Source organism: Pseudomonas saliphila (assembly GCF_008638345.1).
Taxonomy (GTDB): domain Bacteria; phylum Pseudomonadota; class Gammaproteobacteria; order Pseudomonadales; family Pseudomonadaceae; genus Halopseudomonas; species Halopseudomonas saliphila.
The window spans coordinates 57,672-115,342 of sequence record NZ_VTVA01000013.1 but is presented as its reverse complement, the minus strand read 5'-3'; the positions used below and the strand labels follow the sequence as shown (position 1 = coordinate 115,342).

Here is a 57,671-nt window from a genome sequence, read left to right as displayed (position 1 = left end):
CCGCGGCATGCACGATGAACAGCCCGACGATAAAAGCCAGCAGACCCAACGCCGTCAGGTTCATATGGAAACTGTCGGTCAGGCGCTGCAGATCCCCTTCCCCACGTACATCCCAGCGCAACGCTACCTGCTCCGGCAAGGCCGGCTGATCCGCGGCGAACGCACTGTCCACCAGCAACTGACTGAGCCTGCCGGGTTCATCCAGTACCCGTTGCGCGACGCCGATATCGACCAGCAACATACCCGGCGGCACCGATTCGACAGTCTGCAGCGGGGGCAGCGCCTGCCCATTGGCCAACTCAGCGGTATCGCCGCTGGCCAGCCCCAGTTCAGCCAACGTGTCCGGGGCGATCCAGGTTCGCCCCGGCGGAACCAGAAAACCAGCGAGGTCTACCTGCTGCATCGCGCCTACCAGACTACCCTGCGTCGGCAGGCTCAGCGGTTCGATGCCCGTCAACTGCAGACGCCTGCCCGCCGGCCCATCGGGCAGGGCCAAGGTAACGCTGCCCTGCAGGATCGGCGACACCGGCCAGCCAGCGCGACGCAGGGTGATGAAGTATTGCTGATCAAACCCCTGATTGCCGGGACTGACCAGCACGCTCTGGTTGTCCTCCCCGAACAGGCTGGCCGCGCGATCATAGCTATCACCGGCCTGCTCGTTGAGCGCCTGAACGCCCGTCCACAACGCCGTCGCGAGCCACAAGCCCACCAGCAAACAGATGCCCTGCAGAGGATGGCGTCGCCAGTGACTCAGCAGGGTTCGCAGCACCCAGCCCAGGCGGTGAATCATGGGCGACTGTCGCCAATGATGTGGCCAGCCGACAGCGTGACCTGCCGATCCAGGCGCGCCGCCAGCCGGGCACTGTGCGTCACCATCAACAAACTGGACTGGGCTTCGCGCACCAGTTCCAGCAGCAGGGTCATCACCTCGTCAGCCGTGTGCTCATCCAGGTTACCGGTCGGCTCGTCCGCCAGAATCAGCGGCGGCCGTACTGCCAACGCGCGGCCGACGGCGACCCGCTGCTGCTGCCCGCCGGACAATTGCTCTGGATACCGGCCAAGCAGTAAAGACAACCCCAGGCGGTCAGCAAGAAAGGCCAGCCAGGCTGCATCTTCGCGCCCAGCCAGACGCGCCTGGAACGCCAGATTGTCAGCCACCCTTAACGAAGGGATGAGGTTGAACTGCTGGAAAATAACCGCGACCTGATCACGCCGATAGGCAGCGCGCGCCGCTTCGCCGAGCCCGGTCAGCGACGAGCCGGCAACCTTGATCTCGCCACTGTCCGCCTGATCCAACCCGGCCACCAGATGCAACAGGGTACTCTTGCCACTGCCCGATTCGCCCATCAGCGCCAGCGTATGGCCGGCCTCCAGGCGCAGATCAACCCCGTTAAGAACCTGCAGCCAGCCCTGCGGACTTGGATAGCGCTTGGTTAATGCCTTGACGTCAAGCATCCGCAGACATCCCGAATGGCATAGGCCAATGCACAGGTCGCACGTCGAGAAAAGGGTAAGAGAAAATGAGGTATGAATTCATGCGTGCAGTATAGGACTGCCAGACCGAGCGGTGCATTCAGAACGTCGAAACGGCCAGCACTCGAGCGTAGATTCAAAGCGGCATCGAAGGTTTCATGGGCCAGAAAAAGAAAAACCCCGCCGAAGCGAGGTTTTATAGAACTTGGTTGTGATCATTATCCTTAACGATCATGCCATCCGGGCGTTACCACTGGTCATCTTCCTGACGACACGCCATCCTGGCTCTATCCTTGACCATCGTCCTTAACAAAGCGTCATCTTGACACTGTCCTTGATCGCCATCCTGCGATCTTTGCCATCCTGGCTCTGTCCCTGTTCACCATCCCTGACGCAGTATCGTCCCGACACTGTCCCGGATCACTTCCTGCGATCCCGCCTTCCTGGCTATATCCCTGATCATCATCCTTAATCCAGCATCATCCTGACACTGTTCTTAACCGCTATCCTGCGATCTTGCCATCCTGGCACTATCCCTGATAAGTCTTCCCTGGTACCACTCCCTGATCCCTGTTGATCTCTTGCGCTTCCTTGCTTGCTCCTAGCGAGACCGATAGTACGCAGGGCCATGGTTGCCGCAAATAGTCCTTTACCACCACGCCGTGTAAGCAAACACTTACACGGCCGTGAACACCCGACCGTGCCTCAGAATTGGTCTGCATCCAGTTCGTACAAGGGCTCGCTGCCGGCGCGGACAGAGGCGCTCAACGACTGCACCCGTGGCAACAAGCGCTTGAAGAAGAACCGCGCGGTGCCGAGCTTGGCTTTATAAAACCCGTCGGCGTCCTGCTCCAGGCGTGCCTGGGCAACCCTGGCCATTTTTGCCCACATGTAGGCATAAGCGGTGTAGCCAAACACGTGCAGGTACTCAACCGATGCGGCGCCAACTTCATTCGGATTGATGCGGCTGCGCTCGATGACCTGTGCGGTCAGCTCTTCGAGGTTGGTCAAGGCGTCTGCCAAGGGCTGAATGAATTCAGCCAGCGCCTGATCCTGGTTTTCACCGATGAAAGTCTTCACCTCGTCTGCGAAGACCTTGAAGAACGCGCCGCCGTTAGCGACGGTCTTGCGACCCATCAGATCCAGCGCCTGGATGCCGTTGGTGCCTTCGTAAATCTGCGAGATGCGCACGTCACGCACCAGCTGCTCCTGGCCCCATTCGCGCACATAGCCATGTCCGCCGAAAACCTGCTGGCCATGGATGCAGTTCTCCAGACCGATATCCGTGAAGAACGCCTTGGCGATCGGCGTCAGCAACGCCACCAGATCCTCACCCTTCTTGCGGATGTCCGCATCGTCAGCAAACTTGCTGGTGTCCAGCTGGGAACCGACGTAGGTGGAGAAGGCGCGGCTGCCTTCGGTCATGGCTTTCATGGTCAGCAGCATGCGGCGTACATCCGGATGCACGATGATCGGATCAGCCGCCTTGTCAGGCTGGACGGCGCCGGTGGGCGCGCGGCTCTGAATGCGATCACGGGCGTAGGCAACAGCGCTCTGATAGGACGCTTCCGAGCAACCGATGCCCTGAATACCGATGGACAGGCGCTCATAGTTCATCATGGTGAACATCGCGTTGAGGCCCTTGTTGATTTCACCAACCAGATACCCTTCCGCGCCATCGAAATTCATCACACAGGTGGCCGAGGCCTTGATGCCCATCTTGTGTTCAATCGAACCACAGCTGACCGCATTGCGCTCGCCCAGACTGCCGTCTGCGTTGACCAGAAACTTCGGCACCACGAACAGGGAGATACCCTTGGGCCCCGCAGGTGCATCAGGTAGCTTGGCCAGCACCAGGTGAATGATGTTCTCGGTCAGATCGTGTTCACCGCCGGTGATGAAGATCTTGGTGCCGGTGATCGCGTAGCTGCCGTTCTCGTTCGGCACGGCGCGCGTGCGAATGATGCCCAGATCCGTGCCGCAGTGCGGCTCGGTCAGACACATGGTGCCGGACCAGGTGCCGGCATACATATTCGGCAGGTACGTTTGCTTGAGCTCCTCGCTGCCATGGGCATCCAATGCCAGGCAACTCCCAGCGGTCAGCGCCGGATACAGCGCGAAACTGTTGTTCGCGCCATAGACCATTTCCTCAACCTGCACGCCCAGCGTCTTCGGCATGCCCAGTCCACCGAACTCGGGATTACCCGCAAAGCCGACCCAGCCGCCTTCGGAATAGGTGCGATAGGCCTCTTTGAAACCAGTAGGCGTTGTCACCTCACCGTTATTCCACTGAGCACCCTCTTCGTCCCCGCTACGGTTCAGCGGCGCGATAGTCTGCGACGTGATCTTGCCAGCCTCTTCCAACATCGCATCGGCTGTCTCGGCATCAATGGTGTCCGCCAGTCCAGGCAGGCTCTGCCAGAGCTTGTCGGCCTCGAATACTTCATTGAGGACAAAACGGATATCGCGCAGGGGGGCTTTATAATCGGCCATGGAAACTCCTATAGCAGTCGGATCGCCCGGGCCATCCCGGAATATGCGGGGGATTGTAGCGCGACAACGAAAAGACCGATACCGTCTTTAAATGACTTCCGACCAAAGTCTGGTCACGAAATTAGCGCGCGGACTTGCTGATCGGCACAACGCTATAGTTCGTGCGGTCTAAGGATCGAGAGACTGAGCTGACTGCGATCTTTGAGGCGTCCTTTGGACGCCGTCGCGCCGAGGGCGACCCTCCTACGAAAAGCGATGAGCGGCGTATATTTGGGTGAGGCCGTAGCGAACCCTACGCAGCGCGGAAGTCCGTCTAGTCTGCGGGCCTGGCAGCTGACGCAAGTGTCGAAAACAGGGATGTTTTCGTCAAGCCCCCAGGGATGGGTTCACGGCGTCTTGCGGCAGTTGCCGGGCGCGCGGGCTTGGGCGCCCATCTACCACCGGACCTGTACAGCGTTTGGAGGCTGGCCGCCGGGCTAGCCTGTGCACATTCAATCTGGGGCGTCCTGTGGACGCCGTCGGGCCGAGGGCGACCGTCCCACGAAAAGCGGTCTGCGATCTGGCGGCGATCTGAAACAACAAAGCCCCGAACCAGTCGGGGCTTTGTGTTTCAGCTGCCTGGTTAGAACTGCTCGGCAGGCATCTTCATCAGCGTGTCTGCGCCAGCTTCAAGTGCCGCCAGGTGCGCCTGGGCACGTGGCAGCAAGCGCTTGAAGTAGAACTCCTGAGTGGCCAGTTTGGCCTGGTAGAAATCAGACTCATCGGTACCTGCCTCCAGTTTCGCCTGCGCCGCAACCGCCATCTTCAACCAGACAAAGGCCAGGGTGACGTACCCGGAGAACATCAGGAAATCCGTCGACGACGCACCCACCTCCTCGCGGTTCTGCATCGCGCGCATGGCAACCTGTTGAGTCAGCTCGCCCCACTGCTTGTTCAGCTCACTCAGCTTATTCACATACTCGCCGAGGGTCGCGTGGCCTTCCTGCTGCTGACACAACTGATGTACCTGTTTGGTAAATACCCGCAACAGCTTGCCCTGACTCATCAACACTTTGCGGCCCAACAGATCCAAAGCCTGGATACCGTTAGTACCTTCATAGATAGGGGCAATACGGCAGTCACGCATCTGCTGCTCCTGGCCCCATTCGCGGATGTAGCCATGACCACCAAACACCTGCATACCATGACTGGTCACTTCCAGACCGGTATCGGTCATGAATGCTTTGCAGATCGGCGTCAGGAAGGCCAACTGGTCTTCGGCATCGGTCTTCGCTGCTTCGTCCTTGGAGTAATGCGCCTGATCCAGCAGCTGCGCCGCGTAATAGGCCAGCGCCCGGTTGCCCTCGTTGAAGGCTTTCATGGTGAACAACATGCGGCGCACATCCGGATGCACAATGATCGGATCCGCCGGCTTGTCGGGTGCCGCTGCGCCGGACAACGAACGCATCTGCAGACGGTCCTTCGCATAGGCAACCGCGCTCTGGTAGGACGCCTCACCGTGGCAGAGTCCCTGCATGCCAGTGCCCAGACGCGCATGATTCATCATGGTGAACATGCAGTTGAGACCACGATTGGCCTCACCAATCAGGAAGCCGGTCGCACCATCGAAGTTCATCACGCAGGTAGCCGAGGCCTTGATGCCCATCTTGTGCTCGATCGAGCCGCACTTCAGCGCATTACGCTCGCCCTTCTCACCGCTGGCATCGGGCAGGAACTTGGGAACGATAAACAGCGAGATACCCTTGGTACCGGCTGGCGCGTCGGGCAGCTTGGCCAACACCAGATGGACGATATTCTCAGCCAGGTCATGCTCACCACAGGAAATGAAAATCTTGGTGCCGGTGATCTGATAGCTGCCATCAGCCTGCGGTACTGCGCGGGTCTTGGTCAGCCCCAGATCGGTACCGCAATGCGGCTCGGTCAGGCACATGGTGCCGGTCCAGTCACCGGGGGTCAGTTTGCTCAGATAGGTGTCCTTCTGCTCCTGACTACCGTGTGCGCGGATCGCCGCAGCGCAGCCGTGGCTCAGGCCGGGATACATGCTCCAGGCATAGTTGGCCGAAGCGACCATCTCGCTGATAACCAACCCCAGCGAGAATGGCAGACCCTGCCCGCCGTATTCTGTCGGCCCGGTCATCGAACCCCAGCCGTTATCGACGTACTGCCGATAGGCCTCTTTGAAGCCCTGCGGCGTGGTCACCACGCCGTCATCGTAGTGGCAGCCTTCCTCGTCCCCGGTGCGGTTGAGTGGTGCAAGCACCTCACCGGCAAAACGCGCGCCTTCTTCCATGATCGCGCTGACCAGATCCGGCGAGGCATCGGTCAGACCGTAGGCTTCGTAACTGGCGCCGAAATCGAACACCTCGTCAATCAGGAAGCGCATATCACGTAGGGGGGCTTTGTACTCTGGCATAGCATTGTCTCCACTAAATCAGCCGGGCCATCCTGACTGAACGATTATTCATACGAGCGTTTGAACAGTACGGACCGCCATCAGCCAGGTCAAGAAACCCGCCGGTCCATTAGCCAGCCTGATGCAGCCCCATAATTCCAAGCCGACGATTTATTCGATTATGGAATAACAAAATCCTTTTTCGGCCTTGGACAGCTTAAGCGAACCCTCTTACTGTGTCGGACCGGGTTTCATGGCGAAGCCCCGAACGGTGTTGAATGGGTAATTGATGAGCTGGGACTCCCTGCCGATGATTGGCGTCGCCGCCCTGCTGTGCTGGGTGTTCTACGCCTTCGCTCGCGAAAAATTCAGCCCTGACGTGGTGGCAGGTATCGCCGTTGGTGTGCTGCTGGTCAGCACCTTGCTGACCCCGGCTGAGGTACTCGGCGTGCTGTCGAACAGCGCCCCGATAACCATCGCCTGCATGTTCGTGTTGTCCGCCGCCCTTGAGCGTACCGGTTGCGTCGAGTCCCTCGGCCGCTGGCTGGCGCGTATGGGTGGCGGCAGCCCGCTGCGTACGCTGTTCAGCCTGATGTTGACCGGCATGGTGCTCTCGACTTTCATCAACAACACCCCTGTCGTAGCGATTCTGACCCCCGTAGCGGTCACGCTCGCCGCCCAGGTCGGCACCAAGGCCTCCAAGCTGCTGATTCCCTTGTCGTACGCCACTATTCTTGGCGGCACCATGACCATGATCGGCACCTCCACCAATATTCTGGTTGACGGCGTAGCGCGCCAGAACGGCCTTGAGCCCTTTGGTATGTTCGACATATTCCTGCCCGGGCTGATCATGGCGGTCATCGGCGTGACCTTCATCATGCTCATCGGCCACCGGCTGCTGCCTGACCGCGAGAGCCTGTCGAAACAACTGCGGCCCGATCAGAGCCGCCCATTCATGACCGAACTGCTGGTGCCCCACGATTCAGCCGTGATCAACCAGAGCATCGCCGAAGCCAATCTCAACGGTGAGAGCGGCATCCAGGTACTGAAGATCTTCCGCGGCGATGAGGAACTCTCCACACCGGTTAATACCACGGTGCTGGCGGCCGGTGACCGCCTGGTGCTGCACGCCAACATGCGCGATTTCATCGAGCTCCGGGAAAACGGCCTGCTGACCTTCAACCGCAACCAGGCGGCTAATTTCGAAACCATCTCGACCCGCGACGTGACCCTGGCCGAGGCCATTGTCGGCAGGAGCTCGCGCTACAGCCATCGGCCCATGCGCGATCTGAACCTGACCGCGCGCTATGGCATTCACGTACTGGCGGTGCACCGGCAGGCCGAGAATATCCAGGAAAACCTGGACGACTTTCAGCTGCAGTTCGGCGACGTCATGCTGGTGGAAGGCTCGCCCGCGCAGATCCGCAAGTTCGCCGACAACGGCGACCTGATCAGCCTGAATACCGTGCAGGAGCGCGCCTACCGCCGGAACAAGGCGCCCATCGCCATTGCCGCCGTTGTGGCGGTAATGCTGCTTGCGGCACTTAATGTGATGCCCATTGAAGGCCTGGCGATAATTGCTGCGGTCACGGTCGTCGCCACCGGCTGCCTGGATACCGAAGATGCCTACAAGGCGATCGACTGGCGCATTCTCGCGCTGATCTTCGGCATGCTCGCGATCAGTATCGCGATGAACAAGGTGGGATTGGTCGACAGCCTGGTCAGCCAGGTCATCACCCTGGCGCCGCTGCTCGGGCCACTGTTCATGCTCTCCTTCGTGTACCTGCTGACCTCGATACTCACCGAGCTGGTCAGTAACAATGCCGTTGCAGTGCTGCTGACGCCCATTGCCATCGGTGTTGCTCAGCAGCTGGGCGCAGATCCTCGCCCCTTTGTTGTCGCCGTTATGTTCGCGGCCAGCGCCAGCTTTGCCACCCCGATCGGCTACCAGACCAACACCTTCGTTTATAGCGCCGGCGGCTACCGGTTTACTGACTTCATGCGCATCGGCATACCGCTGAATCTGATCATGTGGATTACCGCTACGCTGGTCATACCCTGGGTATGGCCATTGTTTCCGGGGGAAGGCTGAAGCTGGAAGGTAGGGATTTGTGGTTTGGATTTGAGTTAGCCGGCGCGGGTTGGCCGCGCCGGCTCAGGGCTCAGGGCTCAGGGCTCAGGCTGCGGCGGCGAGGGCCTGCTCGAGATCGGCCAGGATGTCATCGATATGCTCGATACCGATCGATAGGCGCACCATGTCGCGCGGCACACCGGCCTTTTCCAGCTCTTCATCGTTCAGCTGGCGGTGAGTGGTAGAGGCCGGGTGACAGGCCAGCGACTTGGCATCACCGATGTTCACCAGACGCACGACCAGCTTCAGCGCATCGATAAAGCGTCCACCTGCTTCCTGGCCGCCCTTGATGCCAAAGGACAGGATACCGGCGGGAATGCCGCCCATGTAACGCTGGGCCAGTTCATGTTCAGGATGATCCGGCAGGCCCGCGAACTGCACCCATTCGACCTGCGGATGCTTCTTCAGATACTCGGCTACCCGTAGTGCATTCTCGCAATGGCGTTCCATACGCAGCGCCAGCGTTTCCAGACCCTGCAGAATCTGAAAGGCATTCATCGGCGACAGCGCCGCGCCCATATTGCGTAGCGGCACCACGCGGCAGCGGCCGATAAAGGCCGCGGGACCGAAGGCTTCGGTATACACCACGCCGTGATAGGACGGGTCCGGGGTATTGAGCATCGGGAAGCGCTCGGCATTCTCCGCCCAGGGGAAGCGACCGCCATCAACCACCATGCCGCCCACCGTGGTGCCGTGGCCGCCAATGTACTTGGTCAGCGAGTGCACGACGATATCCGCCCCGTGTTCAATCGGGCGACACAGCGCCGGGGTCGCCACGGTGTTGTCGACAATCAACGGTACGCCATGGCGGTGCGCGGCTTCGGCCAGGGCCGCGATATCAATGATGTTGCCCGCGGGGTTGCCGATGGATTCGCAAAAGACCGCCTTGGTGCGGTCGTCGATCAGCGCTTCCAGCGCAGCGATATCATTGTGCGCACCGAAACGCACTTCTATCCCCTGTCGCGGAAAGGTATGGGCAAACAGGTTATAGGTACCGCCGTAGAGCTTGGCGACCGAGACTATGTTGTCGCCGACTTCAGCAACCGTCTGAATTGCAGCGGTGATTGCCGCCATACCAGACGCCAGCGCTAGACCACCCACGCCGCCTTCCAATGCTGCAACGCGCTGCTCAAGCACGTCGTTGGTCGGGTTCATGATCCGCGTATAGATGTTGCCGGGCACCTTCAGGTCGAACAGATCAGCACCATGCTGAGTGCTATCGAAGGCGTACGATGTAGTTTGATAGATAGGCACAGCCACGGCCTTGGTCGTCGGGTCAGGGCTGTAGCCGGCGTGGATCGCCAGAGTCTCGAGCTTCATTATTGTGTCCTTCCGTTGAGAAATGGGGAGCTATGCAGCATGCGCAAACCACCGCATTCGATCAAGTATCGCTGCAGGAACCATAAACGGAAATACAACCAGGAAATTTGTGACCATCGAGAAAGGCCGATCAGCCAGCTAACGGGCTGAACGGTGAGGTGTGCACCGGTTAAGGTCTAGGCTTCGAGGTGCTCGTGCAAGGCGACGAATTGCTGGGTGAGCTTGTGTCGGCTGTCCAGGTAGATGAGCGGCATGCATTCCTCATGGGATTCGCGCATGCGCACCGAACTGGGCAGATACACCGGAATCATTGGCAATCCCTCGGCAACCAGTTCATCAATCATCTGTTGCGGCAAGGATGCCCGCGCCTGGAACTGGTTTACGACTACGCCCTCCACCTGGAGATCCTCGTTATGCTCCTCGCGAAAATCCTCCAGCTCCGCCAGCAGACCATACAACGCCTTGCGTGAAAAACTGTCGCAATCAAAGGGAATCAGGCAACGGTCAGCAGCAATCAGCGCCGAGACGGTGAAAAAATTGAAGCTCGGCGCCGTATCGATATAGATACGTTCGTAATTGTGCTTCAACTCGTTCAGCAGCTTGCGCAGCTTCTTGATCTTGTAGCGCGACTCAAGCTTGTGCTGCAGCTCGGACAGGTCCGCGTGGGCCGCCATCAACCACAGATTCTCGAACGGCGTTTCGCTCACATACTGCTCGGCTTTCTTGGTCGCGGCGCCGGACTCGAGTGTCTGAGCGAAAAAGTCCGCCAAGGTCACATCCAGCTGCCCCAGTCGATCACCAAGCAGATAATGGCTGGAGTTGGCCTGCGGATCGAGATCGACCACCAGCGTCTTGAATCCGGCAGCGGCACTGACCGCTGCCAGATTACAGGCGATACTCGACTTGCCTACCCCACCCTTCTGGTTGAATACCACGCGCCGCATATCGCCTCCTGAACGGAAATACTGTCAGGCTACGATAGCAGACGGGTCGTGGTAGGCGGCGGAGAGTTCGTGAACCGCTTCAATAAACGCGCCAGCGTGGGCCGGATCCACTTCAGGGGTAATGCCATGCCCAAGGTTGAAGACATGCCCTGAACCTTTACCATAACTGGCCAGAATCCGACCCACCTCGGCGCGGATGGCCTCGGGCTTGGCGTAGAGGACCGTCGGATCCATATTGCCCTGCAAGGCAACCCGGGACCCTACACGCGAACGTGCCACGCCCATATCAATGGTCCAGTCCAGACCCAGCGCGTCGGCACCGCTGTCAGCAATGCTTTCCAGCCACAGACCGCCATTCTTGGTGAACAGAATCACCGGCACCCTGCGTCCTTCGTGCTCACGAATAAGTCCGGCGACGATCTTGCGCATATAGGCCAGGGAAAACTTCTGGTAGGCATCGGCAGACAGGTTGCCGCCCCAGGTATCGAAAATCTGCACCGCCTGAGCACCCGCCAATATCTGACCGTTCAGATAGGAGATGACCGAGTCAGCCAGCTTGTCGAGCAACATGTGCATGGCTTCCGGCTGGTCATACAGCATCGCCTTGCTCTTGCGGAAATCCTTGGACGAGCCACCCTCGACCATATAAGTGGCCAGCGTCCAGGGGCTGCCGGAAAAACCGATCAGCGGCACGCGGCCGTTAAGCTCGCTACGAATGGTACGCACCGCGTTCATCACGTAACCAAGGTCCTGCTCCGGATCAGGCACTTTCAGCGCATCGATATCAGCGGGCGTATCGATCCGCTTACGGAATTTTGGACCTTCACCTGTCTCGAAATACAGACCAAGCCCCATGGCGTCAGGAATGGTCAGAATGTCGGAAAACAGGATAGCCGCGTCCAGAGGATAGCGTTCCAGCGGCTGCAGGGTGACTTCGCAGGCCATCTCCGGATTGGTGCAAAGCCCCATGAAGTCCCCAGCGCGGGTGCGTGATGCCCGATACTCGGGCAGGTAACGCCCAGCCTGGCGCATCATCCATACCGGGGTTACGTCGACAGGCTGGCGCATCAGGGCGCGCAGGAAACGATCATTCTTCAGTTCATACATGGGAAGGTCCAATAGCGGGATCAGCGGCCATTGTACCGATAAAACGGGAGGAAAATCAGAGCCTGGTCGACCCGGCGGGGAAAGCGCAGTGCTGGGAGCAGAAAGGCGCCCGCAGGCGCCCTCCTGTGTGCTTACAGTTCCAGGTACTCAAGGATGCCTTCAGCTGCCTGACGCCCTTCCCACACGGCGGTCACCACCAGATCCGAACCGCGCACCATGTCCCCGCCAGCGAACACCTTGGGGTTGCTGGTCTGGAACTTGTAACGCGCCATTTCCGGGGCCTGTACCCGGCCTTGGCCGTCGGTTTCGATCTGGAAATCGCTGAACCAGGCCGCCGGGCTTGGACGGAAGCCAAAGGCGATCACCACGGCATCGGCCGGCAGTACTTCTTCCGAGCCGGGGATCGGCTCCGGACTGCGGCGTCCACGGGCATCCGGCTCGCCGAGACGGGTTTCAACCACCTTGACGCCCTCGACCCGGTCTTCCCCGACGATGGCGATTGGCTGACGATTGAACAGGAATTTCACCCCCTCATCCTTGGCGTTCTTCACTTCCTTGCGCGAGCCGGGCATGTTCTCTTCGTCACGACGGTAGGCGCAATGCACCGACTTGGCGCCCTGGCGAATCGAGGTACGGTTACAGTCCATCGCGGTATCACCGCCGCCGAGCACGACCACCCTCTTGCGCTTCATGTCGATGAAGTCGTCTGCAGATTTTTCGAAACCCAGATTGCGGTTGACGTTCGCCACCAGAAAATCCAACGCGTCGTACACGCCGGGCAGGTCTTCACCCGGGAAACCACCCTTCATATAGGTGTAGGTACCCATGCCCATGAACACCGCATCGTATTCGGCGAGCAGGTCCTGCATGGCCACATCCTTGCCAACTTCAGTATTCAGCCGGAACTCGATGCCCATGCCGCCGAACACCTCACGGCGACGCGACAGGACGGTCTTCTCCAGCTTGAATTCCGGAATACCAAAGGTCAGCAAACCGCCGATTTCCGGGTTGCGATCGAATACCACCGCTGTGACACCCGCACGCGCCAGCACATCGGCACAGCCCAGCCCAGCCGGGCCCGCGCCGATGATGGCAACCCGCTTACCGGTGGGCACGACCTGCGACATATCCGGGCGCCAGCCCATGGCAAAGGCCGTATCGGCGATGTATTTTTCCACCGAACCAATGGTCACCGCGCCAAAGCCATCATTAAGCGTACAGGCGCCTTCACACAGACGATCCTGAGGGCAGACGCGACCGCAGACTTCCGGCAGGGTATTGGTCTTGTGGACCATTTCTGCGGCTTCCAAAATATTGCCTTCGGACACCAGCTTCAGCCAATTGGGGATGTAGTTGTGTACCGGGCACTTCCACTCGCAGTACGGATTGCCGCACTCAAGACAGCGGTGCGACTGGTCAGACGCCTCCTCCGGCTTGAACTGTTCGTTGATCTCCACGAACTGCGTCTTGCGCGCCCGCAGGGGCCGCTTCTTAGGGTCTGCGCGACCCACGTCTATGAACTGAAAATCGTTGTTCAAACGGTCAACCATATAAATCACCTCGCAGCCGCGCTGCTGAAATCTCTGTCGCCGATGCGCTCAAGCGAGCACATCGGCAGGGCAGTTGGGATTACTGAACGCTACTGAGGGTTAGCCACAGTGGTCGTCAGCAGGGCGCGCAAGTTCGCGGCCTTCGGTTTGACCAGCCAGAAGCGGCGGATGTAGTTATCCAGATCATCCAGAACCTCCGCCCCCCAGGCACTGTTGGTCTCGCTCACGTATTCGGTCAGCACCTGGGTCAGATGGCTGCGGTAGGCCTCCATCGACTCGTTGGTGATCCGCCGCAATTCAACCAGTTCGTGGTTCAGTTTGTCGAAGAAGCTGTTGTCCATATCCAGCACATAGGCCAGCCCCCCGGTCATGCCAGCTCCGAAGTTATACCCGGTCTGGCCGAGTACGCAGATCATGCCGCCGGTCATATATTCGCAGCAGTGATCGCCCGCGCCTTCGATGACCGCATGGCTACCCGAATTACGGACTGCGAAACGCTCGCCGGCCACGCCTGCGGCAAACAGCTTGCCGCCGGTTGCTCCGTACAAACAGGTATTGCCGATAATCGAGGTCTGCTCGGAGCGGAACGGACTGCCCGCTGGCGGCACTATGACCAGCTTGCCGCCGGTCATGCCCTTGCCGACGTAATCGTTTGCGTCGCCTTGCAGATACATTTGCAAACCGCCGGCATTCCACACGCCAAAGCTTTGTCCGGCGGTGCCCTTGAAACGGAACACCAATGGGTTACTGGCCATGCCCTGATTGCCATGCAGCTTGGCAATTTCGCCGGACACCCGGGCCCCGATCGAGCGATCGCAGTTGGTCAGCGTCATCTCGAACTCGCCACCAGTGGCGCCATCAATCGCGGCGCGAGCCAGCTCGACCATTTTTTCGGCGGTCAGGCCTTTGTCGAACGGCGGGTTACGCGGCACCTGGCAATATTGCGGCTTGTCTGCAGCGACGTGCTCGCTGAACAGCAAGGGTCTGAGATCCAGATTCTGCTGCTTACCGGTGGCACCCGGCAGAATTTCCAGCAGATCGGTGCGCCCGATCAGTTCCTGCAGGGTACTCACGCCCAGCTTGGCCAACCATTCACGGGTTTCGGTGGCAACGTAGGTGAAGTAGTTCATCACCATCTCCACGGTACCGATGTAATGATTGTCACGCAGATGGCGGTTCTGGGTAGCAATACCGGTCGCGCAGTTGTTCAGATGGCAGATCCGCAGGTATTTGCAGCCCAGGGCAATCATGGGGCCAGTGCCGAAGCCAAAGCTCTCCGCGCCGAGAATGGCTGCCTTGATCACATCCAGACCGGTCTTCAGACCGCCGTCGGTTTGCACGCGCACCTTGCCGCGCAGGTCATTGCCACGCAGGGTCTGGTGCGCCTCGGACAGGCCCAGCTCCCAGGGCGAACCGGCATAACGGATGGACGTCAATGGCGAGGCGCCCGTGCCGCCGTCGTAACCGGAAATGGTGATCAGGTCCGCGTAGGCCTTGGCCACACCCGCAGCGATGGTGCCAACGCCGGGCTCTGATACCAGCTTGACCGATACCAGCGCAGCCGGGTTGACCTGCTTGAGATCGAAAATCAGCTGTGCCAGATCCTCGATCGAGTAGATGTCATGGTGCGGCGGCGGTGAAATCAGCGTCACGCCCGGCACCGCATAGCGCAGACGCGCAATCAGTTCGTTGACCTTGCCGCCGGGCAGCTGACCGCCCTCACCGGGTTTTGCGCCCTGGGCAACCTTGATCTGCAGCACATCGGCATTGACCAGGTACTCGGCCGTGACGCCAAAGCGCCCCGATGCGATCTGCTTGATCTTGGAGCTGCGCTCGGTGCCATAGCGAGCCGGGTCTTCCCCGCCCTCACCGGAGTTGGAACGCGCGCCGAGCCGGTTCATCGCTTCGGCGATAGCTTCATGGGCTTCGGGCGATAGGGCTCCCAGGGAGATACCCGCTGAATCGAAGCGTTTGAAGATAGACTCCAGCGGCTCCACCTGATCCAGCGAAATCGGCGTCTGATCGTCACGCAACTTCAGTAGGTCCCGCAGAGCCGCCACCGGACGCTCGTTAACCAGCGCAGCGTATTCCAGATACTTGTCATAGCTATCGCCCTGCACCGCATCCTGCAATGCGCGGACGACGTCGGGATTGTAAGCGTGGTACTCGCCGCCAAAGACGAACTTCAGCAATCCGCCCTGCTGGATACCCTTGCGCGGATTCCAGGCTTCCTTGGCCAACAAGGCCTGTTCCAGCTGAATGTCTTCGAAACGGGCACCCTGAATACGGCTGACAACACCCCTGAAGCACAGGTCGACTACTTCATCGGCCAGACCCACTGCCTCAAATAACTGAGCGCCGCGATAGGAGGCCACGGTGGAGATACCCATCTTCGACAGGATCTTCATCAGGCCTTTTGCAATGCCCTTGCGGTAATTCTTGAACAGCTCGTAAAGATCGCCAATTACTTCGCCGGTGCGGATCAGGTCACCCAGCACTTCATAGGCCAGGTAGGGGTAGATCGCGCTCGCGCCGAAGCCAACCAGCACGGCGTAATGGTGCGGATCGCGGACGGTGGCGGTTTCCACCAGGATATTGCAATCGCAACGCAGCCCCTGGGCGATCAAGTGGTGGTGTACCGCGCCGACGGCCAACGCTGCATGGATCGGCAGCTTGCCCTGGCCTATGTCGCGGTCGCTCAGAATCAACAGCGTAATGCCTGCGCGTACCGCTGCTTCAGCCTCCAGCGCAATGCGTTTGACCGCTTCGCCCAGTGGCATCTCGGCGGGCACGTTGAGGTCGATGGTGATCCGGTCAAAGCCCGGACGATCCATGGTCATCAGGGTCCGCCACTTGGCAGGCGACATCACCGGGGTACTCAGGATTACCCGGTCGGCGTGGTCGGCGGTTTCTTCAAAAACGTTACGCTCGGCGCCGAGGCAGGTCTCCAGTGACATGACCACCGACTCGCGCAGCGGGTCGATTGGCGGGTTGGTCACCTGGGCGAACTGCTGGCGGAAGTAGTCATATACCGGGCGCACACGACTTGAGAGCACGGCCATAGGCGTGTCATCACCCATGGAGCCGACCGCCTCCTGACCATTCTCGGCCAGCGGCCGCAACACCTGGTCCCGCTCCTCGAAGGTCACCTGGAACATTTTCATGTACTGCTTGAGCGGCTCCGGCTCAAGAAATTCGGAACCATGGTCACGGTCATCCATGGTCGCCCGAACGCGCACGGCTTTCTCTTTGAGCCATTTACGGTAAGGGTGCCGCGACTTCAAGCGTCCTTCGATATCGTCGGTATGCAGCACCTCCCCAGTATGCGTATCCACGGCGAGGATCTGTCCCGGTCCGACCCGCCCCTTACTCACGACATCCTCAGGCTGGTAATTCCATACACCAATTTCCGAGGCGAGGGTGATGTAGCCGTTGCGGGTCACTACATAACGCGCTGGACGCAGACCATTACGGTCAAGCAGACACACGGCGTAACGCCCTTCGGTCAAGACGATACCTGCCGGTCCGTCCCAGGCTTCCATGTGCATGGAATTGAATTCGTAGAAGGCGCGCAGATCCGCGTCCATGGTTTCGATGTTCTGCCATGCAGGCGGAACCACCATGCGAATGGCACGAAACAGATCCATACCGCCGGTAACCAGCAGCTCCAGCATGTTATCCATGCTCGAAGAGTCCGAGCCTTGCACGTTCACCAGCGGCGCCAGGCTATCCAGATCCGGCAGCAGTTCGTTGACGAACTTGTTGCGTCGCGCGTGGGCCCAGTTGCGGTTGGCCGTGATGGTATTGATCTCGCCGTTGTGGGCGATGAGTCGGAACGGCTGGGCCAACGGCCATTTCGGTAACGTGTTGGTAGAGAAGCGCTGATGGAACACGCTGATCGCGGTCTCCATACGACTGTCCGCCAGCTCCGGATAGAACCGATCGAGATCGGCCGGCATCATCAGGCCTTTGTAGGAGATGACCTTGTGCGACAGGCTGCAGACGTAAAACTCGTCATCGGCCTGCATGGCGATCTCGGCCTTGCGCCGCGCATAGAACAGGCGGGTTCCGAATTGATGCTCGTCCAGCCCCTCGCCGGAAACGAAGACCTGCTCGATCCGCGGCATGCAGCTCAGCGCCAGCGGTCCGAGCACGTCTGGATCTACCGGCACTTCACGCCAACCCAGCGACTCCAGACCCTGATCATTGAACGCATCGGCGAAGGCCTGCTTGGCGGCTTCGGTCGCAGCGGGTGACGCGCCCATAAACACCATGCCCACGGCGTAGTGCTCAGGCAGCGTGACGCCAAGCGACTCCTGGGCGACAGCACGCAGAAAACCGTCTGGCTTCTGAATCAACAAGCCACAACCATCACCGGTCTTGCCGTCGGCATTGATACCGCCCCGGTGCGTCATGCAGGTAAGGGCCTCGATGGCCGTTTTCAGCAAGTGATGACTGGGCTGCCCTTCCATATGGGCAATCAAACCGAAACCACAGTTATCCTTGAACTGGTCTGGCTGATATAGACCGGCTTTCATAGGCACACTCTCAAAATGTAATGAATTCAGACGCTTACTGAAACCGGACAGACGCGGACCGGACTGCGCCACTCAAAATGGGAAGGTGATTGTACACAGCACCGTATATGGCGACAATAATTCAGTGCCGCAAAAGCGACTATAAATGTCGTAAAAAGAGAAGATTTTCAAAACGCGGGAGTTCGCGCTGACGTGTCAGGCGCTGATAGACGCGGAATGCCGGTTGGTTATCTTCTCCGCCCGCACGTTCGCAAGGCCAAAGCGCCCGGCCTTAGGCCGCGACAAATTCCCGATTCTCGCAATTCAGTATAGAGCGAATGGCAGGTGAGGCGGTGTGATTAAACTTGCGGGACAGGCAACCCCAGCAGGCCCGCTGAGGGCGGGCACTGTTGTGCGAATTTCCTCCCAAGCGGCATCATTCGCAAAGAATGATGCTCACCCCGGAACGAACCTCTGTGGCGGGCCGCAGGGCGATAATCTCATTGCGCGGCAACTGACTCAGCGCCGCGCTAAAGCGCCCTCACCCTTAGGGTAGAGACTGTTGAATGCCGGCCATGCTGCGCGGCCAGGGCTTCAGTTTGCGTACAGCGTCGGGCAGGCCAGCGATCGCTTTCTGGGCCTGCTGGCGTCCAGCGTATGTGCCTTGAGTGACGACAAACCACGGCTTGCCCTCATGCACTGTCTCGAAATAATGCAGCTCGGCTAACTGCGGCTGACCGGCGACAAAGTCCGCTGCCGCCTGCCTGGAACGGGTGCCCAATAACTGTAATGCGAAGTTGCCAGCCGTCTGCTGACGATACCAATCGGTATGCTCCGCCGATCCGGATCGCTCAGGCTGAACCGCCTCAGGCTGCTCGACTGCTGGCGGGATCGCGGCTGCAACAGGCTCCGCTGCCGGCTCGGGGGATGCAGGCTGTTCAGCCAAGAACGGCTCTACTTCGGCAATGGGTTGTTCGTCGGAAGGCACCATCTCCGGTATCGTTTGAGCCACTGGATCAACTGCCCGAGAGGGCGGCGGCGCAACATTCAGCGGCTGATTTTCGTCGCTTGCTGCGTTCTCGCCCAGCACATCAACTGTGGCGACCGGCTTGGGCAACTCGAGCACGGTGCGACTGGGTTCGGGCTCATCTTCGTCCCCCATGGTCCACACGACGGCTACGGCGATGGAAACCAGTATCAACGCAATCAATGAGCGAACCGGAAAGGCGGCTCTGCGCTGTGGCCGCAATGCTGGCGGCTCGATTGCCGCCAGCAGCGATTCCCTGGCGACCAGATTGATTCGGCCCGGCCAGCCTTCGCTCTGCTGATGAATCCAGTCGAGCTGCTCTTCGCTGAAGAGCTCCAGCCCCTGCCCTGCCGCCTCCAGTCGCTGTGCCAGATAGTCGCGTGTTTCTTCCGGTCGCAACGGCTGCAATTCGATCACGTGCAACCAGGCGCGTTCTTCGGGAATATCCACCGCCTGCAATGCCGTCTCTATGGAGGGCTCGGCAAACAGAAAAATCCGCGGGGCGCCACGCATCTCGATCTGACTGAGGGCAGCCAGACTCTGCAACGCCTGCGGGCTGAGAAGATGTGCATCGTCGATAACGATGTACAGCCGCACGCCCGCCTGGGATAGCTCGGCGGCCTTCTCAAGTACCCCGGTCTCCGTGCCGCCAGGGGCATTGATCGCCTGCGCCAGAAAACCGAGCAACGCATCCTGCGACGCGAGCTCCCGGGCAGAGGCCACCACGCACTGCACATTATCCTTATTGCTGCTGGCCACCAGCACTTGCCGGAGCAAGGTCTTGCCACTGCTTCGCGGCCCGGTCACAACCAGCAGTTGCTGAGCGAATCGCGCCAGATGATGCAACTCGGCAACCACGCTCTTGCGCCGCGCAGTGAAAAACCGAAACCCAGGCGTGCGCGGCAAAAACGGGTCGTGGCTCAGCTGGTAATGAGCGAGCAGGTCGGTCTCGACAGCAGCATAGTCGGGTTTATGTTCGGCGTTCATAAGTGCTCGGATAGATACGTTGTATGCAAGGTGGCTTCCAGCGCGGCCACATCAAAATCAGCCGTGACAACCGCTTCGCCCAGTTGCCGCAGCAGCACGAGCCGTAAACGGCCACCAATCACTTTCTTGTCCACTGCCATCAGGCGCATGAAATCATCTGCGGTCATGTCTTTGGGCGGCGCTGTCGGGAGCCCCGCCGCGCGAATGATTGCAACAGCCCGGTCATAATCGTTCTGACTCAACCATCCAGACCGCCTGGACAGCTCCAGCGCCATGACCATACCAGCGCCGACCGCCTCACCGTGCAACCAGCGGCCGTATCCCTGATGCGCTTCGATCGCATGGCCGAAGGTATGTCCCAGATTGAGGATGGCGCGCAGCCCCCCTTCGCGTTCGTCCACCGCCACAACCTCCGCCTTGATCGCACAGGAGCGGGCGATGGCTTCGGTAATCACGGCAGGTTCGAGCGCACGCAGCGCAGGCATATTGGCTTCGAGCCAGCCGAGGAAGACGAGGTCCCGGATCAAACCGTACTTGATGATTTCGGCCAATCCAGCACTGATTTCGCGCTCAGGCAGCGTATGCAGGCTGTCGGTATCGATGACTACCGCCTGTGGCTGGTAAAACGCCCCGATCATGTTCTTGCCGGCGGGATGATTGATGCCGGTCTTGCCACCCACGGACGAGTCGACCTGGGACAGCAAGGTGGTAGGAATCTGGATGAAGTTCACCCCGCGCTGATAACAGGCGGCGGCAAAACCGGTCATATCGCCGATCACCCCGCCCCCCAGCGCAATAAGTGTAGTACCCCGGTCATGTCGGGCGGCAAGCAGTCCGTCGAAAATCTGCTGCAGGGTGCTCCAGTTCTTGAAGGCTTCGCCGGTTGGCAGGATCACCTGCTCGACTTGATAGGCGGCAAGCGATGCCAGCAGCCTGACAAGATAAAGCGGCGCCACGGTATCATCAGTGACGACGCACACTTGCTTGCCGGGAAGATGGGACCTCAACAGATCGGGCTGATCCAGCAACCCGCTGCCGATGTAGATAGGATAGCTGCGGTCAGCCAGTTCAACGGTCAATTGCTGCATGAAACCTCTCCGTAATGTCCACGCAAGCATACCTCAGACGCACGGAGTGCGCAGGCCGGCGTTGCTGCTTTTTTGGTCTGAATCAGATAGTAATGAGCCCGGAATTCCGGGCTGCTCAGTGGTCTTGCTTAACCGTGATGCGGGTCAGGCCCGGAGTGCAGCCAGGATGGTATTGACTACAATCTTGGGTCCGCGCTGATCGGTTTCGATGGTCAGGTCGGCAATCTCACTGTAAAGCGGATCCCGTCTGGCCATCAGATCCCGCAGCACCTTCTCAGGATCTGGGGTCTGTAACAGCGGGCGCTGCCGATCCTTCGCCGTGCGTTGCAACTGCTGCTCGACGCTGGTCCGCAAATACACCACCAGGCCATTAGCCCCGAGCGCATTGCGGTTGGCTTCGCGCATGACCACACCACCGCCGGTGGCCAGCACGATCCCGTCCTCCTTGACCAACTCGGCAATCATTGCCTCCTCACGTTCGCGAAACCCTTCTTCCCCCTCAACATCAAAAATCCAGGGGATATCAGCACCTGTTCGCGCTTCTATCTCCCGGTCTGAATCCTTGAAGGGGTATCCGATTTCCTTGGCGAGAAGTCGCCCAATGGTGCTTTTACCTGCACCCATTGGGCCTATCAGAAAGACGTTACGCATTACTTGGCAAGTGAGATAGCTCCGCTATTGATGATGCGTGGCGTGAGGAATACCAGCAGCTCGGTTTTACTTTCCGACGTTATATCACGACGGAAGGCGCGACCCAAGATCGGCAGGTCGCCCAGGAAAGGAACCTTCTGCTGCCCTTTCGAGGTTTCACTGGAGAATACGCCACCGATAACAATGGTTTCACCGTCGGCCACCAGGATCTTAGCGTTGACTTCGTTCTTGCGAATTGTCGGAACGCCATTCACTTCACGGGTAAAGTCTGGCTCGTCCTTGGTGACGATGACCTCCATGATGACCTGGTTATCCGGCGTGATCTGCGGCGTCACTTCCAGCGACAGCACGGCCTCGGCAAAGGCAGTGGTGGTTGCACCGCTGGAGCTGGCTTCCTGGTAAGGAATCTCGGAACCCTTGAGGATCTTCGCTGTTTCCTTGTCGGAGGTAACGACCTTGGGCTGAGAAATAATCTCGCCATTACCGGTGCTTTCCATGGCCGACAGCTGAAGATCGAGCACAGCGTTGTTGGTAATGAACCCGATGCCGACGCCCGAAGTGGCACCCAGCACACCCATGTCTACAAAGGGGGTATTGAACGGACGCTCGGGAATACCGATGAATCCACCGGTATTACGCGACGGTATGTAGTCGTCATCACCAGGCAAGCCACGCGCGTTAGGATCTTCCACTACGCCAGTCTGGCCATCTTTGCCGAACAGATCGAACCTGTTGCCCATCCGCAGATTACCACCCCAGCGCACACCCAGTGCCTTGTCAAAACCGACGTTGGCTTCAACAATCCGTGCTTCGATCATGACCTGACGAACCGGAATGTCCAGCTGGGTAACGATGCGGCGCAGCTCATCAAGCTTGTCCTGAGTTTCCAGGGCAATGATGCTGTTGGTGCGGTCATCGACTGTTATGGAACCGCGTTGCTCGCCTTCTCCGGCGGTTACCGACGCGAACAGGCTGGCAATATCCGCTGCGTTGGCGTAGTTCACCTGGATCAGTTCACGGCGCAGGGGCGCCAATTCGGCGATCTGGCGCTGGGATTCCAACTCCTGACGTTCGCGCGCGGCGATCTCATCCGCCGGCGCCACCAGCAAGACGTTACCCACCTTGCGCTTATCCAGACCCTTGGTTTTCAACACCAGATCCAGCGCCTGATCCCAGGGCACGTTCTGCAGACGCAGCGTAATGCTGCCCGACACCGTGTCACTGGCAACCAGGTTCATATCGGTAAAGTCGGCAATCAACTGCAGCACCGAGCGCACTTCAATATTCTGGAAATTGAGCGACAGCTTCTCACCGGTATAGGCGAAATCGGCGGCACGACGCTGCTCGACTTCAGTCTTGCTCAGCGGCTTGAAGCTGACGATCAGTCGGTTGTCAGTTTGATACACCAGATGTTCATAGAAGCCAGCTGGCTGGATATTGATCGTTGTATCGTTGCCGCTGGTGCTGGCATTGACGAAGTTGACGGGCGTAGCGAAATCCTTGACGTCCAGCCGGACGCGCAACTCATCTGGCAGACGCGTACCCGGGAAGGTCAGCCGAACACGACCGCCTTGCTCCTGCACATCGACACGCACCGAAGGATCCGACAGATCAATGATTACGTTACCTTCCCCCTGCTCGCCACGCTGAAAGTCCAGACCTCGAATGGCCCGACCGGAGGCAGCTGAAGCACTCTTTGCGGCGACGGCAGGCTCACCGGCCGCGCGCCAGTTGCCGGCGGCGGGCGCGCTGGCCGATGCCGCTCGGGCGGGGGCGGTGTAACCGGGCGCCTTATCGGCACCCACCATGACGTACAGATTATTGCCTTCCACCCGTGTCGCGTAGGGAGCAAGTTCGGCTAGATTGATAATCAGACGGGTCCGATCACCCGCTTCGACCACGGTCACGCTACGCGCGTTACCCAGTCCAAGCTCACGGCTGCGCTCACCCAGCTTATTCTTCACTCCGGGTAGATCCAGAGCGATACGGGCAGGCTGCTCGATGGTGTAGCCCTTGGGCGCTGTCACGGGTTCATCGAAGCTAAGCTTGAGCTCGACCCGCTCACCCGGCAGCGAGGCCACGTCTAGTTTCTGAAGGTCGGCCGCGATGGCCAGAGGATTCAACAGCATCAGGGCTGCTGCAAGCGATAACTTCCTGGTTAGAGGCATTTGGTTGCGTTCCACGCGTGACTGTTTGCAGTTCATGATTATCTCTCCCTGGTTGTCCTAACCGCGCTCAGGCAAGCTGAGGGTACGCGGACGCTCCAACCATCCCCCTTCGCCGTCAGGCACTATCTCGACCACATCGAGACGACCTTCCTCGATGCTTACGATACGGCCATGGTTCCGGCCTAAGTAGTCGCCGATCCTGACCCGGTGCACGCTACCGGCGCCTTCTATGAGCGCCTGCATGCCTCCCTGGTTACTAAGTGTGCCGACCATTTCGAACCCTTCGATATTGAAGCCCTCGAGGAATTGCCGGGTTCGGTCTTCGTTCGGCTTGATGTCCTGAGAACCCCGTTGACGCTGGGTCAGGTCGATACGGATAGGCGGCTGAAATGGGCTGCGCAACGACGCTGCGCTATAGACGAACGCCTCATACGGGCTGAAACGCGGCAGCGGCTCGATGGTGCCAGCCGGGCGGGCTCTGGTTTCTTCCATGAAGACCTGCAAATCATTGAAGTCATCCCCGCCACATCCCGCCAATGCGACCGATGCCACGATGGCAAGACCGGTCAAACGCTTGTGCATGCTCATCATTGCGCTCCTGCTTCGTTGTAGCGATAGGTCTTGGCCAGGATGCTCATCTTGAGCAGATCCGGGTTACCCTCGCTGACGGGCGCAATGGTGAAATCGTGCAGCGTTACGATACGTGGCAGCCCCGCCACGCTACTGACGAAAGTGCCGATGTCATGGTAGTTGCCCTGGACCTGAATACTGATCGGCAACTCCGCATAGAACTGTTTGGCGGCTTCAGGCTGCAAGGTAATCGACTCGAACTCCAGCCCGCTGTTGAGGCCCATCTGAGTGATATCTTCAAGCAACCCGGGGACTTCAGTGTCACTTGGCAACTGCTTGAGCAGCGTACCGAAACGCTCCTCGATTTCTGCCAACTGTTCTTTGTACGCATCCAGGTTTGCCGCACGGAACGACTTGTCGGCAAAGTCCTTGCGCAGGGTAACTTCCTGCGCCTGGCTGCTCTGCAGGCTGGCCTGCAGATCCTTCAGGTGAAAGTGGTAGCCGAGGAACGCCAGTATCGCGAAGACCAGGACGCCTACAATCACCTTCAGTGCGCCCGGCCAGGCTCCTATATTGTTGAAATCGAGATCATTTACATCGATCTTTTTCAAACTTTCCATGGATTGAGCGAAAGTCATGGCTGCTGTTCTCCCTCAGCGGCACGCGCCTGCGGTTCCGTCTGACGCACTGACAGTTCAAAGACGTTGGCCTGATCCAGAGCATCCTGAGTCACCGCACGCACGGCGGTCAGGTTTGGCGAAGTCAGCCACTCGGACGCGTCCATCTGGCGCATCAGATTGGAGACCCGGCTATTGGATTCGGCGCCGCCCTTGATATTGATGGTCGACTCTTTCATATCGACCGATGTGAAGAACAAGCCTTCAGGCAGGGTCCGCGCCATCTCGTCGAACACGCGGACGATGATCGGGCGATTGCCTTGCAGGTCCTGGATGATCTTCATCCGATCCAGCAACTGCGTACGGCGTGCCTGCAGCTCCTCAATCTCCTTGATGCGGGTTTCAAGCACCCGGATTTCCTTGGAGATGAATTCGTTACGGGCATTCTGATGATCAATCTTGCCGTTCAGGTTGCGGTCGACAAGAAATACCAGCGCGCAGGTGAAGACCAGAATCAGCGCCAGAATGGTCAGAAATTCCTTCTTGCGCTCTTCCCTGAGCTGCTCGCGCCAGGGTAATAGGTTTATGCGAGCCATTAGTCGAAACTCCTCATTGCCAATCCACAAGCAATCATCAATGCCGGCGCGTCATTGCTGAGCGCCACCGCATTCACCTTGTTGGAAAGGGTCATGTTTGCAAAGGGGTTGGCCACCAACGTCGTGGTTCCGAGCTTTTGCTGGATCAGCTGATCCAGGCCCGGAATGGACGATGTGCCGCCCGCGAGGAGTATGTAGTCGACGTCGTTGTACTGATTGCCCGCAAAGAAGAACTGCAATGAGCGCGACACTTGCTGGACCACGGCATCCTTGAAAGGCCCCAGCACCTCGGTTTCGTAGTCGTCCGGCAGGCCGCCCTGTTTCTTGGCCAACCCCGCCTCTTCCTGCGAAAGCCCGTAACGACGCTGAATCTCTTCAGTTAACTGCTTGCCGCCGAATAGCTGCTCACGGGTGTAGATGGTGCGCCCCTGGCTGAGGACGCTGAGCGTCATCATCGTCGCACCGATATCCACGACGGCAATGGTCAGATCATGCTGACCACTATCGAGCTGCTCAGTGACCAGACTGCAGGCGCGCTCCATGGCGTAGGCTTCGACCTCGACCACCTTGACGTCGATACCAGCCAGTGCCAGCGCGGCCTCGCGGATGTCGACGTTTTCCCGGCGACAGGCCGCCAGCAATACCTCGACACGCTCGGGATTTCGGGGAGATATGCCCTGGACTTCAAAGTCGATCGCAACTTCATCAAGGGGATAGGGGATATATTGGTCAGCCTCGAGTTTGATCTGTTCTTCAAGCTCGTCGTCATCGAAGCCGGCATCCATCTCGATGATCTTGGTGATCACCGCCGAGCCGGCTACGGCAACTGCCGCCTGTTTTATCGAGGTACGGGATCGCGCCAGGACCTTTTCCAGGGCCTGCCCGACGCCTTCGAGCTCGACGATATTTTTCTCAACCACCGCACTGGGTGGGAGAGGTTCGACCGCGTAGGCCTCAACCTTATAGCGGTTCCCGGAGCGACTGAGTTCTAGCAGCTTCACGGTCGTGGAGCTGATATCGATACCCAGCAGCGTATTCGATTTCTTTTTTATGAGCCCTAGCACAGCCAATTCCCTATCAGCATCCGCCACTTACGGGCGGTTTATGTTTTCCTACATTAAATAGCAGAGAACGCACAAGCGCAAATGGCTAAATCCGAAACAAAACGCTTATAATGCTCGCTGCTAAACCGCATCTCACCAAGCTAACCGCTAACCTTTTCATAAACCCGGGAACACCTTCCTATCCCTATGCGCTTTATAAAAATAGTTTTCTGGTCGTTGCTTGCCTTGGTGAGCGCCCCCCTCCTGGGCGTGACCGGCATGGCACTTTATCTTAGCCCCGCTTTGCCGGATGTTGAAACACTTCGTGACGTACAATTGCAAACGCCGTTGCGGATATATAGCACAGATCACAAATTGATTGCTGAATTTGGCGAAATGCGTCGATTCCCTATCACTTTCGACCAGATCCCGAAGAACTTTATACTGGCCATGCTGGCCGCCGAGGACGATAACTTCCTCAATCATCACGGGGTCGATCCTGCTGGCTTGCTACGCGCTGCCGGAGAACTTGCCCGCACCGGAGAAATTCAGACCGGCGGCAGCACCATCACCATGCAGGTGGCCAAGAACTACTTCCTGTCCAGCGAGCGGGTTTTCTCCCGAAAACTCAATGAAATATTTCTGGCGCTGCAAATTGAACGCAGCCTGAGCAAGGAAGAAATCTTCGAGCTCTACGTCAACAAGATCTACCTTGGCAATCGCGCCTACGGCATCGAAGCGGCTGCGCATATCTATTACGGAAAACCCATCGCCGAGCTCCCGCTGGCGGACATGGCAATGATTGCCGGGCTACCCAAGGCACCCTCGCGTTATAACCCTGTCGCCGACCCGGAACGCGCTATCGGCCGGAGGGACTGGATCCTTCAGCGCATGCTGAGCCTTGGCTATATAGACCAGGCCGCCTACGACGAAGCCATCGCGACACCTAACAACGCGCGGAACCACGGCGCCAATCCTCAATTGGAAGCCCCCTACGTCGCCGAGATGGCCCGTCTTGAAATGATCCAGCGTTACGGCGATGAGGCGTACACCGACGGTTTTCATGTCATCACCACCATCGACAGCCAGCTCCAGGAGCTCGCCAACCAGTCGCTACGCGACGGCCTTGAGGAGTACGACAGACGCCACGGCTACCGGGGACCAGAGGCGCGCCATGCTGAAGTCGATTCGGCACAGTGGCCGTCTCTGCTGGCCGAACATGCGAGCATTGGCGGGCTGGAGCCGGCGCTCGTCACAGAGGTGACTGATGATCACGTCCAGATTCAGTTGCGCGATGGGACCAGCGGTCAGATCGCCTGGAAGCAGATGCGCTGGGCACGACCTTTCCTGAACACGAACAGCATGGGGCCTGTACCCAAGCAGCCCGCCGACGTGCTGATGCCTGGCGATATCGTCCGGGTCCGCGCGATAGAGACGGATGGTCAGTACCGCCTGGCTCAGATTCCCGTTGCGCAAAGTGCACTGGTCGCATTGGATCCACAGGACGGCAGCCTGAAGGCCGTCACCGGCGGGTTCTCCTTCACTCAGAGCAAATACAACCGTGCTACCCAGGCCCGTCGCCAACCCGGTTCCAGCTTCAAACCGTTTCTCTATAGCGCCGCGCTCGATCATGGCTACACCCCTGCCAGCATGGTCAACGACGCACCTATCGTGTTCGCAGATCAATACATGGATACCGATTGGCGGCCCCGCAACTCGGGCGGCGATTTTCTTGGCCCGATCCGCCTGAGAGAAGCGCTCTACCGCTCACGCAACCTGGTGTCTGTGAGGCTGATGCAGGATCTGGGCGTCGACAATGCCTTGAGTTACATCGAGCGCTTCGGCTTTGCCCGCGAGGAACTCCCGCGCAACCTGTCTGCCGCCCTCGGCACCCCGGAGCTGACGCCCATGCAGATTGCGCAGGGCTACACGGTCATCGCGAACGGTGGCTATGCCGTCAAGCCCTACCTGATCGAACATATTCAGGATCGTAACCAGGAAACCATTTACTTTGCTCAGCCTGCAATGACGCCTGAGCGCCTCGCACAGCGTCTGGAGGCGATAGATGATTTCCGCCGCGAGGCTATGCCGGAGGAAGGCAAACACGTGCTGTTGGCCGAACAGGTCGTTGATTCACGGACCACCTACCAGCTCACCAGTATGCTCGAGGATGTGATCAGCAGAGGGACTGCGGTCAGGGCCAAGGCACTGGGACGCAGCGACCTCGCGGGCAAGACAGGGACCACCAATGACCAGAAGGACGGCTGGTTTTCAGGATACAACGCCGAGCTGGTCACCACCGTGTGGGTTGGCTTCGACCAACCTGCCCCGCTTGGGCGGCATGAATATGGCGGCACCACTGCGTTGCCGATATGGATGAAGTTCATGGCCAGCGCCCTGGACGGTAAACCAGAAAACAGCCAACCCATGCCCGACGGCATGCTGACCATGCGCGTCGATCCGGCTACCGGCCGCAGCGCGCGGCCTGGGACCACCAGCGGCATTCTTGAGATTTTCAAGGAAGAGGACGCCCCGCCCTCCTACGACGAAATTGACGCCAATGGCTACCGCGACGATGGGGCTGTTACCCCCCTTGAGCTGTTCTAATTCGCTATAAGCTGGAGCACTGTCGGCATATTCGAGGCGCAAACGATCGCTGTTTTTTGCGGGTGTCTCACCCTAAGCTGCGATCTGCCTGACAATAACAAAGGGTCCGCGCCAAGCGTCACCACCTGAATCGCCTCGGGATCTCCTCGATCGGTTCATTGCCTGGCCGCCCGCCGAGGACGAATATGAAGCTGTTCAATAGCATGCTGATCGCCAATCGTGGTGAAATCGCTGTGCGTCTGGCCCGAGCCGCGGCCGAACTCGACATCACCAGCCTTGCGGTATTTTCAGAAGATGATTCCCGATCGCTCCACGTGCGCAAGGCCGATACGGCCGTCCCCCTGCGCGGGCGCGGCGTTTCTGCTTATCTGGACGGCGCGCAACTGATAGCCCTCGCGCTGGAACATGGCTGCGATGCCATTCATCCCGGTTATGGTTTCCTCAGCGAAAGCGCTGACTTTGCGCGGCTCTGCACAGCCGCCGGTTTGATGTTCATTGGCCCCGATGCCCGCGTACTGGATGTGTTTGGCGACAAGGCCAGCGCGCGGCGGCTGGCCGCTGAACTCGACATTCCTCTGGCCCGGGGCACCAACGAACCGACCAGCCTGGATCAAGCCCGCGCGTTTATGACGGCGCTCGGTACTGACACGCCGGTGATGCTCAAGGCCTTAGCTGGCGGGGGTGGCCGGGGCATGCGCGTCGTTATTAATCCCGCCGAGCTGGAATCAGCCTTTGCCCGTTGCAGCTCCGAAGCCAAGGCAGCCTTTGGTAATGCCGAGCTGTACATCGAGCAGCTCATCCCGCATGCCCGTCACATCGAAGTGCAGATCATTGGCGACGGCTCAACCGTGAGTCATCTATGGGAGCGCGACTGCACATTGCAGCGCCGTAACCAGAAATTGCTGGAAATCGCGCCGGCGCCGAATCTGGAACCTGCGCTGCGCCAGCGGCTGCTGGATGCTGCGCTGAAACTCACCGCAAGAGTCGGCTATCGCGGCCTGTGCACGGTGGAGTTTCTGCTCGACCAGGACACCGGCGAGTTCATTTTCATGGAGGCCAACCCGCGCATTCAGGTCGAGCACACCGTCACTGAAGCGGTGACAGGTCTTGATCTGGCCCAACTGCAGATTCAACTCGCTGCGGGCGCGAGTCTGTCAGAGCTGGGCGTTGAACAGGCACAGGTTCCTATACCACGCGGTTATGCCATACAGCTGCGCATCAATCTCGAGACCATGCAGAGCGATGGCAGCGCCAGGCCTGCAGGCGGCACGCTGACGGCTTACGACCCGCCTAGCGGGCCCGGTGTGCGGGTCGATGGGTGCGGTTACACTGGCTACACCAGCCACCCCGGATTTGATTCGCTGCTAGCCAAGCTGATTGTGCATGCCGATGCTAACTTCCCAGCCGTATTGCGCCGGGCCTATCGCGCGCTATGCGAGTTTCATCTGGAAGGCGCGCCGAGCAATCAACAGTTCCTGCAGACTCTGTTGCGTCATCCTGCGGTGGCTGACTATCGAGTGAGTACCGGTTTTATCGAAGCCCATGCCGCTGAGCTGCTCCAATCCTCTAGCGCAGCGCATCCCCATCTTTATTTTGAGCAACCCAGCCCCGACCAGGACGCTCTGGCCGGGCGTCCCGCCAATGTGCCGCACGGATGTCTTTCGCTAAATGCGCCGGTACAGGGCGTTCTCGTCAGTCTGGACGTTAAGGCCGGCGACGCTGTTGCTGCCGGACAGCAGGTGGCGATCATTGAAGCCATGAAGATGGAATTCGAGGTCAAGGCGACCCAGAGCGGCATCGTCCATGCGCTGGCGGCAGCGCCCGGCGACAACCTCTTTGAATCCAGTCCGCTGCTATTTATTGAGCCTGCCGAGATTCAATCCGATGCCCAGCAGACTGAAGAACAACTCGATCTGGCGTACATCCGCGCAGATCTTGATGAGGTGCTGCAACGCCGTGCGCAGCTCACCGATCAGCAGCGGCCCGACGCAGTAGCCAAGCGGCGCAAGACCGGCCAGCGCACCGCCCGCGAGAATCTGGCGGAGCTGCTGGATGAGGGCAGCTTCATGGAGTACGGCGGCTTTGCACTGGCGGCACAACGCACCCGTCGTAGCCATGATGAATTGCTGAAGATGAGCCCCGCCGACGGCCTGATTGCCGGTATCGGTACGGTCAACGCGGATCTCTTTGGTAACGAAACAGCGCGTTGCATGGCCCTGAGTTACGACTACACGGTGTTCGCCGGCACCCAGGGTGTGATGAATCACAAGAAGACCGACCGCATGCTCGAGCTGGCTGAGCGGTGGCGTCTGCCCCTGGTGTTTTTCACCGAGGGTGGTGGCGGACGGCCTGGCGATATCGACAAGGTAGGAGTGGCCGGTCTGGACTGCACGACCTTCATGCGCATGGCGCGGCTGAGTGGACAGGTTCCGCTGGTGGGCGTGGTGTCAGGGCGCTGCTTCGCTGGAAATGCGGCACTGCTGGGCTGTTGCGATGCGATCATTGCCGCTGAAAATGCCAGCATCGGGATGGCTGGCCCGGCGATGATCGAGGGCGGCGGGCTCGGGTGTTTTACTCCCGAGCAAGTCGGGCCAACCAGCGTGCAGGGGCCCAACGGGGTGATTGATGTGCTGGTGAAGGATGAGGCGCAAGCAACCCAGGTCGCCAAACAATATCTATCCTATTTCCAGGGCGATTTGCCGAGCGGCGAATGTGCCGACCAACGCCGGCTACGGCATCTGATTCCGGAAAACCGCCTGCGTGCCTACGATATCCGCGAGGTAATCGAGACATTAGCCGACAGCGGTTCTGTGCTGGAGCTGCGTCGTCAGTTTGCCCACGGGCTGATCACTGCGCTGATCCGTATAGACGGCAAGGCCTTTGGCTTGATGGCGAATAATCCGATGCATCTGGGCGGCGCCATCGATGCGATCGCGGGTGACAAGGCTGCGCGCTTCATGCAGCTGTGTCAGGCGCATGGCCTGCCGCTGGTGTCCTTGTGCGATACGCCCGGTTTCATGGTCGGGCCAGAGTCTGAGCAGCAGGCCACGGTGCGGCATGTGTCGCGCATGTTTGTGACGGCGGCCAGTCTCACGGTGCCCTTCTTTACCATCGTGCTGCGCAAGGGTTACGGGTTGGGTGCTCAGGCGATGGCCGCCGGCAGCTTTGATGCGCCGATGTTCACCATTGGCTGGCCGAGCAGCGAGTTCGGCGCGATGGGGTTGGAAGGGGCGGTGCGGCTGGGGTATGCCAAGGAGCTGGCGGCGGTGGAGGATGAAGGGGAGCGTCAGGCGTTGTTCGATAAGCTGGTTGGCGAGCTCTATACCCGCGGCAAGGGCATCAGTATGGCCAGCTATCTTGAGATCGATGCGGTGATTGATCCCCTGGAGACGCGCGATTGGTTGCTGCGCGGGCTGAGTTCGGCGCCGCCCGAGTCGCGGCAGCGTGGGACTCGGGCTTTTGTAGATACGTGGTAGGTGTTCGAGCTGCTGGATCATTCTGTGGATAGGCCTGCGAACTGAGTCACTGGCGCAAGACGCCGTGAATCCATCCTTGGAGGCTTGACGAAAACATCCCTGTTTTCGACACTTGCGCCAGCGGCTCAGTCCGCTGGCCAGTCGGGCTTTTGTGTTGTTTTGGATTTGCTGTCCCTTAACCCGGTCGGGGCATGGCTTAGTGTTCGGCATCTTCGAGTTTTGTGCGGGAGCCTGCGCGCTGAGCCGCCAGCGCAAGACGCCGTGAATCCATCCCTGGAGGCTTGACGAAAACGTCCCTGTTTTCGACACTTGCGCCAGCGGCTCAGTCCGCTGGCTAGCATGGCTCTTGTGTTGCTTTGGGCTTGCTGTCCAAAAGCTCTGACCAGGATAGCGTCCTGTCTGCTTTCGGTAATAATTCGCGTGCATGCCCTAGCAGCAATACGCTGCGACCGGTCAGCCATGGTTCGATATTCCTGCGAACGCGCTCTGCTGTTGCCTTATCCAGACCGTTGAATGGCTCGTCGAGTATCACGACCGGGCTATCTTTCAGCAGCACTCTTGCCAGTGCTAGCCGGCGGCCTTCCCCTCCTGAGAGTTGCTGACCGGATTCGCCGACCCAGGTATCCAGCCGAGCGGGTAACCGTTCGACCGTGTCGGCCAGCTCTACCATTTCCAGTACACGCCAGAGTTGGGCGTCGGTTGCATCTGGGGCGGCCAATAACAGGTTGGAAGCGATGCTGTCGTGCAGCAGTTCGGTCTGCTGGGTCAAGTAGCCAACCTGAGCGCGCCAATCCTGCAGGGTTATTTGATTCAGGGCGGTTTCGCCGATACGCACCTTGCCCGCTTCGGGATCGATTAGCCGGACGGCGAGTTGCGCAAGCGTGGATTTTCCGCATCCGGAGGGTCCGATGATGGCCAGTGAAGTCCCCGCCGGCACGGTCAGGTCAAGATTGGAAATCCCGGCGTGCGCTACCTCGACGGCATCCCAGTTCAGTGTGAGGTCGCTAGGTACTGGATGCGGCGCAGTCGGTTCAGGCAGTTGGCTGGTTAGCGCTACCTGATGATTCAGCCGTGCCGCCGCGGCGCGTGTGGCGCCGTACTGGGCGAAGGCGCCGGGCAGCGGTGCCAGGCCTTCGCCTAGGGCGAGCAACGCCAGGGTTATCAACACGGCGACGGGGCCGGCGAGTATTCCTTGCTCGGCGGCCCCGAGTGCGCCGAAAAAGCCGATGAGCATGCAGATCAGTACGCCTGCGTTGGCCAAGGCCTGCCCCAGGGCAACTCGCAGCTGAAGTGTTAGTTGATCGTCGAGCATGCTGCGGCTGGCTTGCAGCAGTTGCGCTTGATGGCGAGCAAGGGTGCCGGCGGCGGTGAGTTCGGCGAGGCCCTGCATTTGTTCGATGCTCAACGTGCGCAATTGGTCGAGCTGCTGGACGCGTGCCGCGCTCAGGTGTATCGCCCAGGCGGCCATGCCGAAAGTCAATGCAATGAGGAGTATTAGCAGTGCGATACCCAGCAGTACGCCTAGGGCGAGATGAAACAGTGCAATGACGCCGCAGACCAGTAGGACACCGAACAAGGCGACGGCGGGTGGTGCGAGCAGCCTGAGATAGAGCGTGTCCAGCGTATCGATATCCGCTGTCAGACGATTGAGCCACTGGGCGGCGCGCAGTCGGCTCAGGGTGGCGCCGTCGAGGCGCGCCAACGCGGAAAAATGCGTGCCGCGCAGGTCGGCGAGCAGACCGAGCACGGTGTTGTGGTTGTAGATACGTTCCAGATAGCGCGCAACGGTGCGCGTCAGGGCGAAAAAGCGAATGCCGCCACCCGGGATGTAGACGTCGAACGCCACACGCTGGCCTGCGGCCCAGAGCATGGCGGTGACGCCGGTTGCGGTAATGAACCAGCCCGACAGCGCCAGCAGCCCTATGGCGCTGAAGAAGGTTGCCGCGATCAGAAGTGCACCGATCATTAACCGGGCGCGCTTGGTCAGTATCAGCGCGAGCCACGGTCGCAACTCATTCATCGACCAGTCTCCCGGCGTGCAGTCTGAGCGTCCGGTTGGCGATAGCGACAATGGCCGGATGGTGGGTGGCGATCAGGATGGTCCTGCCGCTGCGGGCAAGCGCCAAAAGCGCTTCGATTACTTCGGCTTCGCTGTTCGGGTCCAGGCTTGCGGTCGGCTCATCCAGTAGCACCAGCTCAGCATCAATCAACCATACCCGCGCCAGGGCCAGGCGCTGGGCCTGCCCGCCGGACAAGCCGCGGCCGCCTTCGCCCAGCGGGGTGGCGAGGCCATGGGGTTGTGCTGCAACCACATCCTTCAATCCGACTGCTTCCACGGCTGTAAGCATGGCGGCTATGTCCGCATCCGGCGCGATCAGTCGCAGGTTGTCGGCCCAGCTTCCCTTGATCAGGAAGGGCCGCTGGCCGAGCCAGGCGACCGGTTCAGCGCCGGGAGCCTGACCGAAGAGCGTGATATGACCTGCCTGGGGCTGGATGAACCCGGCCAGACAACTGAGCAGCGTCGATTTGCCTGATCCGGATGGCCCGACAAGCGCGACCACATCGCCGCGGCTGATGCTGAAACTGACGTCTTCCAGCACGGCGCTCCGGCCTGAATAACCCACCTTCACCCGGTCAACAGTCACATGGTCTGTGCGTGGGCTCATACTGACGACACGTCTGTAGGTCTGCTCGCTGTCGACGGCTGGCGACAGTCCGACCAGCGCGTCGGCAGCGCCCAGTGCGGCGGCACGGTCGTGGTAGTGCTGGGCCAGATTGCGTAGCGGCTGGAAGAATTCAGGGGCCAGCAACAGGACGAACAGACCGCTGAACAGCGTCAGCTGCGGCGAAGGCCCGAAATCGATATAACCGAGCAAACCGAACCCGATATACATGGCGACCACTGCAATGGCCACCGAAGCGAAGAATTCCAGCACTGCAGAAGACAGAAAGGCCACGCGCAGGGTGCGCATGGTCACGGCGCGATACCGTTCGGCGGCATGGGTGACGCCGGCGCTCGCCTGCTCTACCTGACCGAACAGCTGCAGACTGGTGAGGCTGCGCACGCGATCGAGAAAATGTCCCGCCAGGCGGCCTGCTTCGTGTACATGTTGCTGGCTCAAGCGCTCGGCACTCATACCGATCAGCGCCATGAACAATGGAATCAAGGGCGCGGCTATCAGCAGAAACAGCGCGGCGAGCCAGTCCAGCCAGAACACCACTGCGAGAATGGTCAGGGGAACGAGCAGTGCCAGCCATTGCTGGGGCAGATACCGGGCGAAGTACCCGTCCAGCGCTTCGACCTGCTCGACCCAGTGATTGGCCAGGGTGGCACTGGCGCGACCGGCCAGTTGCACCGGCCCCTGCACTGCCCATTCGTCGAGCAGTTCGCTGCGCACCCGCTGACGCACCCTGGCACTGGCAAGCTGGCCAAACCGCTCCTGCGCCGCCTGGCTGATCGCGCGCACCGCTACCGCCACTATCAACCCGATTGCGGGCCCGCTCTGCGCGCTCAACGCCTGCCCATCAATCAGGGTGCGCTGTATGACCGTGGCAAGTAATCCGGCCAGGCAGATAAACGCCAGCGCATTAACCAGTCCGGCAATCACCACCCCGATGAGAAACGGTCTGACTGTCGATTGCTGACGGGCCAGCCAAAGTCGAGCCGAATTCGGGAGATCCCGGCTTACCGGTTCAGTGATAGCCTTCTCCAACTTTGACCTTGCCGCGGAACACCCAATAGGCCCAGGCGGTGTACACCAGAATGATCGGTATCACGAACAACACACCCAGCAGCAGAAAGAGTTGCGACTCCGGCGCCGAGGCCGCATCCCACAGCGTGAAGTTTGGCGGAATGACATAGGGCCAGCGGGTCCACAGCAGGCCAAAATAGGTGGCGGCGAACATGCCCATGGTGGCGACGAAGGGCAGCGCCTCCCGGCGTTGGCGCAAGCCGCGCCAGATTTGATAGGCGAAGAATGCCGCCAGTGCCGGGAAGATCCAGATCCAACGAATCACCGAGAACCAGCGCTCATAAGCAGAAGGATCAACCGAGGGCGTCCACAGGCTGACCGCCAGGAAAATCGCCAATACCGTTGCCAGCAGCCAGGGCGCCAGTTTGCGAGCCCATTCCTGAATATAGCCTTCGGTCTTGAGGATCATCCAGGTGGAGCCCAGCAATGCATAACCGGCGAGAATACCGAAACCGGTCAGCACGGTAAAAGGCGTCAGCCAGTCCAGCGGACCGCCCGCATAGACCAGCCCTTCGGTCTTGTAGCCTTCGATATAGGAGCCGACCACGGCGCCCTGGGCAAACGACGCAATGACCGAACCGCCGGCAAAGGCCCAGTTCCAGAGATAGCGCGACTTGTGCGCCTTGAAGCGAAATTCGAAGGCCACGCCCCGAAAGATCAGCCCAGCCAGCATCAGGAACACGCCGATATACAGGGCAGGGAGCAGGATCGAGTACACCAGAGGGAACGCGGCCAGCAGACCGACGCCCCCCAACACCAGCCAGGTTTCGTTGCCGTCCCAGATCGGCGCCACGGAATTCATCATCACGTCGCGGGCTTCTTCGTCTGGCGCGAACAGGAACAGGATCCCGACGCCAAGATCGAAGCCGTCCATCAGCACGTACATGATCACCGCAAAGGCCACAATCATCGCCCAGATCATCGACAGATCGATATTGCCCATATCAGTGCTCCTCGTGCTCAAAGCGAACATGGGTGGCTGAGAATGGACGCATAGGTCGCTCGGCCTGATCGGCCTGGTCCGACAGATCCTCCTCCTCCACCGTAATACCCGTCTGCAAGACGCCGAACAGGTAGTACAGCCCTGCCCCGAATATCGCCGCATACACCAGCACGTAACCGATCAAGGTGAATAGCGCCATGCCGCCGGTCAACGACGGCGTGATCCCCTGCTCATGGCTGAAGGTCTCATACACTATCCAGGGAGCCCGGCCGACCTCGGTGACAATCCAGCCAGCGGTGACCGCAATGAAAGGCGTGATGCTCATAAAGCGCAGCCCCTGCAGGAACCAGCGGGTCTGATAACACCGCTGGCCACGACGCAACCACAGCCCGGCGAGGCCGAACGCGATCATCAGCAGCCCCATGCCGACCATGATGCGGAAGGCAAAGAACACGATCCAAACCGGCGGCTGTTGCTCCACATCAATCTCGCGTAGCCCCGGCACTTCGCCGTCCCATGTATGCGTCAGCAACATGCTGCCGAGGCGCGGAATGCCTATCTCGAAGCGGTTGGCCTGGAGATCACGATCTGGCAAGGCAAACAACAGCAGCGGCACACCCACGTCGGTGTCCCAGTTGCCCTCCATTGCCGCCACTTTCATCGGCTGATGCTTGAAGGTGTTCAGACCGTGCAGATCACCCACTACCGCCTGGGCCGGTGCCAGAAACAGAATCATCCACAGGCACATGGATAAGGCTTTACGGTTGGCTTCGACCTCGCGTCCCAACAGCAGATACCAGGCGCTCACCCCGGCCACGACAAAGGAGCCAGTGAGGAAGGAGGCGATTGCCATATGGGTGAAGCGGTAGGGAAAGGACGGGCTGAATATCGACTCGGTCCAGGAGGTGACGTGGAACACGCCATCGCGCAGTTCGGTGCCCTGCGGGGTGTGCAACCAGCTGTTGGCTGACAGAATCCAGAACGCGGAAATGAAAGTACCCAACGCCACCATGCACGCGGCAAACAAATGCACACCCGGCGGCACGCGGTTGCGCCCGAACAACAACACGCCGAGAAAGCCAGCCTCCAGAAAGAACGCGGTGACCACTTCGTAACTGAGCAGCGGTCCTATGAAATTGGCCGAGGCATAGGAGAAGTTGCTCCAGTTGGTGCCGAACTGGAACGACATGACGATGCCAGACACAACGCCCATGCCGAACACCACGGCAAACACCTGAACCCAGAACTTGGAGAGCTGGGTCCACAGCGGATTGCCAGTGCGAAACGCCAGGGTTTCGAGGAATGCGATATATGAGGCCAGACCAATCGTGAAGACCGGAAAGATCGCATGGAACGACACAACGAAGGCAAACTGGAAGCGCGATAACAACAACGGATCCAATTCCATGGGCTGGACTCCTGACGGAAACGGGCGAAGCTGAGCGTCCGCCGATTAGCCGTAACGCATGAGCGCGACGCCAATCAGCTCGAAGCTGTGACCATCATCGCGCCGCAGGCGTTCCATTCTTTATGGATCAGGATCAGAACCACAGCGTCCATAGCGTTACGCCCAGCGGCAGCAGCACCGCCGAACCCAGTCCCATCATGCTCATGCCCAGCGCCGCAAAGGCACCGGCCTCTTCCCCTTCCTCCATCGCCCGCGAGGTGCCCACCGCATGGGCGACAATCCCCATGGCGATACCCCAGGCAGCCGGATGCGTGATGTGAAACAGGCGCAGCAGCCAGGGGCCGAGTAGCGCACCCAACACGGCAGTGATCATCACGAACACTGCTGCCAGTGCCACCACGCCGCCAATCTCTTCGGCGACCAACATGGCAATGGGTGTGGTCAGGGATTTCGGTGCCATGGTCATTAGAATCATCGGCTCTGCACCCATCAGCCAGCCGATAAGGAATGTACTCAGGGTGGCAAACAACCCGCCCAAAACCAGGGTGACAACCACCGGTTTCAGAAACTGACGAATTCGTCTGAGATTGAGATACAACGGCACGGCTAGCGCAACCGTGGTTGGCCCGAGCAGAATCGTCAGGGGCAACACTGCTTCGTAATAAGTCGGGTAGTCGAAGCCCAGTGCCCACAGCACCACGAGGATGATGGGCACTGAGACGATGATCGGGTGAAAAATTGCCAGACGGGAGCGCTCATACAACGCGAGACCGGTCTGATACGCCGCCAGGGTGACGCCTATGAGGAACAGCGGATGTTCGATCACAGCCTGCAACGCCGCCTGAGTCGAGCCGCTCATTGGTCGTCTCCCGCGCGCTGCTGACTGCGAATCAGCCGCTGCATCAACCAGCCACAGAATGGCAGCGTCAGCACAAACGACAGGAGCATGGTCACCAGAATCGCCGCCCAGCCTGCTGCGAGCTCCTCACCGTATAGCATCACGCCGGCTGCCGGAGGCACCAACAGCAGCGGGAGATACCTCAACAGGCCGCTAGCGGCCTTATCCAGAGAGTCGCTGACGCCTCCGCGGACAATCAGACACATCAGCAGCAGCAACATGCCAATGATAGGTCCCGGCACAAAGGGCAACACCAGAACATTGAGGCCGGTGCCCAGCAGTTGAAAGACGATTAACCAGGTCAGTCCGCGAAGCAGCATAAGGAGTTTCCACCGCAAATATACGAAGGGTAATCACTGTCGCAAGGAAAGCCCAGCTCCGCCTCGATTTAGCCGCAAAGATCGCCAACATTTTCACCCGGCGTGGCAGCCAATTACCCATTTGTGCAACGCCATAGATTTGGCCCTCGCGCCGGGGAAACGGCAGTCTTTTTTTGGGATAGCGAAACACACAAATGCCCGGTAGGCTGTGCGGATTATCGCTCGCTCGGGCGACTCCCAAGAGGCCGGGGATCAGGGATGTCGACGGCATCATTTACGGAAGAGCCATATGCGATGTCAGGGATATGCGTGTTCAAGCGATAAGAGTATCCCTGTGTTCAAGCGGGGGCCGCGCGCTACCCGCACAGTAAGGAATCTTGAACTACATGCTTAGTGACCTCACCGTCGATACGCTGATTCGGAGCCGTCATAGCAGCCATCACCCGACCCTGCGGGCGTCGGTCGGGCTTGGCATTACCATGGGCCTGCTGCTGTTACTGATTTCGCTGCTGCCCCTGCCGGGCATTGCGCCTGACGTCAATCTGTCTCTGCATTCGGTGCTGGAGGCATTTGCTATCATTGTCGCCAGCCTGGTCTTCACGGTCGGCTGGGCCACCCACCGTCGCCAGGCCTCTGGCAATCTTCTGGTGGTGGCCTGCCTGTTTCTAGGCGTGGCGATACTCGATCTTTCCCACAGCCTTACCTTGTCCGGCACGCCAAGCTTCTTTGTTCCAGCAACGATCGACAACAGTATCGATTTCTGGCTGAGCGCCCGGCTATTGGCGGCGCTGGCGATGTTGTGGGCAGCACTGATGCCCTGGGACCGGGGTGATGTGTCCGTACACCGGGGCAAGATCCTGTTTGGCGTACTGGGTTTCACTGCGGCGCTGCATGCCCTGCTTTACTATTTCCCGAACGCCATTCCCGCCACCTTCTTTCCGCATTCCGGGCTCACGCCTTTCAAGATCGGTTTCGAGTACTTATTGATCGGGCTGAACGTGATCGCTGCCCTGGCCCTCTGGCGTGCCATGCGCAACCCGCTGCCGTTCAATGCCGCGGCCCTGTTCGGTGCGGTATGCGCCATGGCCCTCAGCGAGCTATGTCTCACGCTGTATGATGCCACCAACGATGCAGTGGTATTGCTCGGTCATCTGTTCAAGGTAGCGTCGTATCTATTCCTGTTCCGCGCCGTATTCATCGAAACAATCGAACGCCCTTTTTCTGAGCTGCAGGCATCCCAGCAACGCCTTCAAGCCATCTTCGATGCCTTTCCGGATATCCTGATCGAAGTGAACACGGCTGGAACGGTCATGGAATTTCATGCGCCGCGCAGCACAGAACTTGATTTCAGCAACCGGAAGATGGTCGGACGCGAGATACTGCAATTGCTGCCCCCTGAGGCCATTCCGGTGTGTGAGCGTACGATTGTTGAGGCCCAACTGAACGGCCACGCCCAGAGCGAACCCTTCCGCTCATACATTGACGAAAAAATTGTCTGGTTTCAGATCTCAGCGGCGCCTAAACGAGGCAATGACGGCAACCATTATCTGGTGGTCGCCCGCGATGTGACCAAGACCAAGGAACAGGAGTCGGAAATCCTGCGGCTCTCACAGCTTGACGGTATTACCAATCTGCCCAACAGCAAGCTGTTTCTCCAACGAACAGAGATGACGCTCCGGCTGACCACGCGACACAGGGGCAATCTCGCGCTGATGCAGATCAACCTGGACGATTTCAAACAGATCAACCTGACCCTCGGTCACCAGGCTGGCGACCAATTGCTCAAGGCCATGGCGGACAGACTGCGTGGCATCCTTCGGGAGGAGGATGTGCTTTCCCGGCAGCACGGGGATCAGTTCATTCTCACCCTACCCGGTCTCGACAGCCTTGCCGCGACCCATGTTGCCGATCGTCTGCGCCGCGCCATCGCTCGCCCCGTCACCTTTGACGGGCATATCAGTTCTCTCACCGCTTCGATCGGCATTGCTGTCTATCCGGACGACGGCACCGGGCTGGACGAGCTGAAACGTCGGGCCGCAGCAGCCCTGCGCCTGGCGAAGCAGGGCGGAGGCAACACTTATCGCTTCCTCAGCGCGGATGTGCAGACCCGCATGGCGCGCATTCTTCAGCTGGAAAACCTGCTGCGTCAGGCAGAGGAACATCTTGAGTTATCACTGCGCTATCAGCCCCAGTGGGAGCTCAGCCCGCGGCGCCTGGTCGGGTTGCAGTCCAGCCTGCGCTGGCTCAATTCAGAACTGGGTGAGATCAGTGCTGCGGAATTTCTGCCTATCGCCGAAGCGAGTGGCCAGGCGCTTGCGCTGAACGACTGGGTCCTGCAACAGGCTCTAGCCCAGCTCAAACGATGGAAGGATGAAGGCCTCACGCCGGTTCCTGTAACCGTCAGCCTCTGCGCCGAGAAGTTCCGGCTCGACAATATGCCTGCCCGCATCTGCAGGAGCCTGGAGACGTGGAGTGTCGAGCCGCGACACCTTCAGTTGGAGATCTCCGAATCACTCGCGCTGGAGGACCTCAGCGCCACCGCGCTGAAGTTCGAGCAACTACGTAAACTCGGAGTACCGATCATTATCGAGGGTTTCGGCGATTGCTACGCGTCGCTGCAGCAGACTCAGAACCTGCAACCCGGCATGGTAAAAATCGCTGAATCCTTGACCAGCGGGGCGACAACGGGCCAGGGTCACGAAATCATTCTTGGCAGCCTGATAGACGTCGCCCACCGGCTCCAGCTTCAGACCCTGGCACAGGGTATTGATTCGCCAGAACAGCTGGCGCTAGTGGAACGCAACGGGTGCAGGTATGCACAGGGCGACCAACTGACCCCGTCACTGATGCCCGAGAATGTGTCCGAGCTGCTGATAGAGGCGCTTGCGCCACAGGCTTGACGAGACAAGGAGCCAGCTCGAGCCAGAAACGGCTCGAACAGGCTCCAGCAGTCAGAATCCGTGCAACCGCGCGAAGCGGTCAGCATGATAACGGTAATCGCCCAGAAGCTGCTGCACGACGCGGGCTCGCTTGATGAACAGCCCGGCGTCGAACTCGTCGGTCATGCCGATGCCGCCGTGCATCTGAATCATCTCGTTGGTCACCAGTTCGGCCACTTCACACGCCTTGGCCTTGGCCAGACTCACCAGAGCCGACGCATCAACGGCCTCCTCGTCCAGCGCGACAAGCGCTTTCAACACCACCGATTTGAGCAGTTCAAGCTCGCTGAACATATGCGCCGCACGGTGCTGCAAACCTTGAAACGAACCGATCACCACACCGAACTGCTTGCGCTCCTGCAGAAAACGAACCGTTCGCTCAAAGGCCTCCAGCGACAATCCCAGTAACTCCGCGGCAAGCTGCGCGTTGCCCATATCCAGCACAGACTCGAGAACCGCATGGGCTTCGTTCAGTTGGCCCAGCAATGCCTCTTCGCCCACCCGGACATGGTCCAGCCTGACCGTAGCCGCGTTACGGCTGTCAGCCATGATCGTCCGCTCTACCTTGACACCTTGGGTCGCGGGGTCGATCAGGAACAGGCTGATGCCGTCGCTATCCTGGCTGCCGATATTAGTTCGCGCCGCCACGATCAGTCGATCGGCGACATGACCGTCGACCACAAAGGATTTATGACCGTTGATAACGAATCCTGCATCCAGATTCTGCGCGGTGGTGTTGATTGACCAGGGGTGGTGGCGAGGTTTTTCATCGATCGCCAGTGCGACCACCAGCTTGCCGCTGGCAATCGCCGGAAGGGTTGCCTGTTTTTGCTCTCCCGAGCCAGCCAGCAACAGCGTGACTGCGCTCAAGATAGAGCTGGAGAACAGGGGTGAGGCACTCAGATTGCGTCCGGCCTCTTCGGACAGCTGCCCCATCCCGACATGCCCGAATCCGGAGCCGCCAAACGCTTCGGGAATCAGTGTCCCGGCGAAGCCCATCTCAGCCATGTTGCGCCAGAGCTCAGCCGAAAACCCCGTTTCGTCGCGGTTATCCCGTAACGCACGCAGCTGAGCAACCGGAGCGTTCTCCCGAAAAAAACGCTGGGCGGCATCCTTGAGCATCTGTTGTTCTTCATTCAATACCAATGCAGGCATGATCCATCCTCGAGTCGTTTACTGTAATGCCAGAATATTGCGGGCGATCACATTGAGCTGAATCTCGCTGGTGCCGCCTTCAATGGAGTTGGCCTTGGAACGCAACCACATTCGTGGCAAAGCCCCCTCATGGGAGGCTGCTCCCTCCCACACCAGTGCATCACTGCCGCGTAACGCGAGCATGAGCTCCTGCCGACGTTTGTTCAGCTCGGTGCCGTAGTACTTGACCATTGCCGAGGCGTGGCCAACACCTTGCCCGGTCTTGGCTTCATCGCGCACCCGCTCCGCAGTCAGCTCGAACGCTTTCGCGTCCAGCGCCCAGCGCGCGACTTCAGCGCGCAGCATGCCATCGGCGAGACGGCCGTTATCAAGCCCAATGGCCTCTACCGCGAACTCCGGCAATGTCCGCTGCCCTGCTCCGGTCCGCCCCATACCACCGATCATTTCCCGCTCATGGGTCAGCAGATACTTGGCAATGGTCCAACCCTGATTGATTTCACCTACCACCTGATCCTTCTCGACGCACACGTCGTCCAGGAAGGTTTCACAAAACGGCGAATTACCGGAAATCAGCTTGATGGGACGCGTGCTTACCCCTGGCGTCGTCATGTCGAACAGAACCAGGGAGATACCCAACTGTTTGCGCGCGTCGGGGTCGGTCCGCACCAGACAGAACATCCAGTCGGCTTGGTCTGCATAGGACGTCCAGACCTTCTGGCCATTAACGATGAAATGATCGCCACGATCTTCTGCCCGCGTCTGCAAGCCTGCCAGATCAGAGCCTGCGCCCGGCTCACTATAGCCCTGACACCAGCGAATCTCGCCGCGGACAATCGGCGGCAGATGCTGTCTTTTCAACGGCTCCGAGCCGAACTTGAGGATTGCTGGACCAATCATCCAGACTCCGAAACTGGATAATGGCGGCCGCGCCTGAATGCGTGACATCTCCTCGCGCAATACCTTGTGTTCGGCCTGACTCAGCCCGCCTCCACCGTATTCGCACGGCCAATCCGGTGCGGTCCAGCCGCGCGCCGCCATGCGTTCCAGCCAGATTCGCTGGTCATCGCTTGAAAACTGGAAATTGCGCCCGCCCCAGCACTGGTCCTGCTCACCCCTGACGGGCGCACGCATGCCAGGAGGGCAGTTTGCTTCCAGCCACGCGCGGGTTTCCAGCCGAAATGCGTCGAGATCTGTCACCGTTAACGCTCCTCAATGATGCTGCACATAGGATCAGACCAAGATACTCCGCCTGGAGTCCCGGCGGTGCGCTGTAAGCAAACGGAATGATGGTTCATTAGCAAGAGAAATCGAGAGTTGTGCCGGAGCGCAAACGGCTAGGAAAGGATGGTGCTGGAGAACCGAGAGGGGAAGGTCAGTGACGCAGCAAGAAAACCCGGGATCAACTTCGAGCCGATCCGAGGTAGATCAAGCCATTGGCTGAACCCCTGTGATACCGCTGAGCAGAATCACCTAAAAACGATGCTCTGCTCAGGAACTTTGCTCGTTCGATGAGACTCCGAACTACGCTGTGAGAATTTGATTCTTTGAGTCCGCAAAACGACTGGAACGATCAGAATTGAACCTGACCGCTTGGCTGAGACTCGGGTGGACACTCCACTTCAGACTCGCTATCCGATTCGCAGCGTTCCTCGCCGAGTGTAAACAGAGCGTCACGAACGATTGCCTCGTCGTCCGGGTTGACCGGCTCGGTGAGAATGTTCTGCTCGAGGTCGGTTGAACCGGGCTCAACCAATCGGGTCTCAACGGTAGTAATGGGTTCTGCAACGTTGGTCGGAGCTTGACTGACAGGTGCGCATGATGGGCCACCCAGTGCGGGGTTGGCGCATTCAATAGTAGAGGCAAAGTTGTCGTCGATATTTGCCGTCGCTGCAAGCGAGTGGAACTCAGGAGGGTTTACTGGCGCAAGCACGCTCAGCTCAGCTTGTTCTGTTTCATATTCAAGTGCGCTTTTATCGGCCTCGTTTCTACCGCAGCCAGAAATGGACAGGCCGAGTACGACGCCGTACGCCAACAGGCGATAACTAGTCATGAACGTGTTCAGCTCTCACTTTTCAGGTTGATTGGACGCTTCTGACGCGCTGAATATCATCTACCGCGCTCATCGAAGTGTCGGTGCGTTACACCTCATTCCCTGTAAGAAACGCTCGCTCACCGCCCTATACAGTGCGGATTGATCAGTGCGGAATGCGACAGTTTACCCTTGACAGCCGTCTGTGGTAATGCTGTCAAAAGGCTATACGGCAGCCTGTCAGGTGGACTGGTCCTGGTCGAGCTGCTAGGGTAGTCCTCCGCCGGACGTAGCAACCCCGGGCCAGCAACGCTTTTTTCTCGGCCATCTGCGCCGAAATCTATCGGGTTATACCCCTTCTGTTTGTGCCTGGGCGAGAGCTCTACCGCGCCGTGCTTGCTTGTTTTCGTTATTTAACCGCTGTTGGGTCCTCGTTTGATGTTCATGGATTTCCAGCCCCGCCAATCAACAAAGGGACGATGATTTGAACGATTCCAATCTATTTCAGTTTTCGACGCTAACTGTAATGCTACTGCTGATCGGGTTCTACGGCGGGACCTACCTGCTGACGCTCCTGATCAAGGACAAGAAGGAAAACACCGACGCTTTCATGGTTTCCAACCATCGCATCGGCTTCGGTCTCGGCGCTGCCAGCATGACCGCCACGTGGATCTGGGCTGCCTCGTTCTACGCAGCCGCCACCTCCGGTTATACCTACGGCGTGTCCGGGCCGCTGCACTATGGTTTGTGGGGCGCCCTGATGATCCTGTTCATCTACCCCTTCGGTCGCCGATTCCGCAAATTAGCCCCGAACGCGCACACCCTCGGTGAATTGATTCATGCCCGACATGGTGCTTCGAGCCAACTGATTCTCGCCTCCTCAAACGTGCTCGGTAGCATTATCAGTCTGATGGTCAATTTCACTGCATCCGGCGCGCTGGTATCAGTACTTTCGCCGCTATCCTTCCAGGCGGGCGTGATCATCGCTGGTGTCGGGGTGCTGTCATACACGATCTGGTCTGGCTTCCGCGCCTCGGTATTGACTGACTTCGCGCAGCTCATGGCAATGATGGCCATCGCTATCGTGATTATCCCCGCAGTATTGTTTGCGCTGGGTGGCCCAGGTGCCCTGATCGACAACATGGACGTGCTCACGGCTGAACAGGCGGACATCTTCTCCATGGATGCCATCCTGAATCAGGGCGCACCCTTCTTTGTCGCAGTACTGGCTTATGCAATCGGTAATCAGACCATTTCCCAACGTCTGTTTGCGGTAGACGTGGATCACATCAAGCCCACCTTTATCACGGCCACCATCGGCTACGGGGCGATTGTGATCGGCCTGGGCATGATCGGTCTGATGGCGTTGATCACGGGTGTCGAGCCCATCGATGGCAACATGAACAACCTGATTCCGCAGATGGTGTCGATGTATCTGCCGCCAATATTCATCGGCCTGTTCTTCATCCTGGTAATCGGCTCGTTGTCTTCGACTGCCGACTCCGACCTCTCTGCACTTTCTGCCATTGTGATGGCTGACGTGTATGGCAAAAACATCGCGAAGAATAATCCAGATCCGACCAAGATGCTGTTGATCGGCCGAGTGACCATGATCGTGGCGACGCTTCTGGGCGTGATTTTCGCCAGTTTCTCGCTGGATATCCTGATCATGCTGGTTTTCGTCGGAGCGCTCTGGGGGGCGATCGTATTCCCTGTTATCGCCAGCTGCTTCTGGGATCGGGTTACCAACGCAGCCTTCACCTGGGCGGTCGTGGCAGGGCTGGTAATGTTCTGCTTGGCCCGTTTCGAGCTGCTGCCAATGACCGGCGTGATTGGCATATTCTTCGAATTGCTCGGCTCCGCTGGTGGCGGCGTGGTCATCGGTTTGATGAGCTTCGGCTTCTTCGGCCGCCGCGCCGGCATCATTGTCGGCATTCTCGGCGCACTGGTTCTGGCGTACTTCACCCTGGGCTTCCTGCGCGACTACACCGTGCTACTGGCCTCGCTGACCGCCTATGGCGCCAGTACCGTCGTGTGCATTGCGATCAGCCTGCTGAGCTCGCACAAGTTCGACTTCGATAAAATTGGCCGCGATGTGGGTGATTACGATCGCCGCGTCGAAGCTGCCAGTTCATAACCATCTGAAAACGCCGCCCGCTGCGGGCGGCGATAGGGAGAAATGCTATGCAATCGCTACTTTTAGGTTCGTACATCCTGATCTGGCCACTGGTGTCGTTGGCCGTATTGGCAGTCATTCTGATTGCCACACTGAAGGATATCCGCAAGGCCAGGCAGGAGCATCGCGGCCTCGTCTGATCTACCGACTGCACGCGAGCCAGGCACTGGCTCGCATCGCTTCGTCGCAATTCCGTTCTCTCCCATCCCTTGACCTTCCGCCTCCTGCCTCCTTCCGCTGTGCATCAGCGGCCCCTTTTGCTCACAGATTTTCTCTGTGCGCAGGATGTGATACGCGTCTAGATAAAACTGCGGCATTTAGTTTAATTTTTCATATATTCCTCGACTGCCATTCAAAAGACGTATAAGCGAAGTTACGGCATTAAAATTCCCCAAATAAATCAATTACTTTTGAACGAGGCCCTGAATATCAGGTCTTGATGTAGGGCAGGTAGTTATATCAATTTTGTGAAATTTCGTGTGCGCACGCAGCTTGTCATCCATACTGCCGACAGCGCAGAAAGAACATCAAACATACTAGGAAGATGGTATGAAACAAATTTTTGCGGTGGTACTCACCTATAATCGAAAGGATTTGCTTAATAGGTGCCTACAGGCGGTATATAGCCAGACTCGGGCATGCGACGGCGTAATCGTGATTGATAACGCCAGCACCGACGGCACCGAACAGATGCTCAGAGAACTCGACTTTCCCGATCTCGAAGTACATGTTTTATCGAACAATATTGGCGCCTCAGGCGGCTTTAACGCCGGCTTCCGGCTCGCCTATCAGAAAGGCGCAGACTACGTCTGGATGATGGATGACGACGTAATCCCGAGCCCCGACGCCCTTGAACGCCTGCAGGAAGCCGACCAATTGCTGGAGGAAAACGCGCTGGAGCGCGCTTTTCTGCTCTCCACTGCATATACCGAAGGTGGGCTGATCACCAACGCACCCTCAATGGATCAGCGCCGCAACCGTATCGATTATGAAAATTGGCCGCTTACCCTTGAACACGGCATCGCGCCAGTGCGTCGAGCCACCTTTGTCTCTATTCTGGTGCCGCGGAGCACCTTGGCCGACTATGGATTGCCATTGGCACCGATGTTTATCTGGGGTGAAGATACCGAATACACTTTGCGCATTACCAAAAAAGCTCCCGGCTTTATTGTCGGCAACAGTAAAGTGCTTCACTTGAGGCAGGAAAACGGCGCAATCAGCATACTTGCCGAACAAAACCCAAACCGCCTTAAATATCATCGACATTACGTGCGTAACGAAGTGTATGTAGCGAGAAAGTATTATCGTCCGCGCCGCTTGATCATGACAGTCTTTCATCAGATCAAACTTATTGCGCAATTGCTCGGCATGAAAGAATTTATCAAGGCCAGGATCGTGTTCCAGGGGCTGCTCGAAAGCAGTCAGTTCTCTCCCACGATAGAGGGAGTAGACGAGCCCATCGCCAACCTTGGGATAACCGTACGCAGCTTCCTGGTTGATACTCCGCAACCTCTGCCTTCGGCTACCCCTGCTGTCAACGTTCCCCGAGCCGAGCCGGTCACTGAAGACAGAATCTCAGAACAGTTTCTCAGAGCGGCCTTCGATTAACGGCCAGGCTGCATCCTTGTCCGAGATGGTGGTTACCGTTTCGGGCCAGGTGATGCCGAGTCGTTCGTCGTTATAACGCAGTCCGCGCTCAGCCTGCGGCGTGTAAGGCGCTGAAACCAGATAGCTCACCTCGACATCATCCGCCAATGTCTGGAACGAATGGGCAAAGCCTGGCGGCACATATAACTGGTGGCGATTCTGATCGTTGAGTTCGAATATCTGATGCTTCAGATAACTTGGCGAGTCTTCCCGCAGGTCAACGATCACGTCAACAATGGCACCACGCAGGCAGCGCACCAATTTGGCTTCGGCGTAGGGCTCAATCTGATAGTGCATACCCCGCAACGTCCCGCGGTGGGCGGAAACTGAGGTGTTCTGCTGCACATACTCGGCGATCAGGCCATGCTTGGCGAACTCTTCACGGCACATCGTACGCGCAAAAAAACCGCGCTCGTCACCGCGCGGTTCCAGTTCGATCAGCCAGGCATCCTTTAACGTCGTTTCATGAAAGATCATTTGCTGCTCCTTGAGGGGAATTGTCGTCTGATCGCGAGACCATCCTGAGGGTCCAGCCGCAATGCGTCGGCGACGGTGCCTGAAGGCTGACCCTGCGCCGACGTCGCAATCAGGCGAACATCTGTTCCTGCTCTGCGTACAGGCGGTCCACGAGGCGCCCAGCAGGCACGTCGACGTCATCAAAGGTCAACGGCGTGTCCTTCTTCACCGCCCGCTTAAGCGTACAACCTAGTGCCAAGCCCACCGGCAGCAGACGATCGCTACGAATCGGTTCAATATTGTCGGCAACGCCATAGACTTCGTATCCGCCGAAATCACCGATGACTTCGCCCTCCTGCAGATCCTTCTTCGCCACGGCAATCACGCCGACCACTGGGCCCGCCTTTGGCGTCAGCACAGGATCATCGAACAACACCGCGCGGGCTACCGAGTTGGGAACCTCGAAATGGCAGAGATGATAAGGCGTATAAAAACAGTAGAAGGGACCCTTGCCCAGCTTGTACAGCTCCAGATAATGCCGCTGCCGAGGATTATCCAGCGTACCGAGGACAAACACCCCTGGACCAGGACGTGCCCCAACCACGTAATCGACCAGACCAGGGCCAGCTGCATCCAGATGCGGCTCGAAGGCAGACACTGTGTCCTCGATCGGAACCAGCGGGGCACCCGGGTCGCCGCCGGAAAAGTCCGGCCCAAGCATGCCGCGACGCGCGACACGCATGCCGGTGCCGTTGGCGACAATGGCCTGCTCGAAGGAGATCTTCGTGCCGTCAGCGAAGGAAGCAACCATTGCCGGCTTTTGTCCCCAGCGTTTGGCGAAACTTTCCTGGGTGGTGGGATTGCGGTAGGGGTCGTGCAGCCCTTTGATGTTGCCGCACAGAACCGGCTTTACGCCCAGACCCGCGACGAAGCGGTACAGGTTCATCTGCACCCCAGGCTGATCGCCATCGGAAAAGGTGTAGACCACCCCTGCCGCGTCAGCCTTGGCTTTCAAGATCGGACCGATAGTGCCGTCAAGCTCCGCATTCATCTGTATCACGTGCTTGCCGGCTTCCAGCGCAGCCAACACGGCCCGGGCGGCAAATTCAATCGAGCCCGTCACTTCAATGATTGCGTCCAGCCCTTCGGCACGGGCGAGTGCCTCGGCATCCTCGGTGACCGCAGGGCGACCTGCCTTGATCGCGTCCTCCAGTGCGGCCTGCGAGTCGCACCGGCTAGGCTGAACACCGACCTGATCGAATAGCGCCACTGCTGCGGCAATATTGCGGTTGGCTACCGCACATAAGGTCATGCCCTGGGTTGCAGTCATGATCTGCAGAGCGATGCCGCTCGCCTGAAATCCTGCGCCGATCATGCCCACGCGGATCGGCCGTCCCTCGGCCTGGCGCCGGGCCAGCGCCGTATCAACAATAATCATCACACATCTCCGACAGGCGTAAGTTGGACTTCGCGTTCAGTCTTTCCAGAGCTTCCATGGCGCACCACGCGCCCAGGCTTCTTCCAGCACGACCTTGTCGCGCAGCGAGTCCATGCTCTGCCAGTAGCCCTTGTGTGCAAAGCTACCCAGCATGCGGCGCTCGACCAGACGATCCATGGGCTCGTTTTCCCAGACAGTCTGATCATCATCGATCAGATCGAATACTTCTGGCTCGCAGACGAAGAATCCGCCGTTGATCAGGCCACCATCGGCGGCGCCTTTTTCACGGAAGGCGTCGACATGACTGAGATTGTCAGACAGACGCAGGGCACCATAACGCCCTGGCTGAGTGACCGCCGTCAGCGTGCACCAGCAACCCGAGGCCTTGTGCGACTCGACCAGCGCCGTGATATTCACGTCGCTGACGCCGTCGCCATACGTCAGACAGAAAGGGCCATCCATGAGGTACTTCTGCGCGCGCTTGAGACGGCCACCGGTCATGGTATCGCCGCCGGTATCGAGTACGGTGATCTTCCAGTTTTCGGGCGACTCGTCATGCCATTCGACAGCTCCGGTCGCCAGATCGATGGTGTAATCGGAACGCGTGCCACGGTAATTCAGAAAGTAATTACGGATGTAATCGACTTTGTAGCCACCCAACACGATGAATTCATTGAAGCCGTGGTGGGCGTACATTTTCATGATGTGCCAGATGATAGGCTTGCCGCCCACCTCAACCATTGGCTTCGGACGGACTGACGTCTCTTCACTAAGACGGGTACCAAAACCGCCGGCAAATATAACTACCTTCATTTTTCACCTCTCCATAGGCAGGTAACTAGCCCGCGCGACGGGCTCACGTTGAGTTTCACGCGGGTAACCATGTCAGATCCTCTGACAAACGACCCTGTGCGATGTGACCCTGAAGAACATGCAGCCGCATCAGCGGCGAAGCCCGAAAATCAGGGTCGTTGAATTTCATGCGCTGCAGCCCTTCAATCAGTTGGCCGATCGAATCGGAGAGCGTCATTAGTGGCTGATGGTTGGGGGCGAGCTTGGCGAACAGACTGAAGTCCACCTTGTAGGACCGGCTGTCTACCGGCGCGTCGGTGTTGATGCTTACCGAGGTGCCAGGGACTGCTTCAGCGACTGCCGCTGCCAGATCGCGGACCTGGTGGTTACGCTCATCAGACCCCGCGTTGACGCGCAGGAATCGCCCTCCGTTGCTTGCCGGGCGCTGAGTTGCCCAGTCAATCGCGCGGGCCATATCCGCCACATCGATCAGCGGACGCCATGGGGAACCGTCGCTCAGCACGGTGATACGGCCTTCACTGAGCGCGCAGGCAACAAAATCGTTCAGCACAAGATCCAGGCGAAGTCGATCGGACATACCGCACGCGGTGGCGAACCGCAGGCACGTGATGACCATGTCACCCTCAATGCCGGCCAGTTCTTCCTCAGCGCCGATTTTCGATTTGGCATAAGCGGTCATGGGTGCGACCGGGTCGGTCTCGCACCTTGGCGCACCGTGGGCGACGCCATACACACTGCAACTGGAAGCGAACACAAAGTTGCTAACACCGGCCTTGGCCGCCAGCTTTGCAATGGACACGGTGGCTTTCTGGTTGATCGCTTCTGTCACATCAGCGAAACGGTTGCCCATTGGGTCATTCGACACGGCGGCGAGCTCTACTACTGCGGTATAGCCTTCCAGCATGGACGCCGAGATCGTCCGCACATCGCCGTAAAACTGACGCTCAAGATAGCGTTCTGGTGCAGCTGTGGCGCCAGTCAGGCAATGACTGAAATAAGCGTTATCAAAGCCGTGGATTACAGCGTCAGGATGGCGCAGTGCCAGCTCTTTAACGACCAGAGGACCGACATATCCGAGGTTACCAAGTACGAGAATTTTCATAAGGGCCTTCCCTGCGCCAAGTGAGGCTGTTTGCGGGTTGTAGCGAGTAAACGATTGTTTTAACTGGTCCTATGATACGTAGGCCACCTGAAAGTTCATTTCTCCACGACAAGAAATGTGACATCAATCCGCTACCCCCTCACAAAACGCGCGGAAACATTTTGTAAATTAATAACTTACTCAACGCCGCTCGTCGCGCTTGGCGACGAGCGGCAGCTCGGGGCGGAAATCGTAGGAGAAGGGACCAGCGGTCAGAGATGATCGCGCCAGCCCAGCAGGGTCATTGTGACGTGGCGCGAACGGCGGGGAAGGTGGTCAGGCTTTTAGAAAATCAGCATGAAAAAGCCGATTACCACTGCGAGTCCAATCAAGAAAATGATACCGGCCGTGCTAGCAAGAAACTTGAGCATAGATACTCCTGATTTTAAGGCTGTCATTTTTCGACTGACAACCGGCTACGTAGTTCAGCCCGGTCTGTCTGCGACCTTGCCCTGGCTTGGGTTCGCCGCGAAGCGCTTCAATAGCTACCACCAGGTTTCCTTTTGCCGTAAAGGCTTTAATATGGCGCGGCTTTTCTACCCCATTTATCCGGAGTAATTTTGATGCGCAAAGGAATCAAGGCCGCTGTTGTAGGCAGTCTCGCTGTTGTCAGCGGCCTCGCTGCCGCTTCTCCCCTGCAATGGCAAGACAACAGCCTGACGTACCTCTACGGCAGCGACTTCGAAATCGATCCAAAAACCCAGCAGACCTTTACGCTTGAGCATGCCAGCGGCTGGAGCGCCGGCGATCTGTTCATGTTTATCGACAGCATCCATTACAACGGCCGCAAGGACGCTTTCGGGAACAACAGCACCTATTACGGCGAAATCGCCCCACGCCTGTCACTCGGAAAACTGAGTGGTCAGCCAATCAGCTTTGGGCCAATAAAGGACGTATTGCTGGCCGGCACCTATGAGTTTGGCCGCGGTGATATCAAGAACTACCTGCTCGGTCCAGCAGTGGATCTGGAGCTACCGGGCTTTGACTACTTTCAGCTCAACACCTACTACCGACACGCTGACACGCCTGACGGCAACCGCGGCAGCTGGCAGATCACGCCAGTCTGGGGCATAACCCTGCCTGCTGGCGGATCGGACATCCTGATTGATGGCTTTATTGACTGGATCGTGGATAACGATGGCGATGGCCATCACGCCAACTTCCATTTCAACCCCCAGATCAAATACGACCTGGGCAAGGCCCTGGGGTGGAGTGCCAAGCAGCTCTACACCGGTATCGAGTACAGCTACTGGAAAGATAAATACGGCCTGGAGAACAGCAGCAGCTTCGATACCAACCAGAATGTGACCAATCTGCTGGTGAAAGCGCACTTCTGATCGCCTGCGTTATCGGACCGGTGCCTGCCAGGGCATCGGTCGCTTGCATCCGTTGCGCTCGCTCCTATATCGCTGTCCTGCTCATCCCACCTCTGGTCGATACCCTAATCTGATCCCGCCCCAATGCCTCCCGCGAATACGGATGGGCACCGACAGGTCGTGCATTATCTCGCCGGTGTCGCGCTTATAGGTCTGAAGCAACAAGGCTTTCTCGTGGCTGCCACAACGTGATCCGGTGCGATCATTGAATAAGCGCTTGGTCCTGCAGTACTGGGTATCGTGCTGCAGATTGCCATTCGGGCGGGCGCTGAAAGCGCTATTGTGGGTCGGCACGTAGCCGGCGATGGTTGTCGCGATGGCATATACCAGTGCCGTATTTTCCCGCAGCAGCAACTCCTGAATGGTAGGCAGTACCTGATCGGTGTACGCATCGAACTCGCTGTTGTACTGCTGCGGCTGTGTACCTACGATCGGCTTGAGGGTGGCATTGAATAACCGATCCAGGGATATCGCGCCACTTTGGATATCCGCCTCAAAGCGCTCTTCTATCGCCTTGGCCGCTGTCTGTGCGGCGTCGAAGCAGCGCTGGTGGTAGGGGTCCAGCGCGACGTCGGCCAGTATTTCGCTGACCTGCTCGGCGATCTCCACCAGATGGTTGGCTTCACTGCCGAGCAGGCGCGTCTGCTCATCACTGTCGGCCAGATCAGATCTGACCTGCTCGACCGCAGTAGACAGGCTATCCAGCTGGTCTCGATTGGCGGCGCTGCTGTGTGCGATAAACGCCGTGGCCTGCTTGACCGCATCACCTTGCTGGTTAATTCCCGCCAACTGATCGTCGGCCCGCTCAATCAATTTCACACCCGCCTGAATCTGGCTCGCCAGGTCATTGATGCTGATGGTGACCCGTTCGGCCTGCTGGTGCATCTCGTCGATGATGGTAGACACTTCTGAGGTGGACTGGCTGGTTCGGCTAGCCAGCGCACGCACCTCGTCTGCGACCACCGCGAAACCCCGTCCCATCTCGCCTGCGCGGGCCGCTTCAATCGCGGCATTGAGCGCCAACAGGTTGGTCTGATTGGCAATGCCCTCAATCACCTGCGTGACTTGAACAATCTTGGCAGCGCGTTCGTTCAACTGCCCGAGCCTTTGCAGGCTGTCGTCTGCCTTGTTCGCCAGTTGCTGCATCAACGCGATAGTGTCGTCCAGCGCCTGCTTGCCCGAGGCACTGCTGGCCAGCGCAGCTTCAGCGGCATGATCAGCGTCACCAGCATGGCTTGCAGTTCGTTCAACCTGTTGTGCTATGGCTCCCGCGTTGCTGGCGGCCTGGGTAGTTGCAGCAAGTTGCGATGAAATGCGCTCAGCCAACTGCTCAACCGAGTAAGACACCTCAGCGGCGGCAATGGCGTTACGGCAGGTGGACTGAGACAGTTTTCTGGCCAGTTCTTCAAGGCTGCTGGCACTTTCCACAGTGATGCTGGCGCCAGCGCGCAGCTGTGTGAGCCACGGTAGCGCTGACAGTGGAACGGCGAACCAGAGTGTCGCGGGGCCCAGATAGAACGCGCCGGCAATGAGGATCGCCAACTGGGCGATCAAACAAAGCTTCTTATTATTAGAACCTTTCAGCATGGCGCTCTCCCTGGCCAACACATCATGGTGAGACTGTAACTTAGCGCCAATAGCACATCGCAATCAATCCCAGTTTAAAGGCTGAGTATGCTGGGTGCTCATCCGGCCGGACATGCGTCTTTGGTAGTACGTTTCATCAGGTGTGCAGGCAGAGGGAGAGCAGCGAGCGGCAAATGAGATGGGGCGGAAAAATGAAGCGGATATTCAAAAGCTAGATAGAGGTGGTTCTGTCCGTGCTTCCAACAGAACCGGGGGCCACCGCAAGCAAAGCCTTGGTGATCGCGGCGGCTAGCGCATTCTCGCCAAAGGGTTTGGCCAGACGCGGGATCGCTTTGGGGATCTTCCCGCGACGCGGCAATTCCGCGTAGCCCGTAGCTAACACTATCGGCAATTCCGGGCGCTCGGCCCGAACGATCTCGGCCAGCTGCAAACCGGTCATGACCGGCATTGCATGATCAGTAATAATCAGATCCACGCTGCGCTCGCGCAGGAGCTTCAGCGCCTGGGGACCGGAACTGGCCTCGAGCACGTTGTGGCCCAGCTCCCCGAGCATCGCTGTCGTATTGGTGAGGACCAGCGGATCATCATCCACCGCCAGGATATCCAGCGGCCCACTGAATTCTGCCACAGTCTCCGGATCCAGAGTCTGAGTCGGCTCGGGCTCGCCAATGGCAACTGGCAGCCACACCGCGACCGTGGTGCCCCTGCCCTTTTCGCTCTCGACCACCAGCCTGCCGCCCAGTTGGCCAGCCATGCCATGCACCATGGACAGCCCCAGACCGGTACCCTTGCCCACGCCCTTGGTGGTAAAAAACGGCTCGGTGACCCGCGCCAAT

At 58.9% G+C, this 57,671-nt stretch carries 41 protein-coding genes (2 of these 41 cut by a window edge); 8 read left to right on the top strand and 33 right to left on the bottom strand.

Features of this window, described 5'->3' with window-relative positions; all coding sequences use genetic code 11:
• From FHK95_RS14380 to FHK95_RS14365, 4 genes are all read right to left on the bottom strand, one after another.
• Window positions 1-790, bottom strand: the start of a protein-coding gene (locus FHK95_RS14380) for an ABC transporter permease (RefSeq protein ID WP_150305322.1). It extends 1,688 nt beyond the left edge of the window; the window shows 790 of its 2,478 coding nt (coding positions 1-790); its start codon is at window positions 788-790; the stop codon falls past the left edge of the window.
• A complete protein-coding gene (locus FHK95_RS14375) occupies window positions 787-1,455 on the bottom strand; it encodes an ABC transporter ATP-binding protein (RefSeq protein WP_150305321.1) in 669 nt (222 codons plus the stop codon). The genes FHK95_RS14380 and FHK95_RS14375 overlap by 4 nt, the downstream gene beginning before the upstream one ends.
• A 723-nt stretch (window positions 1,456-2,178) precedes the next feature.
• Entirely contained in the window at window positions 2,179-3,966 is a 1,788-nt protein-coding gene (locus FHK95_RS14370; protein ID WP_150305320.1) for an acyl-CoA dehydrogenase C-terminal domain-containing protein, read from the bottom strand.
• A 622-nt stretch (window positions 3,967-4,588) separates the two neighbouring features.
• The gene (locus FHK95_RS14365; protein ID WP_150305319.1) at window positions 4,589-6,379 is read right to left on the bottom strand and encodes an acyl-CoA dehydrogenase C-terminal domain-containing protein; all 1,791 of its coding nucleotides are present in this window, start codon (window positions 6,377-6,379) and stop codon (window positions 4,589-4,591) included.
• A gap of 268 nt (window positions 6,380-6,647) precedes the next feature.
• On the opposite strand from FHK95_RS14365, the gene FHK95_RS14360 reads away from it, so the two are divergent.
• Window positions 6,648-8,450, top strand: a complete 1,803-nt coding sequence (locus tag FHK95_RS14360) for an SLC13 family permease (RefSeq protein ID WP_150305318.1) — start codon at window positions 6,648-6,650, stop codon at window positions 8,448-8,450.
• 84 nt (window positions 8,451-8,534) lie between these two features.
• Here FHK95_RS14360 and FHK95_RS14355 read toward each other — a convergent pair whose 3' ends face one another.
• The 13 genes from FHK95_RS14355 to FHK95_RS14295 all read right to left on the bottom strand — a co-directional run bounded on the left by FHK95_RS14355 (window position 8,535) and on the right by FHK95_RS14295 (window position 26,695).
• Window positions 8,535-9,809 carry a bifunctional O-acetylhomoserine aminocarboxypropyltransferase/cysteine synthase gene (locus FHK95_RS14355; RefSeq protein ID WP_150305317.1) on the bottom strand — a complete coding sequence of 425 codons (1,275 nt, stop codon included), beginning with the start codon at window positions 9,807-9,809 and terminating at the stop codon, window positions 8,535-8,537.
• A 176-nt stretch (window positions 9,810-9,985) separates the two neighbouring features.
• The gene (locus tag FHK95_RS14350; protein ID WP_150305316.1) at window positions 9,986-10,753 is read right to left on the bottom strand and encodes a ParA family protein; all 768 of its coding nucleotides are present in this window, start codon (window positions 10,751-10,753) and stop codon (window positions 9,986-9,988) included.
• 24 nt (window positions 10,754-10,777) lie between these two features.
• The gene (hemE, locus tag FHK95_RS14345) at window positions 10,778-11,860 is read right to left on the bottom strand and encodes a uroporphyrinogen decarboxylase (RefSeq protein WP_150305315.1); all 1,083 of its coding nucleotides are present in this window, start codon (window positions 11,858-11,860) and stop codon (window positions 10,778-10,780) included.
• Between the two features lie 131 nt (window positions 11,861-11,991).
• Complete coding sequence (locus tag FHK95_RS14340; protein ID WP_150305314.1) at window positions 11,992-13,410, bottom strand: FAD-dependent oxidoreductase; 1,419 nt, start codon at window positions 13,408-13,410, stop codon at window positions 11,992-11,994.
• 89 nt (window positions 13,411-13,499) lie between these two features.
• Window positions 13,500-17,948 carry a glutamate synthase large subunit gene (gltB, locus tag FHK95_RS14335; protein WP_150305313.1) on the bottom strand — a complete coding sequence of 1,483 codons (4,449 nt, stop codon included), beginning with the start codon at window positions 17,946-17,948 and terminating at the stop codon, window positions 13,500-13,502.
• A gap of 526 nt (window positions 17,949-18,474) precedes the next feature.
• Window positions 18,475-19,941 carry an AAA family ATPase gene (locus FHK95_RS14330; protein WP_150305312.1) on the bottom strand — a complete coding sequence of 489 codons (1,467 nt, stop codon included), beginning with the start codon at window positions 19,939-19,941 and terminating at the stop codon, window positions 18,475-18,477.
• Window positions 19,938-21,029, bottom strand: a complete 1,092-nt coding sequence (gene aroB, locus FHK95_RS14325) for a 3-dehydroquinate synthase (protein ID WP_150305311.1) — start codon at window positions 21,027-21,029, stop codon at window positions 19,938-19,940. Before aroB ends, FHK95_RS14330 begins: the two co-directional genes overlap by 4 nt.
• A gap of 144 nt (window positions 21,030-21,173) precedes the next feature.
• Window positions 21,174-21,680 (bottom strand): shikimate kinase AroK, encoded by a 507-nt coding sequence (gene aroK / locus FHK95_RS14320; RefSeq protein ID WP_150305310.1) that lies wholly within the window; start codon window positions 21,678-21,680, stop codon window positions 21,174-21,176.
• On the bottom strand, window positions 21,680-23,809 hold the full coding sequence (gene pilQ, locus FHK95_RS14315) for a type IV pilus secretin PilQ (RefSeq protein WP_328592954.1): 2,130 nt from the start codon (window positions 23,807-23,809) through the stop codon (window positions 21,680-21,682). The genes aroK and pilQ overlap by 1 nt, the downstream gene beginning before the upstream one ends.
• 96 nt (window positions 23,810-23,905) lie before the next feature.
• Complete coding sequence (pilP, locus tag FHK95_RS14310) at window positions 23,906-24,430, bottom strand: type 4a pilus biogenesis lipoprotein PilP (RefSeq protein WP_150305340.1); 525 nt, start codon at window positions 24,428-24,430, stop codon at window positions 23,906-23,908.
• Window positions 24,431-24,435: 5 nt separating this feature from the next.
• The gene (locus FHK95_RS14305) at window positions 24,436-25,056 is read right to left on the bottom strand and encodes a type IV pilus inner membrane component PilO (protein ID WP_150305308.1); all 621 of its coding nucleotides are present in this window, start codon (window positions 25,054-25,056) and stop codon (window positions 24,436-24,438) included.
• Complete coding sequence (locus tag FHK95_RS14300) at window positions 25,053-25,631, bottom strand: PilN domain-containing protein (protein WP_150305307.1); 579 nt, start codon at window positions 25,629-25,631, stop codon at window positions 25,053-25,055. The genes FHK95_RS14305 and FHK95_RS14300 overlap by 4 nt, the downstream gene beginning before the upstream one ends.
• Window positions 25,631-26,695, bottom strand: coding sequence for a pilus assembly protein PilM (locus tag FHK95_RS14295; protein WP_150305306.1), 1,065 nt, complete (start codon window positions 26,693-26,695; stop codon window positions 25,631-25,633). Before FHK95_RS14295 ends, FHK95_RS14300 begins: the two co-directional genes overlap by 1 nt.
• Before the next feature lie 186 nt (window positions 26,696-26,881).
• Here FHK95_RS14295 and FHK95_RS14290 point away from each other — a divergent pair, with 186 nt between their 5' ends.
• The gene (locus FHK95_RS14290) at window positions 26,882-29,281 is read left to right on the top strand and encodes a penicillin-binding protein 1A (protein WP_150305305.1); all 2,400 of its coding nucleotides are present in this window, start codon (window positions 26,882-26,884) and stop codon (window positions 29,279-29,281) included.
• A gap of 185 nt (window positions 29,282-29,466) precedes the next feature.
• The gene (locus FHK95_RS14285) at window positions 29,467-32,757 is read left to right on the top strand and encodes a carboxyl transferase domain-containing protein (protein WP_150305304.1); all 3,291 of its coding nucleotides are present in this window, start codon (window positions 29,467-29,469) and stop codon (window positions 32,755-32,757) included.
• A gap of 334 nt (window positions 32,758-33,091) precedes the next feature.
• On the opposite strand, the gene cydC is transcribed toward FHK95_RS14285, so the two are convergent.
• The 6 genes from cydC to FHK95_RS14255 form a co-directional block, all read right to left on the bottom strand.
• Complete coding sequence (gene cydC / locus FHK95_RS14280) at window positions 33,092-34,777, bottom strand: thiol reductant ABC exporter subunit CydC (RefSeq protein WP_150305303.1); 1,686 nt, start codon at window positions 34,775-34,777, stop codon at window positions 33,092-33,094.
• Window positions 34,770-36,470: a thiol reductant ABC exporter subunit CydD gene (cydD, locus tag FHK95_RS14275; protein WP_178114801.1), complete on the bottom strand. Its 1,701-nt coding sequence runs from the start codon at window positions 36,468-36,470 to the stop codon at window positions 34,770-34,772. Before cydD ends, cydC begins: the two co-directional genes overlap by 8 nt.
• Window positions 36,451-37,452 carry a cytochrome d ubiquinol oxidase subunit II gene (cydB, locus tag FHK95_RS14270; protein WP_150305301.1) on the bottom strand — a complete coding sequence of 334 codons (1,002 nt, stop codon included), beginning with the start codon at window positions 37,450-37,452 and terminating at the stop codon, window positions 36,451-36,453. The genes cydD and cydB overlap by 20 nt, the downstream gene beginning before the upstream one ends.
• Before the next feature lies 1 nt (window position 37,453).
• Window positions 37,454-38,860, bottom strand: a complete 1,407-nt coding sequence (locus FHK95_RS14265) for a cytochrome ubiquinol oxidase subunit I (protein WP_150305300.1) — start codon at window positions 38,858-38,860, stop codon at window positions 37,454-37,456.
• A gap of 133 nt (window positions 38,861-38,993) precedes the next feature.
• A complete protein-coding gene (locus FHK95_RS14260; RefSeq protein ID WP_150305299.1) occupies window positions 38,994-39,719 on the bottom strand; it encodes an LrgB family protein in 726 nt (241 codons plus the stop codon).
• Window positions 39,716-40,078, bottom strand: coding sequence for a CidA/LrgA family protein (locus FHK95_RS14255; protein WP_150305298.1), 363 nt, complete (start codon window positions 40,076-40,078; stop codon window positions 39,716-39,718). Before FHK95_RS14255 ends, FHK95_RS14260 begins: the two co-directional genes overlap by 4 nt.
• 386 nt (window positions 40,079-40,464) lie before the next feature.
• Here FHK95_RS14255 and FHK95_RS14250 point away from each other — a divergent pair, with 386 nt between their 5' ends.
• Window positions 40,465-42,978 (top strand): bifunctional diguanylate cyclase/phosphodiesterase, encoded by a 2,514-nt coding sequence (locus FHK95_RS14250; protein ID WP_150305297.1) that lies wholly within the window; start codon window positions 40,465-40,467, stop codon window positions 42,976-42,978.
• 51 nt (window positions 42,979-43,029) lie between these two features.
• Here FHK95_RS14250 and FHK95_RS14245 read toward each other — a convergent pair whose 3' ends face one another.
• From FHK95_RS14245 to FHK95_RS14235, 3 genes are all read right to left on the bottom strand, one after another.
• Complete coding sequence (locus FHK95_RS14245; RefSeq protein ID WP_150305296.1) at window positions 43,030-44,172, bottom strand: acyl-CoA dehydrogenase family protein; 1,143 nt, start codon at window positions 44,170-44,172, stop codon at window positions 43,030-43,032.
• Window positions 44,173-44,190: 18 nt separating this feature from the next.
• The gene (locus FHK95_RS14240) at window positions 44,191-45,369 is read right to left on the bottom strand and encodes an acyl-CoA dehydrogenase family protein (RefSeq protein WP_150305295.1); all 1,179 of its coding nucleotides are present in this window, start codon (window positions 45,367-45,369) and stop codon (window positions 44,191-44,193) included.
• Between the two features lie 373 nt (window positions 45,370-45,742).
• Window positions 45,743-46,222, bottom strand: coding sequence for a hypothetical protein (locus FHK95_RS14235; protein WP_150305294.1), 480 nt, complete (start codon window positions 46,220-46,222; stop codon window positions 45,743-45,745).
• 463 nt (window positions 46,223-46,685) lie between these two features.
• Here FHK95_RS14235 and FHK95_RS14230 point away from each other — a divergent pair, with 463 nt between their 5' ends.
• The 3 genes from FHK95_RS14230 to FHK95_RS14225 all read left to right on the top strand — a co-directional run bounded on the left by FHK95_RS14230 (window position 46,686) and on the right by FHK95_RS14225 (window position 49,985).
• Window positions 46,686-48,338 carry a sodium:solute symporter family protein gene (locus FHK95_RS14230; RefSeq protein WP_178114800.1) on the top strand — a complete coding sequence of 551 codons (1,653 nt, stop codon included), beginning with the start codon at window positions 46,686-46,688 and terminating at the stop codon, window positions 48,336-48,338.
• A 47-nt stretch (window positions 48,339-48,385) separates the two neighbouring features.
• Window positions 48,386-48,517 (top strand): putative transporter small subunit, encoded by a 132-nt coding sequence (locus FHK95_RS20275; RefSeq protein WP_235906789.1) that lies wholly within the window; start codon window positions 48,386-48,388, stop codon window positions 48,515-48,517.
• 409 nt (window positions 48,518-48,926) lie between these two features.
• Complete coding sequence (locus tag FHK95_RS14225) at window positions 48,927-49,985, top strand: glycosyltransferase family 2 protein (protein WP_150305293.1); 1,059 nt, start codon at window positions 48,927-48,929, stop codon at window positions 49,983-49,985.
• Here FHK95_RS14225 and rfbC read toward each other — a convergent pair.
• The 5 genes from rfbC to FHK95_RS20565 all read right to left on the bottom strand — a co-directional run bounded on the left by rfbC (window position 49,953) and on the right by FHK95_RS20565 (window position 54,243).
• On the bottom strand, window positions 49,953-50,501 hold the full coding sequence (rfbC, locus tag FHK95_RS14220) for a dTDP-4-dehydrorhamnose 3,5-epimerase (protein ID WP_150305292.1): 549 nt from the start codon (window positions 50,499-50,501) through the stop codon (window positions 49,953-49,955). The two genes, FHK95_RS14225 and rfbC, sit on opposite strands and share 33 nt — an antisense overlap.
• Window positions 50,502-50,610: 109 nt before the next feature.
• Window positions 50,611-51,918 carry an NAD(P)H-dependent oxidoreductase gene (locus FHK95_RS14215; protein WP_150305291.1) on the bottom strand — a complete coding sequence of 436 codons (1,308 nt, stop codon included), beginning with the start codon at window positions 51,916-51,918 and terminating at the stop codon, window positions 50,611-50,613.
• Between the two features lie 36 nt (window positions 51,919-51,954).
• Window positions 51,955-52,731, bottom strand: coding sequence for a glucose-1-phosphate cytidylyltransferase (gene rfbF / locus FHK95_RS14210; protein ID WP_150305290.1), 777 nt, complete (start codon window positions 52,729-52,731; stop codon window positions 51,955-51,957).
• Between the two features lie 55 nt (window positions 52,732-52,786).
• A complete protein-coding gene (locus FHK95_RS14205; RefSeq protein ID WP_150305289.1) occupies window positions 52,787-53,833 on the bottom strand; it encodes an NAD-dependent epimerase/dehydratase family protein in 1,047 nt (348 codons plus the stop codon).
• Window positions 53,834-54,156: 323 nt separating this feature from the next.
• The gene (locus FHK95_RS20565) at window positions 54,157-54,243 is read right to left on the bottom strand and encodes a small membrane protein YohP (protein ID WP_449619077.1); all 87 of its coding nucleotides are present in this window, start codon (window positions 54,241-54,243) and stop codon (window positions 54,157-54,159) included.
• A 192-nt stretch (window positions 54,244-54,435) separates the two neighbouring features.
• On the opposite strand from FHK95_RS20565, the gene FHK95_RS14200 reads away from it, so the two are divergent.
• Complete coding sequence (locus tag FHK95_RS14200; protein ID WP_150305288.1) at window positions 54,436-55,209, top strand: outer membrane protein OmpK; 774 nt, start codon at window positions 54,436-54,438, stop codon at window positions 55,207-55,209.
• 81 nt (window positions 55,210-55,290) lie between these two features.
• On the opposite strand, the gene FHK95_RS14195 is transcribed toward FHK95_RS14200, so the two are convergent.
• Entirely contained in the window at window positions 55,291-56,835 is a 1,545-nt protein-coding gene (locus FHK95_RS14195; protein ID WP_150305287.1) for a methyl-accepting chemotaxis protein, read from the bottom strand.
• Between the two features lie 211 nt (window positions 56,836-57,046).
• Window positions 57,047-57,671: the final stretch of a hybrid sensor histidine kinase/response regulator gene (locus FHK95_RS14190; protein WP_150305286.1), read on the bottom strand. It continues 1,355 nt past the right edge of the window; 625 of the gene's 1,980 nt are visible here — the last part of the coding sequence; the start codon falls outside the window, past its right edge — the gene reads right to left on this strand; the stop codon is at window positions 57,047-57,049.

What these genes read in the sequence shown, in the direction of transcription:
- FHK95_RS14375 (WP_150305321.1), bottom strand. Translation starts at nt 1,455, where the DNA reads ATGCTTGACGTCAAGGCATTAACCAAGCGCTATCCAAGTCCGCAGGGC.
- FHK95_RS14370 (WP_150305320.1), bottom strand. Translation starts at nt 3,966, where the DNA reads ATGGCCGATTATAAAGCCCCCCTGCGCGATATCCGTTTTGTCCTCAAT.
- FHK95_RS14365 (WP_150305319.1), bottom strand. Translation starts at nt 6,379, where the DNA reads ATGCCAGAGTACAAAGCCCCCCTACGTGATATGCGCTTCCTGATTGAC.
- FHK95_RS14360 (WP_150305318.1), top strand. Translation starts at nt 6,648, where the DNA reads ATGAGCTGGGACTCCCTGCCGATGATTGGCGTCGCCGCCCTGCTGTGC.
- FHK95_RS14355 (WP_150305317.1), bottom strand. Translation starts at nt 9,809, where the DNA reads ATGAAGCTCGAGACTCTGGCGATCCACGCCGGCTACAGCCCTGACCCG.
- FHK95_RS14350 (WP_150305316.1), bottom strand. Translation starts at nt 10,753, where the DNA reads ATGCGGCGCGTGGTATTCAACCAGAAGGGTGGGGTAGGCAAGTCGAGT.
- hemE (WP_150305315.1), bottom strand. Translation starts at nt 11,860, where the DNA reads ATGTATGAACTGAAGAATGATCGTTTCCTGCGCGCCCTGATGCGCCAG.
- FHK95_RS14340 (WP_150305314.1), bottom strand. Translation starts at nt 13,410, where the DNA reads ATGGTTGACCGTTTGAACAACGATTTTCAGTTCATAGACGTGGGTCGC.
- gltB (WP_150305313.1), bottom strand. Translation starts at nt 17,948, where the DNA reads ATGAAAGCCGGTCTATATCAGCCAGACCAGTTCAAGGATAACTGTGGT.
- FHK95_RS14330 (WP_150305312.1), bottom strand. Translation starts at nt 19,941, where the DNA reads ATGAACGCCGAACATAAACCCGACTATGCTGCTGTCGAGACCGACCTG.
- aroB (WP_150305311.1), bottom strand. Translation starts at nt 21,029, where the DNA reads ATGCAGCAATTGACCGTTGAACTGGCTGACCGCAGCTATCCTATCTAC.
- aroK (WP_150305310.1), bottom strand. Translation starts at nt 21,680, where the DNA reads ATGCGTAACGTCTTTCTGATAGGCCCAATGGGTGCAGGTAAAAGCACC.
- pilQ (WP_328592954.1), bottom strand. Translation starts at nt 23,809, where the DNA reads ATGCTGTTGAATCCTCTGGCCATCGCGGCCGACCTTCAGAAACTAGAC.
- pilP (WP_150305340.1), bottom strand. Translation starts at nt 24,430, where the DNA reads ATGCACAAGCGTTTGACCGGTCTTGCCATCGTGGCATCGGTCGCATTG.
- FHK95_RS14305 (WP_150305308.1), bottom strand. Translation starts at nt 25,056, where the DNA reads ATGACTTTCGCTCAATCCATGGAAAGTTTGAAAAAGATCGATGTAAAT.
- FHK95_RS14300 (WP_150305307.1), bottom strand. Translation starts at nt 25,631, where the DNA reads ATGGCTCGCATAAACCTATTACCCTGGCGCGAGCAGCTCAGGGAAGAG.
- FHK95_RS14290 (WP_150305305.1), top strand. Translation starts at nt 26,882, where the DNA reads ATGCGCTTTATAAAAATAGTTTTCTGGTCGTTGCTTGCCTTGGTGAGC.
- FHK95_RS14285 (WP_150305304.1), top strand. Translation starts at nt 29,467, where the DNA reads ATGAAGCTGTTCAATAGCATGCTGATCGCCAATCGTGGTGAAATCGCT.
- cydC (WP_150305303.1), bottom strand. Translation starts at nt 34,777, where the DNA reads ATGAATGAGTTGCGACCGTGGCTCGCGCTGATACTGACCAAGCGCGCC.
- cydB (WP_150305301.1), bottom strand. Translation starts at nt 37,452, where the DNA reads ATGGGCAATATCGATCTGTCGATGATCTGGGCGATGATTGTGGCCTTT.
- FHK95_RS14265 (WP_150305300.1), bottom strand. Translation starts at nt 38,860, where the DNA reads ATGGAATTGGATCCGTTGTTGTTATCGCGCTTCCAGTTTGCCTTCGTT.
- FHK95_RS14260 (WP_150305299.1), bottom strand. Translation starts at nt 39,719, where the DNA reads ATGAGCGGCTCGACTCAGGCGGCGTTGCAGGCTGTGATCGAACATCCG.
- FHK95_RS14255 (WP_150305298.1), bottom strand. Translation starts at nt 40,078, where the DNA reads ATGCTGCTTCGCGGACTGACCTGGTTAATCGTCTTTCAACTGCTGGGC.
- FHK95_RS14250 (WP_150305297.1), top strand. Translation starts at nt 40,465, where the DNA reads ATGCTTAGTGACCTCACCGTCGATACGCTGATTCGGAGCCGTCATAGC.
- FHK95_RS14245 (WP_150305296.1), bottom strand. Translation starts at nt 44,172, where the DNA reads ATGCCTGCATTGGTATTGAATGAAGAACAACAGATGCTCAAGGATGCC.
- FHK95_RS14235 (WP_150305294.1), bottom strand. Translation starts at nt 46,222, where the DNA reads ATGACTAGTTATCGCCTGTTGGCGTACGGCGTCGTACTCGGCCTGTCC.
- FHK95_RS20275 (WP_235906789.1), top strand. Translation starts at nt 48,386, where the DNA reads ATGCAATCGCTACTTTTAGGTTCGTACATCCTGATCTGGCCACTGGTG.
- FHK95_RS14225 (WP_150305293.1), top strand. Translation starts at nt 48,927, where the DNA reads ATGAAACAAATTTTTGCGGTGGTACTCACCTATAATCGAAAGGATTTG.
- rfbC (WP_150305292.1), bottom strand. Translation starts at nt 50,501, where the DNA reads ATGATCTTTCATGAAACGACGTTAAAGGATGCCTGGCTGATCGAACTG.
- FHK95_RS14215 (WP_150305291.1), bottom strand. Translation starts at nt 51,918, where the DNA reads ATGATTATTGTTGATACGGCGCTGGCCCGGCGCCAGGCCGAGGGACGG.
- rfbF (WP_150305290.1), bottom strand. Translation starts at nt 52,731, where the DNA reads ATGAAGGTAGTTATATTTGCCGGCGGTTTTGGTACCCGTCTTAGTGAA.
- FHK95_RS14205 (WP_150305289.1), bottom strand. Translation starts at nt 53,833, where the DNA reads ATGAAAATTCTCGTACTTGGTAACCTCGGATATGTCGGTCCTCTGGTC.
- FHK95_RS20565 (WP_449619077.1), bottom strand. Translation starts at nt 54,243, where the DNA reads ATGCTCAAGTTTCTTGCTAGCACGGCCGGTATCATTTTCTTGATTGGA.
- FHK95_RS14200 (WP_150305288.1), top strand. Translation starts at nt 54,436, where the DNA reads ATGCGCAAAGGAATCAAGGCCGCTGTTGTAGGCAGTCTCGCTGTTGTC.
- FHK95_RS14195 (WP_150305287.1), bottom strand. Translation starts at nt 56,835, where the DNA reads ATGCTGAAAGGTTCTAATAATAAGAAGCTTTGTTTGATCGCCCAGTTG.